37 protein-coding genes (1 of these 37 running past the window's edge) are annotated in these 44,800 nt (G+C 69.4%); 26 read left to right on the forward strand and 11 right to left on the reverse strand.

Translation table 11 applies throughout. The features are described from left to right. The 15 genes from A6A25_RS26325 to A6A25_RS26395 form a co-directional block, all read left to right on the forward strand. Window positions 1–663, forward strand: partial view of a type II secretion system F family protein gene (locus A6A25_RS26325; protein WP_073894439.1) — the 3' portion only. 261 nt of this gene lie to the left of the window's left edge; only the last 663 of its 924 coding nucleotides appear in the window; the start codon falls outside the window, past its left edge; the stop codon is at window positions 661–663. Window positions 664–668: 5 nt separating this feature from the next. After that, window positions 669–1,562 (forward strand): type II secretion system F family protein, encoded by an 894-nt coding sequence (locus A6A25_RS26330; protein WP_073894442.1) that lies wholly within the window; start codon window positions 669–671, stop codon window positions 1,560–1,562. A 50-nt stretch (window positions 1,563–1,612) separates the two neighbouring features. Continuing rightward, complete coding sequence (locus tag A6A25_RS26335) at window positions 1,613–1,801, forward strand: hypothetical protein (protein ID WP_054044579.1); 189 nt, start codon at window positions 1,613–1,615, stop codon at window positions 1,799–1,801. A 5-nt stretch (window positions 1,802–1,806) separates the two neighbouring features. Beyond that, entirely contained in the window at window positions 1,807–2,256 is a 450-nt protein-coding gene (locus A6A25_RS26340) for a TadE/TadG family type IV pilus assembly protein (RefSeq protein WP_073894444.1), read from the forward strand. 140 nt (window positions 2,257–2,396) lie between these two features. Then, complete coding sequence (locus A6A25_RS26345; RefSeq protein ID WP_274534341.1) at window positions 2,397–2,804, forward strand: pilus assembly protein TadE; 408 nt, start codon at window positions 2,397–2,399, stop codon at window positions 2,802–2,804. A gap of 86 nt (window positions 2,805–2,890) precedes the next feature. Beyond that, on the forward strand, window positions 2,891–3,280 hold the full coding sequence (locus A6A25_RS26350; protein ID WP_073894547.1) for a hypothetical protein: 390 nt from the start codon (window positions 2,891–2,893) through the stop codon (window positions 3,278–3,280). After that, window positions 3,277–3,762: a hypothetical protein gene (locus A6A25_RS44895; RefSeq protein ID WP_198932869.1), complete on the forward strand. Its 486-nt coding sequence runs from the start codon at window positions 3,277–3,279 to the stop codon at window positions 3,760–3,762. Before A6A25_RS26350 ends, A6A25_RS44895 begins: the two co-directional genes overlap by 4 nt. Before the next feature lie 80 nt (window positions 3,763–3,842). Continuing rightward, window positions 3,843–6,998: a BTAD domain-containing putative transcriptional regulator gene (locus tag A6A25_RS26360; protein ID WP_083668692.1), complete on the forward strand. Its 3,156-nt coding sequence runs from the start codon at window positions 3,843–3,845 to the stop codon at window positions 6,996–6,998. 1,122 nt (window positions 6,999–8,120) lie between these two features. Further along, complete coding sequence (locus A6A25_RS26365; RefSeq protein WP_073894456.1) at window positions 8,121–8,318, forward strand: hypothetical protein; 198 nt, start codon at window positions 8,121–8,123, stop codon at window positions 8,316–8,318. A 50-nt stretch (window positions 8,319–8,368) separates the two neighbouring features. Beyond that, window positions 8,369–9,655 carry an AAA family ATPase gene (locus tag A6A25_RS26370; protein ID WP_073894460.1) on the forward strand — a complete coding sequence of 429 codons (1,287 nt, stop codon included), beginning with the start codon at window positions 8,369–8,371 and terminating at the stop codon, window positions 9,653–9,655. Window positions 9,656–9,702: 47 nt separating this feature from the next. Continuing rightward, on the forward strand, window positions 9,703–11,481 hold the full coding sequence (locus A6A25_RS26375) for a VWA domain-containing protein (RefSeq protein WP_073894463.1): 1,779 nt from the start codon (window positions 9,703–9,705) through the stop codon (window positions 11,479–11,481). A 74-nt stretch (window positions 11,482–11,555) separates the two neighbouring features. Beyond that, window positions 11,556–11,813 carry a hypothetical protein gene (locus A6A25_RS26380; RefSeq protein ID WP_073894550.1) on the forward strand — a complete coding sequence of 86 codons (258 nt, stop codon included), beginning with the start codon at window positions 11,556–11,558 and terminating at the stop codon, window positions 11,811–11,813. Then, on the forward strand, window positions 11,810–12,301 hold the full coding sequence (locus tag A6A25_RS26385; RefSeq protein ID WP_241828926.1) for a hypothetical protein: 492 nt from the start codon (window positions 11,810–11,812) through the stop codon (window positions 12,299–12,301). The genes A6A25_RS26380 and A6A25_RS26385 overlap by 4 nt, the downstream gene beginning before the upstream one ends. A gap of 467 nt (window positions 12,302–12,768) precedes the next feature. Continuing rightward, a complete protein-coding gene (locus tag A6A25_RS26390; protein ID WP_073894469.1) occupies window positions 12,769–13,623 on the forward strand; it encodes a MarR family transcriptional regulator in 855 nt (284 codons plus the stop codon). A gap of 281 nt (window positions 13,624–13,904) precedes the next feature. Further along, window positions 13,905–14,963: an EcsC family protein gene (locus A6A25_RS26395; RefSeq protein ID WP_158073827.1), complete on the forward strand. Its 1,059-nt coding sequence runs from the start codon at window positions 13,905–13,907 to the stop codon at window positions 14,961–14,963. 156 nt (window positions 14,964–15,119) lie between these two features. Here A6A25_RS26395 and A6A25_RS26400 read toward each other — a convergent pair whose 3' ends face one another. The 10 genes from A6A25_RS26400 to A6A25_RS26445 form a co-directional block, all read right to left on the reverse strand. Continuing rightward, window positions 15,120–15,842: a hypothetical protein gene (locus A6A25_RS26400; protein ID WP_143193429.1), complete on the reverse strand. Its 723-nt coding sequence runs from the start codon at window positions 15,840–15,842 to the stop codon at window positions 15,120–15,122. 184 nt (window positions 15,843–16,026) lie between these two features. After that, on the reverse strand, window positions 16,027–16,611 hold the full coding sequence (locus A6A25_RS26405) for a DUF3885 domain-containing protein (protein ID WP_198932872.1): 585 nt from the start codon (window positions 16,609–16,611) through the stop codon (window positions 16,027–16,029). A gap of 286 nt (window positions 16,612–16,897) precedes the next feature. Beyond that, entirely contained in the window at window positions 16,898–17,887 is a 990-nt protein-coding gene (locus tag A6A25_RS26410; protein ID WP_073894478.1) for a C40 family peptidase, read from the reverse strand. A 6-nt stretch (window positions 17,888–17,893) separates the two neighbouring features. Further along, a complete protein-coding gene (locus tag A6A25_RS26415) occupies window positions 17,894–18,958 on the reverse strand; it encodes a replication-relaxation family protein (protein WP_073894481.1) in 1,065 nt (354 codons plus the stop codon). A 57-nt stretch (window positions 18,959–19,015) separates the two neighbouring features. Then, on the reverse strand, window positions 19,016–21,625 hold the full coding sequence (locus A6A25_RS26420; RefSeq protein WP_083668695.1) for a type IV secretory system conjugative DNA transfer family protein: 2,610 nt from the start codon (window positions 21,623–21,625) through the stop codon (window positions 19,016–19,018). 51 nt (window positions 21,626–21,676) lie between these two features. Further along, window positions 21,677–23,602 (reverse strand): VirB4 family type IV secretion system protein, encoded by a 1,926-nt coding sequence (locus tag A6A25_RS26425; protein WP_073894487.1) that lies wholly within the window; start codon window positions 23,600–23,602, stop codon window positions 21,677–21,679. After that, window positions 23,602–24,834 (reverse strand): PrgI family protein, encoded by a 1,233-nt coding sequence (locus A6A25_RS26430; protein ID WP_073894490.1) that lies wholly within the window; start codon window positions 24,832–24,834, stop codon window positions 23,602–23,604. Before A6A25_RS26430 ends, A6A25_RS26425 begins: the two co-directional genes overlap by 1 nt. Continuing rightward, window positions 24,831–26,390 (reverse strand): hypothetical protein, encoded by a 1,560-nt coding sequence (locus A6A25_RS26435; RefSeq protein ID WP_073894493.1) that lies wholly within the window; start codon window positions 26,388–26,390, stop codon window positions 24,831–24,833. The genes A6A25_RS26430 and A6A25_RS26435 overlap by 4 nt, the downstream gene beginning before the upstream one ends. A 521-nt stretch (window positions 26,391–26,911) precedes the next feature. Beyond that, window positions 26,912–27,259 (reverse strand): pilin, encoded by a 348-nt coding sequence (locus A6A25_RS26440; protein WP_380733819.1) that lies wholly within the window; start codon window positions 27,257–27,259, stop codon window positions 26,912–26,914. Window positions 27,260–27,429: 170 nt separating this feature from the next. Continuing rightward, window positions 27,430–28,434: a hypothetical protein gene (locus tag A6A25_RS26445; RefSeq protein ID WP_241828927.1), complete on the reverse strand. Its 1,005-nt coding sequence runs from the start codon at window positions 28,432–28,434 to the stop codon at window positions 27,430–27,432. Window positions 28,435–29,031: 597 nt separating this feature from the next. Here A6A25_RS26445 and A6A25_RS26450 point away from each other — a divergent pair. Beyond that, window positions 29,032–30,099 carry a hypothetical protein gene (locus A6A25_RS26450; RefSeq protein ID WP_073894502.1) on the forward strand — a complete coding sequence of 356 codons (1,068 nt, stop codon included), beginning with the start codon at window positions 29,032–29,034 and terminating at the stop codon, window positions 30,097–30,099. Beyond that, on the forward strand, window positions 30,096–31,292 hold the full coding sequence (locus A6A25_RS26455; RefSeq protein WP_073894505.1) for a TRM11 family SAM-dependent methyltransferase: 1,197 nt from the start codon (window positions 30,096–30,098) through the stop codon (window positions 31,290–31,292). The genes A6A25_RS26450 and A6A25_RS26455 overlap by 4 nt, the downstream gene beginning before the upstream one ends. A 368-nt stretch (window positions 31,293–31,660) precedes the next feature. On the opposite strand, the gene A6A25_RS46920 is transcribed toward A6A25_RS26455, so the two are convergent. Further along, window positions 31,661–32,011 carry a DUF3024 domain-containing protein gene (locus A6A25_RS46920; protein WP_198932870.1) on the reverse strand — a complete coding sequence of 117 codons (351 nt, stop codon included), beginning with the start codon at window positions 32,009–32,011 and terminating at the stop codon, window positions 31,661–31,663. A 635-nt stretch (window positions 32,012–32,646) separates the two neighbouring features. Here A6A25_RS46920 and A6A25_RS26465 point away from each other — a divergent pair. The 9 genes from A6A25_RS26465 (at window position 32,647) to A6A25_RS26500 (ending at window position 43,860) form a co-directional block, all read left to right on the forward strand. Further along, on the forward strand, window positions 32,647–33,855 hold the full coding sequence (locus tag A6A25_RS26465) for a tyrosine-type recombinase/integrase (protein ID WP_073894555.1): 1,209 nt from the start codon (window positions 32,647–32,649) through the stop codon (window positions 33,853–33,855). 244 nt (window positions 33,856–34,099) lie between these two features. Further along, a complete protein-coding gene (locus A6A25_RS26470) occupies window positions 34,100–34,993 on the forward strand; it encodes a hypothetical protein (RefSeq protein ID WP_143193430.1) in 894 nt (297 codons plus the stop codon). Between the two features lie 298 nt (window positions 34,994–35,291). Then, on the forward strand, window positions 35,292–35,420 hold the full coding sequence (locus A6A25_RS46450) for a hypothetical protein (RefSeq protein WP_274534342.1): 129 nt from the start codon (window positions 35,292–35,294) through the stop codon (window positions 35,418–35,420). A 481-nt stretch (window positions 35,421–35,901) separates the two neighbouring features. Beyond that, window positions 35,902–37,113, forward strand: a complete 1,212-nt coding sequence (locus tag A6A25_RS26475; protein WP_073894511.1) for a hypothetical protein — start codon at window positions 35,902–35,904, stop codon at window positions 37,111–37,113. Window positions 37,114–37,199: 86 nt separating this feature from the next. Then, window positions 37,200–37,652: a hypothetical protein gene (locus tag A6A25_RS26480; protein WP_143193431.1), complete on the forward strand. Its 453-nt coding sequence runs from the start codon at window positions 37,200–37,202 to the stop codon at window positions 37,650–37,652. Beyond that, window positions 37,649–38,326: a hypothetical protein gene (locus tag A6A25_RS26485; protein ID WP_073894517.1), complete on the forward strand. Its 678-nt coding sequence runs from the start codon at window positions 37,649–37,651 to the stop codon at window positions 38,324–38,326. Before A6A25_RS26480 ends, A6A25_RS26485 begins: the two co-directional genes overlap by 4 nt. Next, window positions 38,323–41,415, forward strand: a complete 3,093-nt coding sequence (locus tag A6A25_RS26490) for a hypothetical protein (RefSeq protein WP_073894519.1) — start codon at window positions 38,323–38,325, stop codon at window positions 41,413–41,415. The genes A6A25_RS26485 and A6A25_RS26490 overlap by 4 nt, the downstream gene beginning before the upstream one ends. A 29-nt stretch (window positions 41,416–41,444) precedes the next feature. Continuing rightward, on the forward strand, window positions 41,445–42,782 hold the full coding sequence (locus A6A25_RS26495) for a serine/threonine-protein kinase (RefSeq protein WP_073894522.1): 1,338 nt from the start codon (window positions 41,445–41,447) through the stop codon (window positions 42,780–42,782). A 73-nt stretch (window positions 42,783–42,855) separates the two neighbouring features. Further along, complete coding sequence (locus A6A25_RS26500; protein WP_143193432.1) at window positions 42,856–43,860, forward strand: hypothetical protein; 1,005 nt, start codon at window positions 42,856–42,858, stop codon at window positions 43,858–43,860. Window positions 43,861–44,800: the final 940 nt, after the last annotated feature.

The raw sequence follows: 44,800 nt of genomic DNA on the forward strand, positions 1-44,800 counted from the left end.
TGGGCACTGCCCAGGGTGCTCGGCCGCGACCCCGAGCACGCCCGCCGAGTCGCACGGATCGAGGCCGTGGCCACTTGGACCGAGATGCTGCGCGACACCCTGTCAGCCGCCGCCGGGCTCGAGCAGGCCATCCTCGCCACAGCGCCGCTGGCGCCCACGGCCATCCGCGGCGAGGTCGGCGAGCTCGCCGCCGGGATCGAGAACGGCGACCGGCTCGCGCCCGCCCTACGTCGCCTGGGTGAACGCCTGGACGACCCGGTCGGCGACCTGGTCATCGCCGCCCTGCTGCTGGCCGCCGAACAACAGACCCGCCAGCTCGCCGAACTGCTCGGCTCGCTGGCCGACGCCGCCCGCGGTCAAGCCTCGATGCGGATGCGCGTTGAGGCCGGACGCGCCCGCACCCGCACCTCGGTGCGCGTCATCGTCGGCACCACCCTGGCCTTCGCCGTCGCCGTGGTCCTGCTCAACCGCGACTACATGGGCGCCTACGACAGCGCCGCCGGGCAGATCGTGCTCCTGGGCATCGGAGCGCTCTTCGCCGCCGGGTTCGCGTGGCTCAACCGCATCGCCCGCGTCGCCCAGCCCGACCGCTTCCTCTCCACCGCCGACCAGGACCCGGCAACCAGCCCGGCACAGGGTCTCGTCACCGCGAGGCAGGAGTGAACGCCATGATCACCTACATCGCCCTGGGAATCGGATCCGGGATCGGCCTGTGGGCCTTGGCGGTCTACCTGTTCCCGCCACGACCGGCCCTCGGCGCGGTCCTGGCCCACGCCACCGCCCCACCCGCTCCGCCACCCATCCTCGCCACCGACGACACCGGCTGGGCCGCCCGACTCGGCCGACCCGCCGTCGCACCGTTGCGCGCGCTCGGGCTCCCCGGCCCACGCCTGGCCAAGGACCTGGCGGTCATCGGCCGCTCGACCTCGACCCACCTGGCGGAGAAAGCCACCCTCACCGTCGCTGGACTGTTGTTGCCCGTCCTGTTGACCGTGGTCCTCACCGTGGCCGGTCTCGGTCCCGGTTTCGAATTCCCGATCATCGCCGGACTCGTCCTGGCGGCCGTCGGGTTCGTCCTGCCGGACCTGCAAGCCCGCTCCGAAGCCGCCAAGCTGCGCACCGGGTTCCGCCACGCGCTCTCGGCCTACCTGGACCTGGTGTGGATCACCCTGGCCGGGGGAGCCGGGGTCGACAGCGCGCTGGGCGACTCGGTCAACATCGGACGGGGATGGGCGTTCGAGCAGATCCGCCGCGCCCTGGACACCGCCCGCCTCACCCGCACGACCCCGTGGGCGACCCTGCGCCAGCTCGGCGAGGAACTCGACGTCACCGAACTCGCCGAACTCGCCGCCTCGGTCAGCCTGGCCGGCACCGAGGGCGCCAAGGTCCGCACCTCCCTGGCCGCCAAGGCCGCAGCGCTGCGCACCCACCAGATCACCGAGGCCGAAGGCGACGCCCAAGCCGCCACCGAACGCATGAGCCTGCCGGTGATGGCGCTGTTCCTCGGGTTCCTGGCCTTCATCGCCTACCCCGCGCTCACGCAGGTCCTCAATGGACTGTGACATCTCACGCGGACAACAACCGAACCTGAACGACAAGGGAGGACAACACGATGCGCACACAAGTGGAGGCATTGTGGACAGTGGTACAAGCACGGTGGGAGGAACTGCGCCGCCAGCCGGAAGCCGGGTACTCGACCGAAACCGTCCTCGTGACCGCGCTGCTCGTGGTGGCCGCGCTCGCGGTCATCGCGATCGTCATCGCGAAGGTCACCGAGAAGGCCAACGGCATCACCATGTGATTCCCATGAACCACAGGCACAGCAAGCGGCCACCAGCGACCCGCGCCCGATGGGGCCGAGTCCGCCGAGCGCTGCGCGGTGATCGTGGCTCGGTCAGCGCGGAGCTGGTCATCGCGACCCCGCTGTTGTTGCTGTTGCTGCTGGCGATCGTGCAGTTCGCGCTGTGGTCGCACGCCACTCACATCGCCCAAGCCGCCGCCTCACAGGGGCTCGCGGTGGCACGGTCCCAGAACGGGACAGCCGCGGCCGGCACGTCCAGCGCGCAGCAACTGCTCGACCAGCTCGCGAGCGGCCCGCTCACCGGCTCCACCGTCACCTCCGACCGGACAGCGGACTCGGCGTCGGTGCGGGTCAGCGGGACCGCGACCTCGGTCGTGCCGTTCCTGAGCCTGCCCGTGCACGCCGAGGCCGCCGGGCCCGTCGAACGCTTCGTCCCCGACCTGGCAGGCGGGTGACCGCGATGACACCGCAGACGGAGCCATTGCGGGCGACGACGCCGCTCCGTGCGCCCGTCACGGCCCCACGACGGCGTCACGGCGGCGTGCGTCCCGGTCGGCGGGGTTGGGCGGCCTGGTGGCGTGCCGATGACGGCTCCGTGGCCGCCGAAGTCACCATCGCCGCGCCCTTCTTGGTGATGCTGCTGGTGTTCGTCGGGGTGGTGATCCACCGAGGGGTGGACGCCCGCATCCGCATCGACGACGCCGCCCACCAAGCGGCCCGCGCCGCCAGCATCGAACGCATCCCGACGGCCGCGACCGCCGCGGCCCAGTCGACCGCCGCGAGCGCACTGTCCTCAGCGGGCGTGGTGTGCGCGTCCCTGTCGGTGAGCACGTCGACCGGCGGCCTGCGTCCCGGCGGCACGGTCAGCGTGACCGTGTCCTGCGCCGTCGACTTCGGCGACGCGCTCATCCTCGGCGTACCTGGGGGCAAGACCTTGTCGGCCACGTCGGTCGAGCCTGTGGACCTGTGGCGTTCGACCCTGAACACCGGGAGCCAGACATGACCCGCCGAGGCCGCCACTCGCGGCGCAGCTGGTGGGCGACCTGGTGGCGCACGCGGTTGCGGTGGTGGCGCGCGGACGAGGGCCGGGTGACCGCGTTCGTCCTGGCGCTGACGGTCGGCATCCTGGCGTTGGCCGGCCTGACCTTGGACGGTGGCCTCGCACTGGCCGCCAAGGTGCGGGCCAACGGCCAGGCCGAGGCCGCCGCCCGCGCCGGGGCCCAGGCCATCGACCTGTCCGCCTACCGCGGCAACGGCACCCTGCAACTCGTGCCCGCTCAGGCCGTCGCCAACGCCCAGGCGCATCTGGCCGCCGAGGGCGCGACCGGCACGGTGACCGTGTCCGGCGACACCGTCACGGTCACGGTGACCGCCTCGCAGACCACCCAGCTGCTCGGGCTGGTCGGCATCGGATCGCTCCAAGTGCACGGGCAGGGCAGCGCACACCTGCAGCGCGGGGTGACCGCGATCGACCCATGACCACACCGTCGCCCGCCGTGAACACGACATCGCAGAGAAAGGGAAGCAGCATGGCAACGCCCGAGGAGATCCGCCAACGCGTCGAGCAGGCCGACACCGCCCGCAGCGCACGGCGGGCTGCCGCCGCGCAGCAGGTCGGCGAACTCGCCCAACGCCGGACCGCCATCGCCGAGCAACTGGAGGACATCGAGCGCCAACTCGGCGACGTCCTCGCCGCCGCCCAGGACGTCATCGACGTGGACGAACTGGCCGAGTTCACCGACTTGAAGGTCGCTGACATCACCCATTGGCTCGCCGGTCGCAAGACCGCTCGCACCAAGCGCAGGAAGCCCACACCGATCCTGCCCGGTACGCAGGGCGACGTGAGCCGAGGAACCTCCGCGTCAAGAACATCCACGGCTGGCCAGGAACTCTCGCCGCACGAGCATGCCGTGGTTCCGATGTCACCTCGGGGAGGTTCGAGCGTGTCGTCGCTCAGGTGACCTGACCGCATCCGCCCCCAACCGCATCCGTCACGGCAGTTGAGCAGCACGTCCCATCCCGGTAAGGAATCGAGCACGCCATGTCCGCAGCACGACCCGTCCGCACGACCGATGTGTGCAAGCGCGCCTGGCGCGGCGCCATGGGGCTTGTCGGGGTCGTCGCGAGGATGCTGCGCGGGTTGCTCGCCGCCATGGTCCTGTTCGCGCTTCTGGGGGGTATGCCGTGGGCGCTCACGCAGTTCATCGGCTGGCCCCTGCCCGACCATCTGCCGTCATGGGCAGAGATCGAGGGCGTGCTCCTTGGTCCGATGACCACCACGTTCCTGTTGAACTTCCTCGCCTGCGCAGGTTGGCTGGTGTGGGCGCTGTTCGCCCTCGACGTGGCCGGCTGCGCGATCGAGATCGTCCGCGACGCGCGACTGCCGAACCCTGCGACGGCCAGACCGGTGCGCCGGGTCGCGGCCGTCCTCGTCGGCGCCACGCTGATCTCGATCCTGGGACACCGCGCCACTCTGACACCTCCGAGCCCGTTGCCCGCCGGACTTGGCACCGCCTCCGAAATAGTCGCGACCGCCCCGGCCTGGCACTACCCGCCTGACCAGGACACCAGCCACGTCCGCCCCGCCACCTACGTCACACCGCACCACACCGCCCCCGCCACCAACGACCAGCCCGCTTCCGCGAAGTCGGCCGTGGCGCTGGCACCCGACCCGCACACCGGCGTGCACGACTCCCTGTGGCGCATCGCCCAACGCACGCTCGGCGACGGCAACCGCTGGCCCGAAATCTGGGAGCTCAATCAAGGCAAACCCCAGCCGGACGGCGGCACATTCACCCGACCCAGCTTGATCTTCCCCGGCGAGGAGTTTGCACTGCCAGTAGGCGCCACCGTGCCGTCGGCACCGCCCGAGCCACACGTCCCACAACCTTCTCCGACGCCCGAAAAACCCGCACCGACGACCTCGATGCCGCCACCCGGCAGCCCGGCGACACCGCCGTCCACACAGCAGACGCCGCCGAACACGGACACGGCACGCGAGCCGGTGTTCCGGTGGGGTGCGGAATTGTTCGTCGGGTTCGGACTCGCCTCGGCGGTCAGCACGGTCCTGATGATCGCCCGCCGCCGCCACAACAGCCGCTACCGACCGGGCAGCGGCGACCGCACCGACCTGCCGGTGGCGCCGGTGGTGTATCGGTTGCGGCTGGCGCACCTGCGCGCTGAACAAGACGACACCGATTTCGACGGTGACGACCAGGTCGGGCGCTCGGAGCGTGTGTCACCACCCCCGGTGCTGGTGGGCGCATCCGCGACCGGTGCCGGCGAACGCCCCGTGTTCGTTCCGGAGTTGGGTGTCCGGGACGGTCGTGAGGTCGCTCTGGACCTCGCGGCCGCTCGCGGTCTCGGGCTGGTCGGTGCCGGCGCGCCCGCGGCGGTCCGCGCGTTGTTGCTCGCCGCGCTCACCGCCTCGGCACAACATTCGGCGTATACGTCGCCAAGGGCTGGGGCCTGTGTGTTCGTCCCGGCGGATGATCTGGCCTGGGTACTCGGACGCGGGGCCGGCCGTGTTCAACTGCCCGCTGCCCTGCGCGTCGTCCCGGACCTCGACGCCGCGCTCGACGCGTTGGAGGCCGAAACTCTGGTCAGGGCCAGGGCCAGGGCCGGCCGCGAGCAGGACACGGCGTCGCGCTCATGGCCGCCGATGGTGCTGGTCGCGCGCCCGCCGGAGCACCGGCGGCAACGGCTGCAGGCGGTCCTGGACAACGGTGCGCCCTTCGGCATCACCGGGTTTCTGCTGGGCCAGTGGCAGCCCGGAGTGACCGCCTACGTCCGCGAGGACGGCACCGTGTCGGCCACCGGCCCCGGCCTGGGACAGGCACTGCGGGGAATGCGGATGTTCCGCCTCGGTGACGACGACACCGCTGAACTGCTGGCGCTGCTGCATCAGGCCGAACCGGACCCGCCCGGTGGTGGCGAGGTGCGTGTACCGCCGATGTCGAATCCCCGGATCGTACGGATGGAACCGGCTTGGAGGCACCGCACGGTGTCGAGCGAGGCCGCCTCGTCGGCGGCGGGCGGCGCTGGTGATGTCGACCTCGATCCCGACGGTGATACGGGACTGGAGATCACAGCCGCTGCGGTCGAGGCGTCGGCCACTGCTGACAACGAGCTGGAGATTCTCGGCTCGCGCCGTGCCGCGGCGCCCGGCGGTCGTCTGCGTTCAGTGGCTGTTCCGCGGCGGCAGGCCGCACTGCCGCACCAGCCCGTGGACACCGAGGTCCTCGACGAAGACGGCGGCGATCCGGTGCCGACCGATGGGCACATTACGACCGCGACCGGTCCGCCGCCGCCGGACACCATCGCGGACACCGACGCGAAGACGACCCGGGCACCGATCACGGTCACGATGCTCGGCGCGCTCCGCGTGCACTGGACCCCCGAACCCGACGCCGCGGACACCGATCGACGGAGGCGGGAAATCACCGGGGAGTTGCAGCCCAGGACGCGCGAACTGCTGGTGCTGCTGGCGCTGTACCCCGACGGCGCCAGTCGTGACGCGCTCGTGTCCGCGTTGTGGGGTGACGACCCGCCCGCCAGGCCGACCAACGCGCTGCACACCGCGCTGTCCCGTATGCGTCACGCGGTTGCCGCCGCCACCGACGGCTCGGTGACCGACATCGCTGTAGTCGGCAACGGCCGCTACCAACTCGACCCGACGAAGGTCACGGTCGACTACTGGCGGTTTGCGGACGCGGTGGCCGCCCGCCGCGCGGCGGCCACCGAGCAGGCGCGTGTGCACGCCTACCGGCAGGTGGTCGAAAGCTACGGCGGGCCGCTGGCCGACGGCATGTCGGCCGAGTGGATCGAACCCGCCCGCGAGGCGATCCGCCGCGACGCGATCGACGCGGTGGCCGCGCTGGCCCGCGCCCTGGTCGAGTCCGATCCGCAGCAGACGCTGGACCTGCTGGAGGTCGCGCGGACGTTCGACCCGCACAACGAACTGCTCTACCGCGACATCATGCGCCTGCAGGAACGACTCGGACAGCTCGACGCGATCCCGCGCACACTGAGCCTGCTGACCGCCCGGTTGGCCGAGGTCGACGAGGCACCCACCCCGCAAGCTCGTGAACTGGCTACAGGACTCGGCCGACGGCGTGACAGCACCACCGCCGACCCGCCCGGCGCCACGACCGGGTCGGCCGACAAGCATGGACACGGCCGCAGCGCGACCGGTTGACGCGGTGGAGAAGCCTGTGACGCCGACTCGCACCTCGTGTCTCGGGCTCGACTGTCAGGCACGCGGTCTTCCCGTTGTCTCGGACGCCGAAGTCGTCCGGCCATACCGACAACGTGTCGTTCCCGTTGTCGTCCCGCAGATGTCCACTAGGGTCTGCATGACGGATTTCGGCAACCCGTCCGCCTACGCGGCCGACGACTCATGGAACGAACAAGGACTCCGCGAATTTTGGAGCTTCCGGTCCGACGAGTCGACGACAACGATGAGACAACTCGGCGTAGCGGATATACGCGGAACGTATGCCTCCGACCATTTCCTCGACATACGCGTCACGATGCTATCATGCCCGGGATATGGCACCCTATTCACTTTCAACGACTACGTGCGAGCCGCCCACGAGAGGCTACTACCCCGCGCGAGACGACCGGACGGTCCGGCCCGACCGAGGAAGCCGAATTACCCCAGTCGTCCTGAACGGTGACTTTTGTCCCGTTCCCGCACGCAGCGAGAGTCACAGTGAGTGACGGCTACAGTGATCGATTGCGCGCATAGTCACGTCCGTCGCCGGTTCACACGGGGGTGCAGAACGGGGTTCATACGGGGGGTCATGTTAGACGACCACCCCTTATGTTCCTCGAATCCCCTGGTCACGGGCGCGAGATGGGATCCGCTGGTATCCCAGACTCGCTTGCCCGCAAGCCGGTAGACACATCGGGCGGGGCCGCATGGTCGGAACACCTCTGAATCTCTCCAGTCACTACCATCAGCGTCTGTACTGTATTTCCATTCCGTCCTGCCGTCAGTCGTCTACCTGTTCTCCCGTCTTCATAGTTGCCATCTCACTGACAGGGTGCTGCAGTGCATGAATCGCCGGCCCGCAATGGGTCGCCGGCCTGCGAAGATCGGAGGCCGTCGGCAGAGTCGTCACCGTGCGGAACGGCCCTGCGGTCACTGATGACAGTGCACGGTCGGAATGAATTGCCGGAAAGAGTCTTGAAAATCGGCGCATTTCGCATGGCGCGCACCGCGCAACAGAGCTACCTTTGAATTATCACAAGGGGAACCGAAAACACCGCGAATACCACACCTGGCGTGAGCCATGTCCGACGAACGGAGCCCGTCATGCAGTCCATCGAATTGCGGAACCTGGCGACCGAGGTCGGCTACGACCACGGCTGGACGCACGCAGCCTTCGTCGACGCCTACGGCGGGGACCCGCGCACCGAGCCCGACGTGCCGACGTGCTTCGCCACCGTCGCGACGTACTACACCGCCGCGTACTCCGACGGCGTGACGGCCTTCACCGACGCCGTCGAGTGATGACACCCGCATAGATGACCTCGCCGCACACAACCGGAAGGACCACCACCATGAGTGCCACGACCACCGCACCCGCCACCCCGACGTCCACCGCCGGGCCTGCTGCCGGATCGACCGCCAGGCTGCGTAACGGGGAGCTACGCGCGATGGTCGCGCGGATCCTCGCGGACCGGGCGGGCATCAGCCTGACCCCGCGCGCGATCGCCGCAGAGCTGAACGGACGGTCCTCGGGCGCGGTGGGCAACGCGCTCAAAACACTGGCCGCGCGCGGAGAGGCCGAGGTCGCGTCGACCACACCGCTGACCTACCGGGCGACCACGACCACCGCTGCCGCCGCCGCGCCCTCCATCGCGCCCGCCGTGCCCCGACCATCCGGCACGTCCCACCGGAAGAAGACATCCGCGTCCGCCTCGACCGGGGCACATCGGCCTCGCACACCCGGACGGAGGAAACCTCCCGCTACGACGAAGCCCGATCCCGCCCCGCCGTCGGGGGCGGGTGGGGCGGCGACCGGATCGGCGGCGGTGACCGGTCCGGTGATGCGCCCCAACGGCACGGCCTACCACCCGCGCCTGCTGTCCGGGATGCCGGACGTGACCGCGCTGCGGCGGTTGCGGGAGGCCGGGGTCGCCGCCCTGTTGTACGGGCCTCCCGGCACCGGCAAGACCAGCGTGGTGGAGGCGGCGTTCCCCGACTGCGTCACCGTCCAGGGCGACGGGGACACCGTGGTCGCCGACCTCGTCGGGGACTACACCAAGACCCCGGACGGGGAGTTCGTGTTCGTGCACGGTCCGCTGGTGCGCGCGATGCGCGAGGGTGTGCCGCTGTTCATCGACGACGCCACCTTGATTCCGCCGACCGTGCTCGCCGTGGTCTACCCCGCGATGGACGGCCGCCGCCAGATCGTCGTCAAGGCAAACGGCGGCGAGGTCGTCGACGCCGCACCCGGCTTCTACGTGGTCGCCGGCCACAACCCCGGTGTGCACGGCGCGGTGCTCACCGACGCCCTCTCCAGCCGGTTCTCCGTACAGGTCCAGGTCTCCAGCGACTACGACCTCGCCGACCAGTTGGGCGTGGACGGCAAGGCGGTACGGGTGGCGCGCAACCTCGCCAGCCGGCAGGCCAAGGGCGAGGTCGGCTGGACACCGCAACTGCGCGAACTGCTGGCGTTCAAGAAGATCGCCAACGTGTTGGGCACGGATGCCGCCGCCGCGAACCTCGTCGGCATCGCACCGGAAGAGGACCGGGACACCGTCGCCGCCGTCGTGCGCACCGTCTTCGGCCGCGCCGTCACCCCACTCGCCCTCGGTGCCCGCATCACCCCGACCACACCCTGACACGCCTCAACCATCCCGAGCCGCGACCGTCGACAAGGACACCCGCCATGAGCACCCACCTCACCGCCGACCCCGACGCTGTCGGTGCCGCTGTGTTCCCCGCCCTTCCCGAATGGCTGACCCTGTCCGCCGCACTCGCCGACGAGGTCCCCGTGATCGCCGACCGGGACGACCTCGTGGTCACCATCGCCCCCGGCGCGGGCGGAGGCGCTCCGGCCTGCTTCTACCCCGCCCGCGCGCTGATCGAGGTCGACGGCACCCACCTCGGCGTCGACCCCGCCACCGTCGATCCCGCCAACCTGTCCGACCGGTCCCGCTACGCCTCGACGTGGGGCGCGCTGACCCACGAGTGCGGACACGCCCGCCACACCGCCTGGGAACCACCTCCCGACGCCCCGTCCGGTGTGGTCGCCGCCGCCATGCTGCTGGAAGAGCCCCGCATGGAAGGCCGCCACATCCTGCGCCGCCCCGACGACCGGCACTGGCTGCGCGCGTGCGTGCACAGCATCGTCGCCGCCGACCTGCACCTGTTCGCCGACCCTGCCACCGCCCCACAGATGACCAAGGCCGACGCCGCCCGCAGCGCCGCCCTGCTGCTGGGACGGGCCGACGCCGGCGTGCTCACCAAGATCGAGGTCGGCCCGGTCACCCGAGTCGTGCAGGACGTACTCGGCGTCGACACCCTGCTCGAACTCCGGGCGGTGTGGACCAAGGCCCTCTGCACCGCCGACGAGGACGGCGACACCATGCTCGACCTCGGGCGGCGGTGGTGCGAGGTTCTCGGCACCGACCCCGACGCCCCGGACCCCGGCACGGCACCCGACCCGTCCGCCACCCCCGATCCGTCCGGAAGCCACACCGGCACCCCCGGTATCCCCAGTGCCCCGTCACCGCTGGCGGGCGCGATCGCTGCCGTCTTGAACGGCGTAGCGGCGAACGTGACGCGCGAGAAGGCACCCGAAGACCCGGCCGCCGTCGCCGCCGCAGAGAAAGCGCGAGAGGCCACCGCCGACCAAACCGCCCAGAAGGCGGCCCGGTCGGTGTTCGTCCTCGGTGGTCCCCGCACCGGATCGACCCTCACGGCCGGCACCCGCCTTCCCACACCCGAGGAACGCACCGCCGCGCGGGTGCTGGCGCGCGCGTTGGACACCGCCGGCATCCGGGAACGGGTCACCGTGCGCTCCACCTCCGACGTGCCACCGGGACGGTTGCGGATGCGCGGCGTGCGCGCCGCCGAAGCCCAACGCGCAGCAGGGGCGACCGTGACCGCCGAACCGTTCACCCGCATCACCCGCACCCCGGTCACCACCCCGCCGCTGCGGGTCGGCGTCGCCTGCGACGTATCCGGCTCGATGGGCTGGGCACGCGACCACGTGGCCTCGGCGGCATGGATCCTCGCCGACGCCGCCCGCCACACCAGGGTCCCCTCCCAGACCGCCAGCGTGATCTTCGGCCACCACGTCCGCCCACTCACCCACCCCGGGAAAGCCCCCGCCCAAGTCACCGAGTTCCGCTCCGACGACAACTGGGAGGACATCCCCGTCGCGATCGACGCCCTCGACGGTGCACTCGGCCTGTCCCGGCCCGGCGCGGCACGACTGCTGGTGATCGTGTCCGACGGGCACTTCCGCGACCAACCCCGCCGCGACGGGCAGAAACGCCTGCACCGGCTACGCGCCACGGGGTGCGCGGTGCTGTGGCTCACCACCGACGAAACCGACACCCCACTCGGCGGGGCGACCCTGCACCGGCTGACCGACCCCAAGGCAACCGCCCAGGCCATCGGGTGCGCCGCCACCGCCGCCCTGCGAGCCGCCACCCGTTAGACCCGCCGGTCCGGGGCGGACACCCGTCCCGGACCAGAATCCAACCACGACCCTCCACACCTGAGGTGATCACGATGACCGATAACCGCATCGCGACCGTAGGCGACCTGCTCACCGCACTCGATCGCTACGACCCCGCCACGCCCATCCGGGTTGCCACCCAGCCCCGCTACCCCATGGAGCACGTCCTCGGGCGGGTCGTGTGCACCCCGGACGACGCCGAGGGCGACGGCACCGCGCCCACCGATCCTCCGGTGGTTTGGCTCGGTGTGGGCGCGCAGGTCGGCTACCTCCCCGAAACCGCCACCGACTCCCTGGGGTGGTCTCGGTGACCACGCCCGGACTCGCCGAGCGCGCGGTCAGCGCCGCGCGTGCCCACCTCGCCGCCGACCCCGACGGGTTCCGCCGTCGCCACGAGACCCCTGACCAGTGGAGCAGGTGGGCGCGCCGCGCCCGCGTCGCCCGCACCCTCGCGTCCGCCCTGGACGTGCCCGTGGACGCCGTGCTCGTCACCGACGACCCGCACCGCGACTACTCCACCCGCACCGGACCGGTACCCGGTGACCTGATCACCGTCACCGACCCGGTAACCGGACGCGAGTGGCGGTTCGTCCCCGACCACGACACACCCGGCGCGGCATGGCTGCTGCTGGACCGCTGCCCCGACTGTGCCACCGAAATGCCCACCACCCGCGTCGCCACTCTCGCCGATCTCGGCGACCACCTCGACCCCGACTACGACACCCGGCCCGCCGCCGAGGCCCTCGACGAGGCGAACCACCAGCCTGGCTGCGTCTACACCAAGTCCGACAACCGTTGAAAGCGCGACTCCGTCACGGGTCCCACCACCGAGCGGTTCCTCCCGCCAACACTCACTGACGACTCCGCGGGCTCACCCGGGCCTCGTCTTTGGCCCCACGGCGTCGGATACGGATCCGTCTGTCCGAGGGGGTTCACGGTCGGCGTTCGTCGGCGCACTCCTTCGGTCCCATTCCTGACGGCGGCTGCGGCTTGTCGATACACGCCGACGCTTCGTGGGCGCGCCGCTGTCATCCATGCGTGTGCGGTTCCGGTGCAATTGACCCTTGGTGGGCAACAGCTCGCACCGAATCGCTGACCGTCCACACAAGACGGTCATCTTGTATGCCGTACCCGCTTGACTTCACGGCGCACAGGAAGCGTTCATATTGGTGCGGCCCGAAACACACCGGCAGCGCACCGGGGGCCGCGCCCGCTCCGGCCGGGGCATGACCACCACACCAATTACAGACACGAACCGAGGTAGTCATGTCCACCAAGACCCACACCCGCAAAGCCCACACCACCGGCTCCACCCCCACCCTGCGGTCAGTTCCCGACCCAGTGAGCGTCGCGAGGGTTCGCACGGACGCGGAGGACAAGCTGTGGGCGGCGTTGCACGCCTATCCGAACCGCACCGCCGCCGACCTGGCCGACACCGCGAAAATCGGGAAGTCGACCGCGCAGAAGTTCCTCGTCAAGTGGGCGGACGACGGCAGTGTCACGCGCACCACCGGCATCGCCAAGGGTGGTCGGCGCGCCGCCGACTTGTGGGCGATCACCGAAGCCGACACCGCCCGGGCGGACACCGACGACGCACCGGCCGGCAACCCCGACGTGGCGGACACCGCGCAGGCCGGCCCTATCGCACCGGTCGGCCCGAACGCGACCGACACCGAGGACGCCCAACCCGCCGACGGCGACCCGACCGAGCCGACGAGCACCGAACCGACCGACGCCACAGCCCACACGTCGGACACGACCGGCACCGGGACGACCGGCCTGCCTGAGGCGGGGCCCGTCATCGCAGAGCCGACTCAGCCCGTAGGCGACGGCGTGGTGGTGTCCGACGCCGACACGGAACCCAATGGCGGCGGCGAGAAGGCACGGTTGGCACCCGGTGCGTTGCGCGGGATGGTCGAGGACTACCTGCGCGACCACCCTGGCGAGGAGTTCGGTCCCACCTCGATCGCCAAGGCCCTGGAAGGGAAGTCGTCGGGAGCGGTGAGCAACGCGCTCGACAAGCTCGTCGAAGAAGGAACCGTCGTGAAGACCAAGGAGTCACCGAGGCGCTTCGCGCTCGCTCCGGCAGAGCGGGCAACTGCCCAAGTGTCCTCAAACTAGCCGTAATCTTAAGGCCGATGTGGTTGTGTCCCATGGCGAACCCGTTGGGACACAACCACTTCCCCACTGCTCGAATGGGCACCGGAACGCTCGTCGGCATGGGATCGAGCGCTGGTCAGCATTGGCTGACGCTGGGCTCCACTGCGGCCGTCCGAAGCGCGGCCTCTACGGTCATAATCGTCGTAGTTGACCACTCAGCGCTGTCGGCGACTGAACCGCCTACCATGCCCCATGAGTTCGCTGGCAGCAGGCGGAGCGGTCTTCGTCATCGAGGGGTGGCCGTGGGCGTCGAGCAGATGAGCCCGTATGAGCGTGCGGCGTGGCAGGACATCGAGCGCTGGCGCGACGAGCGGCTGGCAGCCGACGAGCGTCACCTGTTGCCGCAGCGCGTTCGTGATCGCCTGGTCAAGGGCCGCGAGATCGCCAAAGGGCGGTTAGGTCAAGTGCCTGGCTCGGAACAGATGGCCGCGATCGTCCACAACTCGGTCGACGGTTTGCTGGACTTGGTGAACAAGGCCAGCGAAGCGACGCTGCGACGCAAGGCGGTCGTCGCAGCCTATGCCAGGCGCGGGCACGCTGTCAGCGAGCTGAGTGACATTCACAAACTCGACCTGAGCGACATCGACAAGGCCAAGCCTCGTCTGGAGCTGGGCTACACGACCTTCGGCACGATCGAGGGCGCGGGTGCCGGTCTGGCGGTCTCCGGCGGCACGTTGCTCGCGACAGCCGGTGGCATTTTCGGCGCCGGTGCCGGTGCGGCACCCGGTGCGGGCACGGTCGCCGCGACGATGGCGGCCGACGCCGTGTTCGTACTGGGTGCGATGACGAGGGCGATCGCCCACACCGCCGCCTACTACGGCTACGACACCGAATTGCCGCAGGAGAGGGTCTTCGCTCTCGGCGTCCTCAACTTCGGGATGGCCCAGCAGACCGGCAAGGGCATCGCCTACGTCCAGTTGAACAAGATCGTGAACGATCTCGCCCGCAGGGCGACGTGGGCGCAGCTGAACAAGAACGGCGTCACGAGGATCGTCAGAACGTTCTACGAGCGATTCGCAACGCGGCTGACGAAGCAGAAGCTCGGACAGGCCGTGCCGGTCGTCGGCATCGTGATCGGCGCCGAACTCAACGCGCGGCTGCTGTCCAACTTGACCAGAGACGCCGAGCATCTTTACCGCGAGCGGTTCTTGCGCGAGAAGCACAGTCTGGAGACGGTGGATGTCACGGTGACCACGAAAGGTGGTGGCCCTGACCTGGTCAACGACACGGCTCACATCACAGAGATCGTCGAGAAAGAGATCGCTGACGAGCGGCCACACGAGGGGCCAACTGGCGGCTGACCTGGATGCAGGCCCCCTGGAGGAGGCGTTCTGGTCGAGCACGCGGCGCGCGTATCGCTCGTGTAGGTGTTGTGGCAGTCAGCGGCAAGGCCGAACCTTCGCACATCGGCATGAGCGCGCGTTCGCGAGGACTCGATCAGCGGCATGTCAGGACGTTCACGCCTGCGCTGTGGGTGGTGCGGTGCTGGCGGTGGTGGCGCAGGCGAGCGGGCTGACGAGATGCCACGTCTGCACCACGGCCCTGGCACGGTTCATGTCCGGGACCCGTGCCGTCAACTCCGCGTCCAGCGAGCTCTGGAAAACCAGCAGCTCGCCGTCGCTCCACCACTCCACGAGGGAGCCGCTCTCCCGTTCCAGCCTGCGCAACGACGGATGGCGACGGCGAAGCTCCGCCATGTGGCTCGTCACACGCTCAGGTCGCTCGGTGGACAACAGCTCCTGACGGTTGGCGAAGTTCAGCAGGGCGTCGCACTCAATGAAGTGGTCCAGGGACGGGAACGCGGGCAGGTCCACGTCGAACAGGCCGAACAGCAGTGTGCCGTCCGGCAGCAGGCTGCCACTGGACACCCCGTCAGGGCGCTCGTCCATGATCGCGTACCAGAACTCGATGCGACCGGTGCCGGTGTCGACCTCGAGCACGGGCTCGAACACGATCTTCCCGCGCAAGGGACTGCGATAGGTCAGCCCCGAGTACCGCTGCTGCACCCACCGCAAGGCCGACAACGCTTGTTCGTCGCAGTAGCCCAGCACGGCACGCATCTCGGCCCGGCATCGATCGTCGTCCGGACCGGTGTCCACAGCGACCCGATCAGCGTGTTCGGCGAGGAAGGCCTGGGCGCGAGCACTCAACGGCGCCGGCGAGTCGAGAACATGCCCCACCGAGCCTCACACCTTCCGGCCCACGGCCGCATCCACCCTGCCGAACTCTCACCGCACCCGCCGTCACGCCTCCATAACCAGCGCCATCGTAAGTCGCCCTCGAGCTACTTGCGGACGGAGGCAGGACCGCCATCTGTGTGTGAGGCACGCACTCGCTCGGTGGCACGAGCGGACAGCGCACCGCTCAGAGGCCGAGCGGGTGGGCGGAGAGCCAGTCGGTGTGACGGCGTTTCAGGGCGTCGCGTTCACCGGTCGTGGGCAGCAGTACGTCGGCGCCTCCGTCGTACGGATGGTGCACGCGGTCGAAGGATAGGCTGGTGATCATGGCGTTGCCGGTGGCGTCGTCGGCCACTGCGCGGAGCAGGTCGTCCACGAGACCGGGACTCCAGGGCCTGCGGCTGACGTGCAGGTGGGTGTAGGTGATGAAGTCCGGGTCTGTTTCATCCTCGTCGGTGCGCACGGACGTCCAGTGACGGGCGTCGGGGTTCCAGAGCGCGTGTTGCGTGGACAGGGCCGGGGCATCGGGTGCGTTCGACCAGTCGGCGGTGACGATCCGGACCTCCTGTCCGTGGAATAGCTCGTCCAGGACCGTGTTGTAGCGGTGGAGCGCGGTGTCGTACTCGGCGTCGGTGTCGGGATAGCGCTTGGACCCGGGCAGGCTGTGGAAACGCACCCACCGGTCGCTGAAGGCGTGTTTCAGGTCATGGGCCAACGGAGGGCACTCGGGCCACTGCCGCCGCCACAGCGCTGACAGGTCGTCATCCGACACGCGATCATCTTCTCCCTCCGGCAGTCGACCGAGTCTCTCCGCCTCCCACCGGGTCGACCAAGCCCGCTGACCCTACGCGCGGAGCCATCCGCACGCAGCTTGTTTTGTCCGCTCATCGGCATGAGAGTGCGTTGGTTCCCTGCCGTCCGGGTGGCAAGGATTCCGGTGCGAGTGTCGGCACTGGGCGTTCCTGTGCCAGCGCCAACTGCTCAGTCGGCCGCGTGGGGTCGACGTCCGCCAAACTTGAGCAAATGCCCGTCCGATGCTCAGGTTTACGCGGAAATGCTCATCTTGTTGCGGAATCTACAACAGCGGCAGAGGTCGCCGGGCGGGTCGCACCGGCGTAGTCGTCGCCGTTGTACCGGTAGTTGTCGATCTGTACGGGTTGGCCGAAGGTCGGGGCGTTGATCATCAGTCCGCCGCCGATGTAGAGGCCGACGTGGTGGATTTTGCCGGGTGTGCCGTAGAAGACGAGGTCGCCCGGCAACAGCGGCTGCCCGGTTGGGACGAGTGGGCCCGCGTCGAACTGGGTCTGAGCGGTACGGGGCAGGATGACTCCGGCGGCGGCGTAGGCGGCTTTGGTCAGCCCGGAGCAGTCGAAACCCGCGTGTCCGCCGTCGGGTCCGTTGCCGCCCCACACGTAGGGCAGTCCGCGCATGCCGCAGGCGTAGTTGATCGCGGCGAGGGTGGTGGCGTTGAGGGCTTGGATGGCGTTGCAGTCGCCGTTCCCTACGCCGGCTGCGGCGGCCTCGGCGTACTTGGCGGCCTGTTCGAGGACCATGTCGACGTACCAGTCGGCGTGGTTGTAAGCGAAGACCGCCGCCCTCAGGTCGCCTCGTCGAACGCCTTCGTCGCACAGCAGGAAGGTCGTGGCGTGGATGGCGTCGTGCGGGTTGTAGCGGGAGGGCGGGTTGGCGCCACCGGGCGGGATTTGGTGTGCGGCGACGACGCCGTCGAAGGTCGGCGCGAGGAACTGCATTGGCCCGCCGGCCCCGGCATGGTTCTCGCCCTCGTGGACGCCTGGTGCGTTGAGCCGGCCGTGGTCGGTCTCGACCTTGCCGATTGCGGCGAGCACGGTCCAGTCCAGGCCAGGGCAGTGCGGGGCGGCGGTGGTGTAGAGCAGGCAGTACTCGGGTGGGATGTCGGCGATCGGTTTCATGCAACCGATCGGGGTGTTCGACGCGCCGCCGAACACGGTCGAGACCAGGCCGGATGCTCCGGCGGTGATCAGCAGGAGGGTCGCTCCGATCGCGGCGACGGCGGCTTTCGTGGTCATCGTGTATCACCGCTGCCAGTGCTGGGCGTACGTGAGGGTGGCCGGGGGCATCGGGGGCGGCGCCGGGGCCATCAACGTCGGGGTGTCCGATCCTGTGGTCGTTTCGCGGTCGGGGTCGTTGTCGGTGGGTGGTGGGAGGTGCGGCCAGGCGTCGGGCAGTCGGTGCAGCGCCCTGCGAGGCCCCGCCGTGCCACCGGTGGCGTCGAGTGGCAGCCAGACCTCATCGGCAGGGCTGGGATGAGAGGTGTTGGGGTTGAGCAGTTCGGCCGCGGCGGTGGCGGCCGGAACTGAGTGCGGGTCGTCGAGCTCGCGCCAGGCGCGGTGCAGGAGGCGGCGGGCGGTGGCTTCGCGTCGTGAGGTGGGCAGCCACACCAGCAGTGGGGTGGTGATGCCGGTGGCGTGGGCGAGGGCTGCGTAGCCGGCCAGCTTGCCGGTGAGCTTGGCGAGGACCTCGGTGCCGAAGTCGTATTCGAGGAAGAACTCGGTCTCGGTTCCGTGGGTGGTCCAGCGTCCGTAGGCGTCGGGTTTGATCAGGTCGCCGAAGTGGCGTGCGCAGCGGGTCTCCGACCACCAGGCGGTCAGCGTGGTGTGGTGATCGGGGTCGCTGTGGCGGGCGTGGTCCACCAGGGCGGTGAACCACTCGGCGACGCCGACGGTGTGCGCGAGTCGCAGGGAATGGGCGACCCCGAACGCGCGGTCGTGCCGGTAGCCGAGTTCCTTGACGTCCAGGCCGTCCTCGCCGGCGAGCACGGCGGCGCCGGCGGGGGCGAGGACGTAGTGCATCGGCGCGGTGCCGATGGTGACGTAGGGCTGGAACCGGTCGACCACGCCCCACAGGTACAGCTCGCGCAGACGCATTCGACCTGATCGGAACGAGGGGAACGCGAGGGCGGTGATCTGGTGGGCGGTGAGCACGCGGTGTTCGTGCACCATGCGGATGATCCACCGGTCACGCGGGGTGAGCCGCCACGCGAGTGCGGCCTGGTGCTCGGCGGTGTTGGCCGCGCGCGGGGTGGGTCGGGTTGCTTTGGTGCCGCGCAGTGTGCGTTGACGGGTCGGGTTGGTGATCACTGTGGGCCTCCGGGAGGTCACCTGCCTGGAAAGAAGGGCTTTCGTCGGTTGTGCCGGTCAGTGGCGGCGTGGGTCGGCGTTGCGTGGGCGCGTGGCGGGCTGGCCCGGTCGGTCGTCGGATGCGGGCTGGACCTGCGGACCGAGGGTGGGCGGGATGGTGCTGGCGGTGGGGCTGCGCAGGGTGCGGCGAGCGATGGCACGGATCTCGCGTGCGCGGCCGGGGATCGCGGGCGGCAGTGGTTGGGTGCGCAGGGTGAACGGTTGCGCTTCCTCGCCGCCCAGGACGAGGCGGGCGGCTGCGTGGTAGACGCCGAGGTGGGCGAGGTCATGGTCGGACAGCCGCGGAGCGGTGTGGCGGGACAGTTCGCGGGCGTCTTCCGGCGAGGCGTTGAAGAAGATCTTCGAGCGGGCGTTGGTGGACATGCCCTCGCGCAGTTCGCGCGGGAGTTGGCCGAGGTGTTGGTGTGCCAGGGTCATCGCGACCCGGAATCCGCGGGCTTCGGCGAGCATGTCCTCGATCGGGTACGGGAGGTGGAGGAAGTTATGGCACTCGTCGATCACCAACGAGGCGTCTCGCCGTTGGCGTTGCGGGGTGCGGGCCCGTGCGGTGGTGGCCTGCCAGGTGCGGGCGACGACCAGCGACCCGACCAGCCGGGTGGTCTCCCCGCCCAGTGAGCCTTTGGGGATGCGGACCAGGCAGATCCCGCCGTCGAGGACTTGGCCCATGTCCACTGTGGAGCGGCCGGCCGCGATGGCGTCGCGGACGAACGGCCGGAGTAGGAACGCGCGCAGCTTGTTCATCAGCGGGCTGATGACCTGGGAGCGGGAGGAGTCGGTGAGTTCGGAGTACCAGGACCAGAATCCACGCAGGACGGGGTCGGTGATCCCGCCGGTGACCCGGTTGCGGAATGCCTCGTCGGCCAGCAGCTTCGGCAGGTCGGCGAGGGTGGCGACACCCTGCTGGGTGCGCAGGGTGAGGCAGGCGGCGCGCATGACGTCGTCGGTGCGCGGTCCCCAGAACGCCGAATACACCCGGCGGAAAACGCTGACGAGGTTGTCGACGGTGAGGTCGGTCTCGCCGCCATCGAGCGGGTTCAGGCAAGGTGGGCGGGTCTTGCTGTCGGCGTCGAAGATCACCACTCGGTCGGCGGCGGAGCGGGGCAGGCGGGACAGGACGTCGGTGACGAGGTCGCCCTTGGGGTCGATGAGCACGATCCCGCGGCCAGCTTCGGCGTCGGCCAGGATCATGTTGCCCAGCAGGGTCGACTTGCCCGAGCCGGTCGCGCCGATGACGTGCAGGTGATGCCGGGCGTCGGGCACGCGTAGCGCGACCGAGCGTTCGTGGCCGGTGTCGGTGACCCCGATCGGCTTGGCCTGCGGGCCTGGTGTGGCGATGCCGGGCGGGGGTGCGATCGCGCGGGCTCCGGCGCGCTGGACGCCGGGGATGGCCTCGTCGGTCGGCAGATGGGCTATCGCGGCCAACTCCGGGACCGACAGCAGGTCTCCGTGTCCGAGCCGTCGGGAGTCGATCACGCGGCCGGGGTGGCGCAGCCGGTGGCGGGTGTAGTGGTTGTGCTCGGTATAGGAGGCGAACGACGCGGCCAGCGCGTGGGCACGGCCGCGGGCGACGTCACGGCTCTGACGGATGTCGTCTTCGTCGGTGTCGAAGCGCAGCAGGGCTGCGACGGCGTAGCGCACGACGGTCTCGAACTGGCTGCCGCGCTGTTTGCCGACGATGGCGCGGTTCTGCGCCGCGTACTCCAGCGAGGTCTGCGGGTCGTGGTGCGACGCCCCGGTCGTCGTCCGGGCCGCAGCGGAGCGGCCCGAGCTGGTCGCGCCGGGGGTGACCGCGTCCAGCAGACGACCGGCCAGGCGCGCCGAACCGCCGGTGTGGACGCGGCGGGCGGCGCGGCGGGCGCGCTGGACCCGGCGGCCGGTGACCGGCCGGGCCAGGACCTGTACACAGGCGTACTCGTCACGGGCGAGCCCGATCGGCGCCCCGATCAACGCGCGGAGCGGGTCGGCGTCGAACGCCGACCGGATGGGCAGCGCCTCGGGGCGGGCCAGCCGCAATTCGCCGCCGACCACCAGCCGCCGCTGCCCCTCACCGGGTGCCGGCAACGGCGGCTGGGCGGGTCCGACGCGGGTGTGCGCTCCTGGCCAAGCGGCCTCGACCGCGCGCTCGACCAGGCCGGGTGGGATGACGCCGGGCACCCACAACCGGATCGCGACTCCGGCCTCGGAGAACACGTACTCGCAGGCGACGTGCGGCTGCCCGGTGAACGCACGCCGCCAACCCGGCCGCAGCAGGCCGACAAGGTTGGACCACAGCGCTGCCCCGCCTGCGGGATCGACCACCGGCGGAGCGAGGACGGTCACCTGACGGGCATCTGCGACCAGTAGCTCGTGGCAGCGCCGTGCCCACCACCGCCGGCCCATCACTGTCGCCGTCACGGCAACGACGAGCACCGGGGCCGCGCTCGGGCCCCAGGTCAACGCAAGGTCGCGGAGCCGGTCCAACAGCGCGAACAGGGTGCCGCCGGGGTCGCGCAGGTAGTCCTCCAGCCAGCCCGCCGCGAGCGCGGTGTACGTCCGCGCGGCATCGGAGCCGGTGTGGGACATCAGTTCCGGTGGCTGCGGGAAGGCAGCCGGTATCCAAGGCAGCATGGGTTCTGCTCCACAACAGGTGGAAGAGCGACGAGAAGGCGCGGACCAGGGTCAGGCGGCGTCAAGGCTGATGTGGTCCTCTTCGCCGGAGCCGAACTCGTCACCGTCGGCTTGCACGAGCTCGTCACCGAAGCCCAGGTCGACGAACGCGGCCTCGGCCTCGTCCGTCGTGTCGGCGGTGTCGGCGTAGGCAGCGAGCTCGGCCGGGTCACTGGTGACCAGGTAGTGCTCGGTCGGCGAAGCCACGCTCTGGAACGCCACACGCTGCGTCCCTGCCGACAGCAGGCCCTGCCCGCGATCGGCCGACAGCAGGAATTGCTTCTCCCCGGCGGACAAGTCGAAAGTCCGGGTGATCTCGTCGATCGCCTGCGACGCCTGCCGCAGCAACACCTGGGTCGCTGCGTTCGCCACGACCGCCTTGCCCAGATCGCTGCCGAGCACGTCGGCGGTGTCCTGAGTGGCGACCGTCAACCCGGCCCAGTGCTTCCGGGACGCCTTCGCCATGCGGAACAGGAACTCGGCTCCCGACTTTTCCTTCATCAGCAGCCACGCCTCGTCCACCACGACCAGCCGCGGGCGTCGGATCGCCGGGTTGGACACCCTCCGCCACACCGCGTCGAGGACCAGCAGCGTGCCGATCCCCTTCAACTCATCAGGCAGGTCCCGGAGGCTGAACACCACGAGGTGTCCCTCGGGGTTGACGCTGCTGGGCCCGTCGAACAGTTGCTTGAACGCGCCCTCGACGAACGGATGCAGCCTCGCCGCCAGTTCGGCGGCGGCCCGATCGCCAGCCTGGCCCGCCCGCGCAAGCTGGTCCCGCAAGGTGCGCAGCGTCGGAGACGGCCGGGTCCAGGTGCGGGCGTCGGCGGTGATCCCCACCGACTGGTAGGTCGCCGCGATCGCCCGGTCCAACGCCGCCCGCTCCGCCGCCGTCGGCTCGTCTCCGATTAGCACGGCGATGACGGTGTGCAGGAACAGCGACCGGCGAACGAGTGCGTCTTTCGGGGCGGTGCGCCGTCCGTCGGCGCGGGTGTGGATGGGCAGGTCGAACGGGTTCAGACGGACGCCCCGCGCACCGAGGTGGACGTAGGTGCCGCCGACCGCGACAGCCAGCCGGGCGTACTCGTCCTCCGGGTCCACGACGGCGATCTCGATGCCCCGGTACAGCGAGCGCAGCAGCTCCAGCTTCACCAGGTAGGACTTGCCCGCGCCGGATCGGCCGAGGATCACCGAGTTGTGGTTGTGCATCCCGTCGCCGAACCGGTCCCAGTGCACCAGGCCCTGCGAGCCGACGTTGTAGCCGTAGAGCACGCCGGACGGTGCGGCCACGCTGGTCGGGTCGGGCGCGGGCAGGTCGGGGCTGGTGAACGGGAACGCCGCCGCGAGCGCGGAGGTGTCGAAGGTGCGGCGCATGCCGATCAGGTCCAGGCCCATCGGCAGGGTCGACACCCAGCCCTGCAGCGATCGGTAGGTGGTGTGCTTGGCGTCGAGCAACAGCGATGCGCACAGCGACCGCAGTGCGGCCACCTCGTCGGCCAGCGCTTTCTCGGAGCCGGCGTGGATGGCCAGGTACAGCCCGACCCGGAACAGTTTGCCCTCGCCGCGGGCGACGCGGGAGGACAGGTCGTAGGCGTCCTCGGTGGCGACCTCGACCTGAGGGTCGAACAGGCGGCCGTGCTCGGCGGTGTGCCGGCGGCCGGCCTCCAGCTTCGCCAACTGCTTCTTCAACCGCGACGCGGCGGTGGCCGGGTCGATCGGCTCGATGTGCACGGAGACGTCCAGGCGGCCGGGGTAGGTCAGCAGTGCGGACAGCCAGCCGGGGTGCACCTCGCGCGGGAACCCGACCACGGCGAAACTCGACACCCATTCGCCGCTGACCTCCAGGTGCCGCGCGGCCACGGCCAGGGCGTCGGGAGTGAACGCCGCAGCCGCCACCGAGGCCGCCGAACGGTGGTTGCGTCGTGCGCGGAAGGCCATCAGGACCGACCTCTCTCATCCTCGTAATCGGCGTAGTCGTCGTCCTCGTGGTCCCAGTCGTCGACGTCCTCGCCCCACCCGGACGACGCACCGCCAGGCGTCGGGGTGGTGAGAAACGTGCTGTCGGCCGGACTGTCTTGGTCGTCCTCGACCAGGTCGGTACCGGAGGTGGTGATGACCTCGTCTGCGCCGGCCAGCCCTGCCGACGGCGGTAGCAGGCTGTCGGGATTGCACGCTGAGGCCAGCACCGCCGTGGCCTGCCCCGCGTCCAGCGGGGTGACCACGATCTCGGCCGGGGACAGCAGCTCGATCGCCTCACCGAGGCGACGCACCAGACGTGACTCCGCCGCCCGCCGAGTTCCGGCGTCGACCTGTCCCGTCTGCTTGCGGCGCTTGCCCGCCAGCGGGCCGAGTACCGCCAGCGGGCCGGGGCCGCCCAAGCCATCGGTCGGGGCGGCGATGCCGAGCGGTTCCCGCAGCACCAGCAGCACCTGACGGCGCAGCAGGTCGGACTGCCGGCCGAGGTGGACCAGGTAGTCGGCGTGCTCGACCGCGGCGGCCTCCAGCGCCGGGTGCGGCAGGCCGCCCGCATGCTCGCGCAGTTCGGCGATCTGGGTGGACAGGTCGAGCCGTTCGGTGCGCACGAGCACCTGCACCGGGGCGGTCAGCGAGTGCAGGTAGCGGCCGAAGCTCGCGACGAGTGCTTCCTGCTCGTTCGGTGTACGCAGTGCGAAGTTCACCGTCGAGGCGACCGCGACCACCGCCAGGCCGTCGCTGCCGAGGTCGACCACGCCAGTCTCGGTGACGGCCTCGGCCGGTAGCCGCAGGGCCGAGGGTGAGACCTGCTCGGGCTGCGGTGCTCGACCCTTGCCGCCTTTACGGCGACTCACGGGGTGGTCCGCGTTCGGGGTGAGCCAGGCAGGTGCCGGGCGCACGCCCTCGGGTGCGGCGACGCGGTGCCGTGGGGCGAGGCGCTGGCGGATCGCGGCGAGGAGCAGCTTGTCCATCGGCACGCCGTCGCGCCGGCCCAGGGCGAGCATCGCCGAGGCCGCGCCGACGGGGACGGCGAACGCTGCGAACACCGGGATCGGCACCAGCGTTCGGGTGGTCGTCCAGATCAAGTAGAGCACCGCGCCGGCGGCGGCGAGGATGGCGAGTTGGCGGGCGGTCAACGGGCCGAGGACGCGATCGTGCATGTCGACATCGGCGGGAATCCGGACGATCTGGCTCACGACCGCTCACCTCCTGGTCGAGGACGTACCGGTGGGACGCCTCGGTCGACCGGAGCCGCCGGTGGTGGAGTCGGTGACGCACCGGCAGCGGGACGTGGTGGCCGGAACAGCACGGGTGCCGGGGTGTGGGTCCTGGCTCGGCGGCCGTGCGCACCGGTCTCGGGTGTGGCCGGTCGGAACACCGGCGGCTCGGCCCGGCCGGTGGCCCGGATCGGGTGCGCGGGAGCGTCGGTGGTGGCCGGCCGGAACCGCAGCTCCGGCGGTGCGGTGCGGGTCCGTGATGGAGGCACGGGACGGTGGCGGGCGTCCTGTCCCGCAGCGCGGAACGCGGGGGCCGCGGTGGTGCCGACCGGGCGCGGCAGGGGATTCGCCGTGTCGGAGGCCGAAGTGGAGGCTGGGGCGGTCCGGAACTCGGGCGTGGTGGCGCTGCCCGCTGGTACCCAACTGGCCAGGTCGTGAGTGGTCGTCTGCGGGGTGGCCTGGAGGAATGGCAGGTGCTGCTGTCCGGACACCGTGCGCCGCCGCGTGAACTCCTGGTCGCGTTGCGCGTTGAGGCGACGCCCGATCGCCTCGGGGGTGAACAGGCCGCCGACGCCGCCCCACTCCCGGATCGGCGCGGGCCACATCGGGTCACGCTCGCGCGGCGTGCGGGCACCCCGGCCGGCACCGCCGGCCGTGGACGCGGCACGGGCACTCGCGCTTCGGCCGCCGAGCGCACTCATCGCCTTGCCGAACACGAACGCGTGCGCAAGCCCACCGACGAACGAGCGGCGTCCTCCGCCGCCGATCTGGACCTGCCGCATCACCCAGCCGGGGATCTTCACCAGGATCCACACCAGCGCGATCAGAACTATGAGATTCACCAGCCCGTCGGGTGTCGGTGCACCGAAGAAGTGGAACCCGCCGGGCTGCAGGAACACCTTCAACGCGCAGATCAGCGCCAGGCTCTGGCCGACCTGGATGCCCAGCACCCCGGCCCCGGCACGCCAGAACCACTGCGCCAAGCCCTCGGTCTGGGGCAGGCCGTGGCACATCAGCGGCAGTGGCGCCCCGGCCAGCAGGATGACGGTGAGCGCGACGCGGACGACGTAGCCGACCAGCAGTCCGACCAGCAGCACGGTGAGCACCACCGCCAACGCGCCGGCGAACAGCCCACCCGTCACCAGCGAGTTGGCCACCAGGCTGACGAACAGTTCGGTGACCGCCTGCCCGGAGGTCTGCGGGTCCAGCCCGTCGCCGAGCACCGCCAGGGTCGCGGCGTTGGCTAGCCGGATGGCGTGGTCCCCGACGACCAGGCTGAGGTTGGCGGCCAGGAACCCGACCACGACGCGCGGTGCGATCTCACGGACCGAGTAGCGGACCTGCACGGTCTCATGCCCCATCAGCAGGACCCCGGCCAGCATCACCAGCAGCGAGTAGACCGCCACCACGAACAGCCTCGACTGCTCCCAGATCTCCCCGACCCTGGGCAGGTCCGCCAAGGTCGGCGTGGACAGCAGGGTGCCGCCGACCCAACCCAACAGCGTGTTGAGCGACTCGCCGACCAGCAGGTGCAAAAACCCGGCGATGCCCTCGCCGACGCACGCACTCGGGTTGAGAATCCCGCATTGCGGCCCCTCCGGACGTACCGGTGGGGTGCCCGTCGGGGTGGTGGACGGCAGGGACGAGGTGGTCGTCGGTCGCGGCAGACATCCGGGCGGAAGCGGCTGTCCGGGTTGCGGGGTGAGACAGGGATTCGACGGCGCCGCAGTCGACGGCACCACGGTCAGCGGGCTCGTCGGTGACGGCGGGCACGGCACCGGATACGGTCCCGGACCGGCACACGGATCGACCGGTTGAGCGGGACGCGGCAGAGCTGGTGCGGTCGGCTGCGCGGACGCGGACAGCACCACGGTGCATCCCAGCAGCGCGACCACACCGGCCACCAACGTCCACACCATGCGGCGTCGCCGCCTGATCGACGGCTGCGCGGTGTCGACTCGGTCGACCGGCGACATCCCGGCCCGGACGGAGGTGGGAGGCTCGCCCAGCGGTGGCCACGAGCGCGGGCACACGGTGGGTGCGGTGGCGGCCATGGCTAGGCCCCCACAATGCCCTTGAGCACGGACACAACCAGCGGGGCGAGCGCGGCCAGCCCGTAGCCGATGCCGGCGGATTTGAACGCGGTCTTCGCCTTCTCCTGCTCGCCGGGATCGCCGCCGCCGAACACCCGACGCACGCCACCGACGGTCAGGAACACCGTCGCCAGCCCGGCCAGGATGCCCATCAACCAGTTCCGGATGTTGGTCAGGACTTCGTCGACGCTGCCCGCGACCGCCAACACGGCGGCGTCGGCGTGAGCCGACGACGCGTGCAGGACGAGGACGAGTGCGAGCAGCCCGATGATCGCCAAGAGCCGGTGCGGGACAGTGATGCGCCGCCGCACCGGAGCCAAACACATCGGAGGTGTGGCTGGCGTGCTGCCAGCCGGTCGCAAGGTGCGGGAATGGCCGTGGCAGGCGCGTGAAGCCGTCGCGCGGGGCGGAGCGACGGGTCCGCTTCGCGGTCGACGGTCGCTGTTTCGGCGGTCGGATCGGCGGCGACGGGGTGAACGGGTCAGGCGCATCGCGGGGCCTCCGGAGTCGTGCTCGACGGCCGCCGGGTGGTCTCGGTCGGGCGGTCGGGCGGGGTGGTGTGCGCGGGAGCGACTGCTCGTCTCCCGCAGCCCTCGACTCCGGATTTCGCCGCGTTTTTCAACACGCGTGCCCGGACTTTCTTTGACGTCTTCCCACCAGGAGTGGCCACCCTGCGTGACTTGTCGGGCTGCCTTGTCGCGGGATGTAGGGCGTCGCGGGCGGCGGCGGTGATCGTCGCCGCGTTGACCGCGCGGATCTCCACATCGCGTTCGCGGCGGTCGCCGGGGTCGTCGTGCGGGGCCTGCTCGGCGAGCCAGGCGACCAGCCTGTGCTCGGCGCGGCGGCGGACCTGTTCGACGGCCTTGTAGCTCACGCCCCGGTCCGCGGCGGCCTGGCGCAGCGTGTACTCCGGCTCCAGCCGGGTGGAGCCGATCAGCTCGGCCTGCTCGCCGGTGATCACACCCTCGGCCACCGCGCGGGCGAGCACGAAGTCCTCGTGCCCCCACGGCAGGGTCGGCTCGCCGGAGTGGAAGTCCTCATCCGAGGGCACCGGCCGCTCCAGCGCGTCGCGGACGAACAGGTGTCCCGCGCGCAACGCCGCGCACCGCAGCCGCCACATCACCCACGGCCTGCCCAGGTCCACGCGGGCCAATTCGGACAGGAACCCGGTCAACACCGCGGCGTGGACGTCGTGGTGGTCGTCGGCGAACCGCGCGCACAGCTCGCCGGCGATGGCGAACAACGCGGGCAGCGCCACCCCGACACAGCCCACCGTCCACGGGTCGCCTTCGTCACGGGAGCGCGTGACGAGGTGCACCCAGACCGGGTCCACGGTCGACATCGGCAGGGCGGGATCCAGCAGCAGGTCCCGGAGCTCGTCCAAGGGCACCCGACGCCGAGGCAGACCGGGGAAACACCGGCCCTCGACCGAGACCGGATCCGGCCCGGTGACCAGCCACTCGAACGCCGTCCGCGCGGCGTCCAACGGCAGACAATCGCGTCCGAAAGGAACGCAGTCCAACATATGGTGCGAAGCCATGGCGAGGCTCCTTGCGTGGTCGAGGAACAGCGACCAGACAAGGAAGCCGGATCACGTCCACCGAAACGCCACGAAACCGCCCCCGAATGACCTCCGATCCGCCACGGGCGATCTTCACTGATCGTTGCGAGCCGCCATCGAGATCACTTGACACCCCTCCCGGTGATCGTCTGGACCACAACTCAAGATCGTTCAGTGATCAGCGGTAATAGCGGTTGAACTGCCGAAACAGTGGTTTGGTGGCGATGTGGTGGCGATCCGGTGGCGGATCGACAGTCCGGGTCGCGGACCTGACATACGTCTTCATGCCCAGGTGTGAGAAGCCTGTCTAGGTTGCGTCGTCGACTTTCACTCGCGGCGACGTTCCCCGGTTTCCGCGCGGGCGCACGCGGGAGCCTCCTTCCGAGCTCCCCCATGGAACCCGGTGAAGATTCCCGAAGAAATTCGGGTACGGGCTGTTGAAAAAGGGTGCGCATTTCGGAGTCGAGGGGTGCACGAGAGCGCCGCATATCGCGGCGCATCCCACGGCTCTGCGAGGAATCCATGACCCAACCCGACCACCCCGCGCGCCGCGGCCCGAAGCGACGCAACGACTCCACCCACCCCGCGAGCACCCGCTCCGGCCACCGCCTGAGCGGGGACCGCCGCCCCTACCCGAACGCCCCGACCACCACCAGGATCAGCCCCGCCAAGCCCCACTCCGTACGCGCCGGATCATGGTCGCGAGGCCCGGCCGCGACGCCGACACCGGCGACGGTCTGGACCGCGGGCCCGGCTCCGATCGACCTCGACACGGCCTGGCCGGCACCGATCATCCGCAAGATCGTCAGCTCGTTCAGCGAGCCCGGCGGACAGGTCGTGCTACTAACACCCGGCGACCGTCTGCGGCCCATGCCGGCCGGCGCGGACGGAGTGAGCGGCCGCACCCCACAGGCTGAGCCGGACAACGAGTTGGCCGACGCACTTGCCGCCGTCGAGAGCCTCGGCCGGAGCGCCCGCACGGTGCGCGTCCCGGTGGACCCGACCGCCACCGGTCCGGGTGCGCGACCGTTCTGGGCCGATCTCGTCGGGGCCCCCAAGGGATCGCCCCCGCCCGTCACCTCGTCGTCGGGTTCCGACCTCAGCGGCGCACTGTTCGACGGCGCCGATTCCCCACCGACGGACACCGACCTGGTCATCACAAGCCTGCGTCCAGAGCACGGCGGCGACCACGCCGCCGATCTCGTGGCACTGGTCGCGGCCCGGCTGCTGCGGGTCGGCGGCATCCTCGTCGTACTCACGCACTGCGACTGGTCGGGCGGTGAACTGATCGACCCGACCGGCGCGGCGGTGGCCTCCGCGCAGAACGCCGACCTGCTCTACCTCCAGCACATCGTCGCCCTGCACACGCCGGTGCGCGGTGGCCGGTTCGTCTCCGAACCGCTCACCGATTCCGTGGGCGCGGCGGCCGGGGACGACGTGCTCGCCCGCCACCGCACAGCCGTGCGCGGGCTGCCCGCGCCGCATCGACGCATCCACTCCGACGTCCTCGTCTTCGCCCAGCCGCACGACTACGAGCCGCCCCGCCACGCACCGGCCGACGCGGCGTTCGACACCGGAGTCATCCGATGACCAAAGCCGAACGCCCGAACCTTACCCAGTCCGGAACCCACCGCCAGGAAGGCACGCCCGTGGCCGACGACCGCTTCCCGCGCGCCCTGTCCGACACCGCGTTCGACCCGGTCGCGGACCACGGGAACAACCTGGGGGACGGAGCGACCCAGCGGATTCTCCGCGCCGTCATCGACGACCTCGACCCCACCACGGACGTCCCACCCGAACGCGCCATCGGCACCTCGGCGGACGAGACGGCGGTGTCGGTGTGGACGACCGCACAGACCTCCCCGGCGGCACAACGCAAGGGTCGCTACGTCGCCGAGTCGACCGCGCACCCGGCCAAGATGCTGCCCGCCGTCGCCGCCCACGCGATCGACCACTACACCGAACCGGGCGACCTGGTCCTCGACCCGATGTGCGGTATCGGCACCACCCTCGTCGAAGCCCTGCACGCCGAGCGCCGCGCGGTCGGGATCGAGTACGAACCGCACTGGGTCGACGTCGCCCGCGCCAACCTCGCGCTCGCCCGCGACGCCGGGGCACGGCACGAGGGCCGGGTGTTCCACGGCGACGCCCGCCAGATCGCATCGCTGCTACCGCCCGAGTACGTCGGCCAGGCGGCGCTGGTCGTCACCTCTCCGCCATACGGTCCGTCGACCCACGGGCAGGTGTCCGCGGTACCGGGCGTCGGGGTGCAGAAGTACCACCACCTCTACGGCAACACCCTCGACCGCGGCAACCTCGCCAACATCGGCCACCACCGACTGCTCGCCGGGTTCACCCGCATCCTCGCCGGACTCACCACCTACCTGCGACCCGGCGGGCACATCGCCATCACCATCCGCCCCTGGCGCGAACACTCCGAACTCATCGACCTGCCCTCCCAGATCCTGGCCTGCGGCCTGCACGCCGGCCTGGTCCCCGTCGAGCGCTGCGTCGCACTGCTGGCGCGCGCGGCCGAGACCGACCTCGTCGCGCGCGGCAGCTTCTTCCAACGCGACTTCATCCGCAAACAGCGCGAAGCCGGACTGCCGCTGCACCTCATCGCACATGAGGACGTACTGGTCTTCCGCACGACGTTGCGCCGGTCGGCGGGTTCAGGAATCTCGACGGACCGCCACGAGTCGCGACGCTTCCTCACCGACCGAGCGCGACACACCGGGAACCCGAAGGACCACTCGGGCGTGCCGAAGAGCTGGGCGGCATGACCACACTGCCACGCCGCATCCGAGCTCGGTCGGGGCGCGAGTCCGTCCCCGCCCTCGTCGCCGTCATCAAGACGGCGGCGGGAGCGGTGCGGACGGCCAGCCCACAGGCGTCCAGTGGCATGAGGAGTCCGGGACCGGTCGTCGGCTCTCTCTGCACCGGCCACGGCGGACTGGACCTCGGCGGGCTGGCCGCGCTCGGCGGAAGACGCGTCGCCTGGGTCGCCGACCTCGACCCGCACATCACCCAGATCCTCGCCGCCCGGATGCCGGGCAGCCCCAACCTCGGCGACACCCGCACCATCGACTGGACCACGATCGACCCGGTCGAGCCGGTCGAGGTGCTCCCCGCCGGTTTCCCTGTCTCAATGTCAAGCTTGGTTCGCGAGGTTGGCTACCAGAATGCGCGGCCGGGTTCGTCGATCACGTCCAGCAGTGCGGCGGGCGAGGTCTGGGCGGGGTACGTCCTGCAGCAAGTGCCATCGGGTGTTGCGGTCGGGCCAGTACAGCCACCAGCGGGTGCCGTCGTGGCGCAGCTGCGCGATCGGTCGTCGGGTCCACTCGGGTCCGAAGTCTTCTCGCCACGGTGCGCGGACTTCCAGGATCGTCACGTTTGATCCGCGCACGGTGTGTTCGACGCGGACCTGGTGGCGGGCGTGCTCGGGAATGCGTTGCTCGCACCAGCGGGCGATCTGACGCAGGTGGGTGTCCGGGACAGCCATGGCGCCGATGGTCGCAGAGCACGGCGGGCGGCCCGCAGCCGACCGTGGTCGGGCTGCGGGCGCCCGGCGCGTGGAATCCGCCTGCGCGGTGGCTGCTCACGCGGCCTCGGTGGCGGCCTCATGGCGGCCTCGTGCAGTTCTTGCCGGGCCGGCTGCGGACCGGTTTTCAGCAATGCGTAGACGCGGCGGGGAATGTGCCGCTTGAGCGCGCGCGAAAGGAGTCCGTCATGCAAGTACCCGAGACGGATCAGCGGAGCCGTGTCGAGACACGACCCGACGGCCCCCCGCAGCTGTACACCCCTGCGGAGGCTGCCGACATCCTGACGGTCAAGGAGTCCTGGCTCCGCCGACAAGCCGGCCTCCGACGAGTTCCCTGCACCTTCCTCGGCAAGCATCTCCGCTTCTCCGATGCTGATCTCCGAGCGATCGTCGAGGCAGGCACGCGACCCGCACGACCACAAAGCAGGCGCACCTACAGGCGATGAGAAAGGTCCTCTTTCACAACAGCCACAGCGACAGACCGAGTCCTATAAGCACTAAATAAAGTTCCTACCTGAGAACCCTTGCCCTTTCCGCGCTATGGAGCGTCCATGCTGCTGTCGCATTCGTGACCCCCACACCATCGGAGGGTGATCATGGCTTGGGTAGAGAGAAGCGGAAAACGGTCCTGGCGGGTCCGCTACTTCAAAGATGACGGCAGCATCGGCTCCGTCACCGGCTTCACCACGAAGTCCTCGGCGGATAACCACGCCGAGGACATGGAATCCGCACAGCGCAAGGGAATCATCACCGAACCCGAGGCCGACACGCCCATCTCGCTGGCAGATTGGGCCGAGACGTGGCTGGAAAGCCTGGACGTCGACCTGCGCACCGAGGAGAACTACCGCAGCAAGCTACGCCGCCACATCCTGCCCCGCTGGGGCGCCTTCGCCTTGGCCGAGATCTCCAACTTCAAGGTCCACGCCTGGGCGAAGACCCTGCGGCAGAGCGGGCTCGCCGACGTCACGGTCTCCGACACGATCAAAGTCCTCTCGCTCATGCTCGCCGACGCGGCCGACGAAACCGACTCGACCGGACGGAAACTGCTCGCGGCGAACCCCATCCGGCCGCACCGGCGCGGTCGCGGACGCCGCACCCGCCGCCAACCGGAGAAGGTCTGGGCGATGCCCAAGGAAGTCATCCTGATCGCAGACCAGGTCGCCGCCAACTACGACGACGGAGGTGGCCTGCTGATCCTCACCGCCGGATGGAGCGGCGCCCGCTGGGGCGAGCTGATCGGTCTGCAACGCCGCAACCTGCATCTCGACGACGGCTGCTTCGTCGTCGACCCCGACATCGGCACACTGCACGAGTCCAGCTCGGGCAAGCTGTGGCTCGGCCCACCGAAAACCGCCGAGTCGGCACGCACCGTCACACTGCCGGAGTTCCTGCTACCGCTGCTGCGGCAACACCTGGACACCCACGACCACCCTCATGTGTTCGTCACCCCCGGCGGCGATCTGCACCGCCGCAGCAACTTCGCCCGCCGCGCCATGCGACCCGCCGCCGACGGGAACCACACTGTCCGGGAACCCCGCGTGCGCACCCGCCCCATCAAGCCCGGGCTGACCTTCCACGGCCTACGGCACAGCCACAAGACCTGGATGATCGCCGACGCCATGCCCGAAGTCGCGCAATCCCGCCGACTCGGCCACAAGCTCCCCGACAAGATCCAGGAGACCTACTCCCACGTCGCCGCAGAGGTCGAACATCGGCTGATGGCCGCGCTGCACAAGCGATGGACCGACGCAATCGCCGAACTTGGCGACCAAGAGACCGACAGCGGCTGGCGCACCGCTGCCTGAGCACCGCGTTCTGCTTCTCCGGTGCGACGCCGGGACGACTCTGCTAGCGTCGCCCTTGCGCCACGGGGTCTGCGGAAGCACCCGGACCACCGGCGCGGACCCTGACTTTCGTTGACAGGCCTGTCGTCGGCACGTGCCGACGACAGGCCTGGTCGACCTGCGCAATCCGGAGAACACCGTGCCGCTCGACGACCCGCACTACGAGGCGTTCCTGCCACACCACACGGCCAGCAAGCACCGCGTCATGGCCATCACCCGCAGCCCCGGCCACACCCAACTCCACGCTCTGGCCACCGTCTCCGACGCCATCACCGCACGACGCCTGGCCGACGCACTCAACTCACGCCTGCTCGGCCGACGCAACCACACCGAACGACTCGACGCCGCGTTGGTCGGCATGCCCGACAGCGTCGTCGCCGCCATCCGGCAACTACCGATCGACCCGGTCGAGGTCGCCCAATGGGGCCGGCCGCCCCTGGCACACCGGGTCTACGGCGATCCCATCGACGGCATCCTCCTGTTCCCCACCACCGCCTGCACACCGGGCAAATGCGCCAGTTGCCAAGACTGCGCCAACGACTGCCAGAACTGCGCGATCTGCGAAGAGGCAGGGTGTGAGAACTGCATCCCGCCCGACCTGACGCCGCGTACCGCCCACCTCCTGGCCACCGCGGGTTCGGTACTCGCCGACCAGTACTTCGACCATGCCGATCACATCAGCGACCGCAACCCGTCCGCCGACGAACTCAGACTCCTGCCCGCGATCATGCGCCGCCAGCCGGCCGAGTTCGTCCGCCGCATGGCACGAGCGTTCGACGACTTGGTCGACGACCTGCACGACGGCGTCGAACCACGACCCCACGACATGGCCGAACAGATCGCCCTGGACCTGATCATCCAAGACGCCGAAGCCATGCACACCGACAGCGACATGCTGAACGACCTCGATCAAGGCCTGCCGGACACACCGTACGACTACGACTTCGACGTCCTCTACGACCTGCTGTTCGAGGACACCGACCACATCGGCTACCTGTCCTCCAAGCACGCCCCCGCCGCACCCGGAGAGCTGGAGTACCTGTTCGAACGGTTCTACTCACTGGAAGAACGCGATCCGAATCGCGGCTTTCGACGCTGAAACGACACTACCTCCAGCGCGACGAGTCGATCTACCGTGATGTGCGGCACTCTGCGGTCGAGAACCCACGGTAGCGGAATACAGGCCATTGCTGAAGTAGCCGCATTTTTGCGGACTGAGCGCGAATAGCGATCGCTACGCTCTACGGTGAGGTGATCAGAGTTGTCCGGCCCCAGCGGCACCACGTACCCTTTTCGAGACTACGCCAATTGCAAGGAAATTTCATGAGTCGCGCCAGAGAAGCTGATCTAGTGACCCAGTGCAAGAAACGGTTGGGAAATCCCTGCTGCACGGAGCGGTGAAGTGCATCGTCCCCAACGAGGTCGAGCGCTTGAAGGCGCTCGTCGCCGACCTGTACGACCGGGACGAGGAACTCGGCGCGTTCTTCCACCGAGAGGTGGCCCGGCGACTGCCGTCGACCGGCTGACCCACGTCGTGAACGAGCACGCCGCACGCGGTGACGATGAGTCCCGCAACGAGCTGAGCGGTTCCGCAGACGACGTGGTGCTCGGCCGTGACGTGAACGGGGGCGTGCACTTCCACCGCACTGGGCTGACTCCACGCCGGTGTCGCGCCAACCGCCCGCCGACGTCCAGGGGTTTCGTCAACCACTCCGAAGGCCTCACCCCTGCTCACGCAACTGTCGGCCGAGGCCGCGAAGCACGTCCGGCGCCACTTCTCCACCTGACGCACACCCACCCGCAGCTCAGCGGCGATCACCTCGGTCTTCTCGCCTTCGGCGATGCGCGCACCGGCCTGCAACCGGTCCGCTCCCGCGTTGGCTGTTCGCGGGGCGTCAACCAATCACCTTGCGAGCACCTCATCCACCCGGCATACCGCAATGATTAAGAGCCTGCACGAGGCCAGTTCAACCAATCAATACGAATTAGACTCTGTATAGTGAGGCTGTGGTGGACGAGCAGTTTGGACTGGATGCAGTAGCAGCCGAGCAGGCCGTCGTTTCTGTATTTGAGCAGATTGTGGCTGTCCTGGCACGCAAGGCAGACGCAGCGATCGATGATGCAACCCTATTCCAACTGGCGGATACGCTGTTTGCCGCCTTTGCCCGCGCGGGTGAGGACGGTCTGACAGTTGAACAGATCAAGGCGGCATGCGCCGCCTTCCCGGACGACGTAATCGAGAACCGCCTGGGCGTCCTACGGAAGCTCGGCGCGATACAGCCTGCATTTGATAGGCCCTACCAGCGTGAGTACCGGGCCTCGTTCACTAGCTATGTGTCAATGCTGTTCGTCCAGCGGATGCTGGCCCGCGGGGGTCAGTCAGAGTTGCACCAACTCCTAACGATGGAGAAGACCAGGCTGGAGGGCGGGCAGGGTACCGCCGAGGAAGCCCTTGAGGTTGTCGTCGGGGTAACCACGGCGCTGCGGCTCCTGGTCGCCGAGCTCGTGGCGCTGACCATCGGCGGCACCGTCGAAGCGCTGCGGGAGCGCGCCCCACTGCTGTGGAACGCGAAGTCGCTGATCGACCAGGCGTCAGCGGTCCATGAGATCCTGCTGAAGTTCTGGCCCGAGCTCAGCCGCTTGTGCGGGGAACTGCGCTCGGCGATCGCCGCCTACGGAGATGCCTCGACGAACGCGTCGGCGCGCTTGATAGCCGCAGCGGGAACTTCACGGGCGCTGAACCTGCTGCCGCCCGAAATGTGGAAGCGCTTCGCGCGGCGAGCGACTGTGGGCGAGCTCGCGGCAGTTCTGGCCGATCAGGTCTTTGACGCACCTTCCCCATGGCACGACGTCGCCGACCTGGCGGAGGCCGCTGTGGGGAGGTCGCAGCCGACCAGCGGCCGCTCGACACCGCCGCGTTCCCGGGTTCCCGATGGTGATGAGCGGCCCTCGCAAGAGTGGTCCGACGCGGAAGCTGAGCGACTGACGGGAATCGCCGAAGAGGTCCTTAGCGGCGGAGACTCTGTTGCGGTCGAGCAACTGCTGTCGGACACGGACTGGGTGACGGCACGCCGCGTACTGGCCGACCTGGTCGCCGCGAGCAACAATGACCGACTCGGCTACCGGCTGACGTGGTCCGGCCCGGTCCAGGTACGGCCAAGGAGCGTGCCCTCGTGGCTTACCCCTGGTGTGTTCGAGCGAGTACGGAGGCCCGCGTGAGCAATCCAGAGGCAGCGCTGTGGTGGGCGAGATCCCGGGCCGTGGGGCCGCTGCGTGTGCCGTCAGCGACCAGAACCCCGGCAGGCATGTTGCGGCTGGTGGGACGGGGCGGTGAGCACTGTTGGCTGCTGCCCCGCCCGCCCGACGACGTGACACCGGCCATGCTGCGTGAGCTGCGGATGCAGGTGCTCCCGGTGGAATTTCCGAACGAGACCAGCCGGGTCCTGGCCGCGGCGCTCCGTTGCTGCTGGACCGATATCCAGGGAAGCCCGTGGCCGGGGCGGCCAGCGACGATGCGCGAGGTGCTAGACGTGGTGGACCAGCTCACGCCCGGACGGGGGGAAGAGGTGCTGCACCGCTTCGGGGTGGGGGCGCTCCGCCGCTTGAATGCCAGCCGATGGCTGGATATCGATGACGACGCGCAGCGGGTCTGCCTTGGTCCCAGGGTGGCCACATGGCCAGACCAGGACCTCCCGGTGCTGCGGGAACTGTGCCGGGAGTTGCCACTCCCGCGACCTGACCGGGAGCCGGACCGGTGAGCGGCTTGTTCGATGACCTGCTCCAGCCGCTCGGTGATAAGCAGCGCGACGCGCTGGTCTCGGCGTGGGCCGCGCTTGAGTACGGCAGCGAGCCCGCCAGCGAGGCCGCACTGCCCGCACTCCGGGATGCGGCGCTGCGTCATCTGCTTGACCAGATGCTGCGAAGGACCGGCCGTACGCTCGTCGACGCGGGCGCCTACCTGTGGACATCGGGATACCGGGACGACATCGCCGCGGTACTCGCGGCAAACGGCTGGGGAATTCTGCCGCCGCTGGAGCGGGCCGCACTGGTATTGGTGCTAATCCACTCCGTTGCGATCCCCCGGGCAGAGGGTCACCTGGCCGGCGACGATTGGCAGTCGACCCATCCGACCACACCGACCCATCTGCGGAAGCTGTCGCAAGTTCGCGGGCAGCGACGCCTGTCCGATGCTCTGCAGTGGCTGCGTGCGGCCGGGCTGGTCCGCTCGGTACGCGGCGCCGATTCAGAGATGGCTGGCGCCTCGTACGTCCCCGGGCCGGCGCTGCGCCGGCTCACTCCAGCCGCGCGGAGGCGCCTGCAGGAGAATCTGATCCTGGCCGTAGGCCCGGATACAGCGCTCGCTACGGCGATCACGGTACGCCGGAGTTTGGGCCGCCCAGAAGTGACGACCTCCCCAAGGAGCAGCTCATGAGCGGCACGCCGCAAGGAGAGGACATCGTCGGTGACCGCGTCCTGGTCGGCCTGCAGAGCGTGAGAATCTCCCGGCTGTCCACGCATCCCATCCCGGTTGCCGCCGGCACTCTCATAGCCGTGGCCGGGCAGGGGCCGAAGGACTCCAATGGGGCGGGGAAGTCGTCGCTGCTAGCCCAGATCAGCTTGCTGCATGCCGATGAGCAGTGGCGATTCGGCTCCGGCGCGCCCGCCGCGGTCGACCTACTGTTCAACTCCGAGGACGCTGGCGGTGAAGACCGCTGGGGCAACGCCGACCATGGGTACCTCATCGGCGTGTTCGCTCCTGCCGCCGGGACCCTCGATCAGCTTCAGGCCTGCGCCCTGACCGTGTGGATACGGATTGACCGCAGTAGCCAGAAAGGTCCCCGGCTGAAGCTGCGCTGGCAGGACGGGCTGCATCTACCCGCTGGGAACAGCGAGGCTGAGCGGGAGCAGGCCGCTGACTCTGTCTGGCAAGCCCTGCCCCAGCGGGCCGGGCGGCAGGACGTGGCGGCCCGCGACCTTCCGCGCACCCTCTACGGCGAGCACGTGCGGTGCGTGTCGTTCCTGTCGACGTCGGTGCGGGCCAGCGCCGCCCCGAACCTGCTCGCCCAACCGTTGAACGAAATCTCAGAGCGGCGGATCTTCGAGGCGATCGCTGCGCTCACCGGCATCGACATCGAGCTAGAGAAGGAACGTCAGGCACGCCGCCACGAGTATGACCGCCTGCAGGAGGCCAGCGACGCCGAGTCCGACCTTGCCAACTGGGAGGAAAACTCCCAGATCATCGAGGGTGGCATTGACGCCCGGGACCGAGCACGCGGGCTCGTCGTGGAAGCGGCGGACCTATGGCGGTCGCGCACGGCACGGCTGCTATGCGATGCCCTCCAGCGCGACGCCGATATCCAGCACGAGATCGCCGGGATCGACACCGAGATCGACCGGGACAGCAGCACGGCACAAGAACTAGGCACGCAGGCGGCGGAGCTAGCCGACGACGAGGCGTTCACGCAACGGCAGCAGGCCGCGATGAGCACGTTCATCAAGCTCGACAGCGACGACCGTGAGCTGGGCAACCAGATCGCGACGCTGGAACAGCAGATCGAGGACATTGACCGCCAGCTGCGCGCGGCCAGGGAAGCAGCCCGCGACGCTGACGGACGCGACGAGCAGGCCGCTGACCGGGAGCGCGCCGAAGCGGACGCGGCCCTGGAAGACGCGGTCAAGGCGGTCGGAGTGGCAGAGAAGGCGCTCTCCGACGCCGAATCAAGCCTGCGAGACACAGAAAGCGGCCGGGATCTGGCCCAGCAACAGATCGAGCTCCTCGCGACCGAGAAAATCGGCGCTATCGGCTTGCTGGACGCTGTCGTCCTTGACGAGCCGGACCGGGCCCGCTGGGAAGCTGCCCTCTGGCCCTACCGCGAGGCGGCGGTCGTGGACTCAGCCCAGCTCAACCGAGCCAGCCAACTTCTAGCGGGCATACCCGGCTCGATCCTGATCGCTGCCAACCTGGCCTCGCCAGCCCCCCACGGCAGGCTCCCGGGCAGCGTCGATCCCGAGTACGACGTGAGTGGTTTCCTCGCAGCCCTTCACGCCCGGACCACGGCCCACAGCGACCCCGACCGGGTCCACGACGACGCCGGGATCGTGGTAGTCGGCGGGTTCAGCCAGCCCACAACCGGCCGCGCCGCCCGCATCGCGGCTGCCCGCGAGCAGGTCCGCCAGAAGTCCACGGCGCACCGGGACGCTGTCAAGGCACAGAGTACCGCCAGGCAAAAGGTAACCAGCGCTGAGCGTCGGCAAAAGGGCGCACGGGCGGCAGCGGAGGCAGACCAGCTGGAAGTGCAGGCTGGCAGGTTGCGAAAAAAGGACGAGGCCGCCAGAGAAGTACGCGGAGAACTCGCCCCGGCGCTCAGTGCCGCGCAAGCCGAGCGGGACGAGGTGCTCCGCCTGGCAGGCATCCGCCAGCAGCAGATCGAGTCGCTACGGCGTCAGAAGACCACCCTCGACGGCACGAACGAGACCCGGCGTAAGGAGCGTGGGAAGCTTGAGGAAGAACAATCGCATCTCGGCCTTCCGGAACTGATTGCCGACTGGGACGGCACCCTCGACTCTGCCGGCGAGTATCTGCTCGCCCTGCCGGACGACCAGCAGTCCTGGACGGCCGACGACTGGTGGGAGGAAGCCAGGGGCCTGATCAACACTGCGATATCCGAGTGCTTCCCTCCCAGCGCATCGGGCAGTATGCCGACGGAAATCAACGGCCTGATGGAAGAGTCCAGCCAGCGTGGGCCCGGCAGCAGCCGACGAGCACAGGCCGCTTTTGCCCCACTACGTCATGCGCTTCACGTCTACCTGCGCCAACAGGAAGATACCGACCGATACGAACGCCAGCAGATTGCCACTCAGCGCGAGGAACGGCATAAGAGCCTCGACGCTGCGCGGATCGGCCACGAGGAGGCGGTCCAGGCTGGCCGCGCCTACCGAGGGGCGCTCACCTCCGCCATCAAGAAGAAGCTGGCTGACGTCGCGGCCGAGTTTGACCGGCTCGATAGAGCCCACGGCGGGTACGGGGCCTCGCTCCAATACGAGGAGCCTCCGCCGCCAGCCCACCCCACCGAGGCGTGGGGCTGGACAGTGACGCCGATGTGGCGGCGCGCCGAGGGGCGGCGCCACATCCCCTACGACCGGCGGGCCAACACGGCACAAATCGATGACCGGGCGATCAAGCTCGTCTGTGCCGCCGCAGCTGCGAGCGGCACCGGCCGCCCATTGGTGCTCGTCTTGGACGAGCTAGGCCGCAACCTCGGCAAGCAACACCGTCGCGAGGCGGTCGCTCTGCTCGGGCAGATTGGCAAGGACAGTGGCATCACAGTCGTCGGGGCACTGCAAGACGACATGGAGACCTACGCTATCGACGCCTGCGGCCAGTACGTCAAGCTGCGCCGCAGCTCAGACTCCAGCCCGTACAACGAGCAGCCCGTCGTCGTCGGCCATGACGAGCACACTCCGCGTGTCGAACTGCTCCGAGCCTGGCTGGCCGGCAACGAGTACCGCGAGCCAGCATGACCGCCCGCCCCCTCCCGCGAGGTTTCGCGATGCGCCACCTCAGCGTCTACCCCGGCCTCACCACGTACGCCGTCCCCTTACCCGACGGCAGCTACAACACCGACCGCAACGGCAATCCGAAGATCACGCGCGTCACTCTGGAACCGGAAGGCTTCCCGCTACCGCACCGCCCAGGCGGCCTGACCGACAGTCAGTGGGCCTTCGCCACCAACGGCCCCCGACGGTGGCAATCTGCGGTGACCACGTTCGGCGACCGCGCCGAAGACATAGCCGTGGCGCTTGCGCGCAACGGTTGCATCGCCCTCGAATGCGACTTCCGCAACGCTCGCGTAGTCCTGCCACCCCGCGGCTGGGTACCTCACCCTGACCTGCACGCGGCTCGACAAGAGCAGAACAGCCAGCGCGCCGCCCGCCGGACCGCGCAGGACGACGAGGCACGCTGTCTCGCTGCCGAGCTCGCTCACCATCCGGCCGCTGGGCCACTGGTAGCCATCCTCAGAACACAACGGGACGGGCCCTACCGTGACCACGTCATCGAGGCCGCCCGCGCCTTTCTCAGCGACGACACCATGACCGACACAGGCGGGGCCGCGCCGTGGGCTGCTGTGCGCTGGCTCGAGCGCGGAACGAAGTCGGACTACAACAGGGACCAAGAACCGCTCGCTGAAGGTGGTCAGGGCGCGGTCTACAGCGGCATGCACAAACACACCCGCATCCCCGTTGCGCTGAAGCAGCTCCGCTACGGTGATGAAGACGCTGTACACCGCATGCGCCGCGAGATCTCCATCGGGTACCTCTACGGAGAGCACCCGAACGTCATGCCGGTCCTGGACTCCGACCCAGACGGGCGGTGGTTCGTGATGCCGCTTGCGAATGGCAGTGCCGCCAGCCACGTGGAACGCCTACAGCGGGAAACAGGAGCCCTCCGGGACCTCGTCACGGCAGTCTGCAATGGACTGCGCCGCCCACACACCGACGACCGGATTCACCGCGACATCAAGCCAGCCAACGTCCTGCTCCTCAACGGCAAGTGGGTCGTAGCGGACTGGGGGCTAGGCCGACAGCCCCGAGGGGAAACCAGCGTTCCGCGCCGGACCCGGACCGGTACGGGCTTCGGCTCTGAAGGATTCGCCGCGCCGGAGCTGTCGTCCGGAAACCCCCACAACGTGACGGCCGCCGCCGACATCTACAGCATCGGGCGGCTCATCGCAGCCATCCTGACCGGGGAACGACCGGAGCAGAATCTTCCGCTGCTGCCCGCCAGCGGACCATGGCGAGCTGTAGTAACGGAGGCAACCCACCACAAGCCAACCGACCGGCCGCAGGGCGTGGACGAACTCCTCCACCTGCTCAAGGACATCCCGTGACCGTTCCTCGCGGTCCCAGCGCTGCCGGGCACAGAAATTGTGCTTCACCTCAGCTGAAAGGATCATGTTGCCGATGACACGCATTGCGCTCGAGCCGTACTACCTGCACCAAGACCAGGTTCAGTCCCTCCTCGGAGAGCAGCGGACGGAGTCCGCACGGGCGCGGGCGGCCCGCAGGAGCGATCCCGAGGCAGCGATGCCCTACGTGCTCGCCGCAGAACTTGCCGAGGCGCTCTCCTCGTTGGGAGTCGGCGAACTGGCGAGGCGCGTCCTGGAGCAGGCCCTACGTGCGGGGCAAGTCGTCGGCACTGAGTTGGAGTTCGCGTTCCAGCGAGACCGTGACCGCGACGCCCCCGGCTTCAAACCGACCAGCTTCACGGCGGTGCTCGACGCGGGCGAGCCGGTGCGCGTCACCGGAACATTCAACGCGGAAAGAATCGCCAGTTCCTCCGCACCCGGCAGCCTCACCGGGAACAGGCGGGCCTACCTGATCGGGACGGTCACCAATCTCAGCGCAGAGCGAATCGAGCTCAGGCCGGCCTTCATCGGAATCAGGTCGTTCGTCGATGACGACCTTGGCACCGGAGGCTCCGCGTCGGGAGCGCGGGTTTACCCCAGCGATATCGGCCAGTTCAGCGGAATCGACTTCGCATCTCCCCTCACCGAGGCCGAGGGTGAAGCGGTCCTGCGGGTGCCGGAGGACACGGTGAAACGCGCCTTTGCCGGGCTGATCGGCGAATCATACGTTCCGAAGGACTGGGGTGGCGAGCGCTCCGACCTCTACACGTCACGAGTGTTCGCTCGCGGGCGCCAGGTGTCGGCCGCGTGGCTGTTCAAGGGACCAGGCTACCCTCGCGCCATGGACGTCAAGGCCCTGGGCAAGAATGGCGACCAGATCGACCGGCTGTTCACCGAGCCTGCGGAGCTACTCGTTCTGCAGCACTGTCATCAGATCAAGCCGAGCGTGGTTGGCATGATGGACGCCTACGCCCACGACGCGCGGCACCGCCGCTCCTACATGATCATCGACGGGGCGGATACCGGACGCATATTGAGATCTCTGGGCCTGCTCCGGTAATCGCAACAAAAGGAACGGGAGCCCTACGGTCCTGATGCCCGCAGCGGAGGCCACCAGCAAACTGGCATCCTGCGTCAGAAGCGAATCCGCGAGTAGCCGACTTCTATCGGCAGCGGTTCCGCACTGCGCGTCACTCCACGCTGTCCAATAGATCGGTGATCTGTAACTGGCCGTCCTCACCGACGTCCGACGTGGAGGTGAGCCTGTGGAACTCTTTGCCCGCGTTCTCCGGCGTCCGCTGATCGTCCTGGTTGGATCGGGCAATGGCAACTGCGGCACCTGAAAGCCTCGGCGAGGAGCCACTGGTTCCCGCCCACCCGTTCAACGAGCCGGGCGAGGACATTCAGCTCTACGAGGGGCCCTTGCTCGAAGCAGACGGTCAAGAACTTCGAGGCCGGGTCCTGCTGAGGTGCGGGTCTCAGCTCGACGTCGTCTGGCACCTCGATGAGGCACCACCAGCGCGCTGGGCGTTGGAAATGATGGACAAGTCCGACATCGAGCTCCGCGTGCGCCAACCCTACGGCGTGTACGAGGTAGCGGGTCTGCTACGGAACTCCGCGGGCGGACTTGTCCACGGGCAGTCGATCGGCAGTGACGAGACCCCGCTGCACCAGGTCCTGCTCCACTGGATCAACCTCCCTCCGATCCACAGCCCGACCAAGCTCTACCAAAGGAAAGGCGAGAGCTGGTCATGGTGGACAGGAAGGTGGCGGTGCCAGGTAGGTCCGTGGCAACTCACGCTAGTGGTGCGTCTCGGAGGGTTGACCCGGTAATCGATCGGCTGGGTTGATCGGTCAGGCTGGTCCCGCATGTCGAGTGCGGGAGGTGGTCGTGGCTCGTCGTCCGAGCGTGTTCGTCAGGCCGTTGTCGATGGAGGAAGGCCGGAAGCTCCAGCGGGTCACCAGGACCGCGAAGGACCCGGTGCGGCTGCGGCGGGCGA

The sequence above is a fragment of the Saccharothrix sp. CB00851 genome (genome assembly GCF_001905065.1).
In the GTDB taxonomy this organism is placed as follows: domain Bacteria; phylum Actinomycetota; class Actinomycetes; order Mycobacteriales; family Pseudonocardiaceae; genus Actinosynnema.

Bases quoted from the DNA above. Each gene is read 5' to 3' on its own strand.
- A6A25_RS26330 (WP_073894442.1), top strand. From the start codon at position 669: ATGATCACCTACATCGCCCTGGGAATCGGATCCGGGATCGGCCTGTGG.
- A6A25_RS26335 (WP_054044579.1), top strand. From the start codon at position 1,613: ATGCGCACACAAGTGGAGGCATTGTGGACAGTGGTACAAGCACGGTGG.
- A6A25_RS26340 (WP_073894444.1), top strand. From the start codon at position 1,807: ATGAACCACAGGCACAGCAAGCGGCCACCAGCGACCCGCGCCCGATGG.
- A6A25_RS44895 (WP_198932869.1), top strand. From the start codon at position 3,277: ATGACCACACCGTCGCCCGCCGTGAACACGACATCGCAGAGAAAGGGA.
- A6A25_RS26360 (WP_083668692.1), top strand. From the start codon at position 3,843: ATGTCCGCAGCACGACCCGTCCGCACGACCGATGTGTGCAAGCGCGCC.
- A6A25_RS26365 (WP_073894456.1), top strand. From the start codon at position 8,121: ATGCAGTCCATCGAATTGCGGAACCTGGCGACCGAGGTCGGCTACGAC.
- A6A25_RS26370 (WP_073894460.1), top strand. From the start codon at position 8,369: ATGAGTGCCACGACCACCGCACCCGCCACCCCGACGTCCACCGCCGGG.
- A6A25_RS26375 (WP_073894463.1), top strand. From the start codon at position 9,703: ATGAGCACCCACCTCACCGCCGACCCCGACGCTGTCGGTGCCGCTGTG.
- A6A25_RS26380 (WP_073894550.1), top strand. From the start codon at position 11,556: ATGACCGATAACCGCATCGCGACCGTAGGCGACCTGCTCACCGCACTC.
- A6A25_RS26390 (WP_073894469.1), top strand. From the start codon at position 12,769: ATGTCCACCAAGACCCACACCCGCAAAGCCCACACCACCGGCTCCACC.
- A6A25_RS26410 (WP_073894478.1), bottom strand. From the start codon at position 17,887: ATGACCACGAAAGCCGCCGTCGCCGCGATCGGAGCGACCCTCCTGCTG.
- A6A25_RS26420 (WP_083668695.1), bottom strand. From the start codon at position 21,625: ATGCTGCCTTGGATACCGGCTGCCTTCCCGCAGCCACCGGAACTGATG.
- A6A25_RS26425 (WP_073894487.1), bottom strand. From the start codon at position 23,602: ATGGCCTTCCGCGCACGACGCAACCACCGTTCGGCGGCCTCGGTGGCG.
- A6A25_RS26450 (WP_073894502.1), top strand. From the start codon at position 29,032: ATGACCCAACCCGACCACCCCGCGCGCCGCGGCCCGAAGCGACGCAAC.
- A6A25_RS26455 (WP_073894505.1), top strand. From the start codon at position 30,096: ATGACCAAAGCCGAACGCCCGAACCTTACCCAGTCCGGAACCCACCGC.
- A6A25_RS46920 (WP_198932870.1), bottom strand. From the start codon at position 32,011: ATGGCTGTCCCGGACACCCACCTGCGTCAGATCGCCCGCTGGTGCGAG.
- A6A25_RS26465 (WP_073894555.1), top strand. From the start codon at position 32,647: ATGGCTTGGGTAGAGAGAAGCGGAAAACGGTCCTGGCGGGTCCGCTAC.
- A6A25_RS26470 (WP_143193430.1), top strand. From the start codon at position 34,100: ATGGCCATCACCCGCAGCCCCGGCCACACCCAACTCCACGCTCTGGCC.
- A6A25_RS26480 (WP_143193431.1), top strand. From the start codon at position 37,200: ATGTTGCGGCTGGTGGGACGGGGCGGTGAGCACTGTTGGCTGCTGCCC.
- A6A25_RS26490 (WP_073894519.1), top strand. From the start codon at position 38,323: ATGAGCGGCACGCCGCAAGGAGAGGACATCGTCGGTGACCGCGTCCTG.
- A6A25_RS26495 (WP_073894522.1), top strand. From the start codon at position 41,445: ATGCGCCACCTCAGCGTCTACCCCGGCCTCACCACGTACGCCGTCCCC.
- A6A25_RS26500 (WP_143193432.1), top strand. From the start codon at position 42,856: ATGACACGCATTGCGCTCGAGCCGTACTACCTGCACCAAGACCAGGTT.